The following is a 56,154-nucleotide window of genomic DNA, read 5'->3' on the forward strand; positions in this document are numbered from 1 at the left end:
CTTGGCCATTTGCATGGCTGGCGACTGGCCTACCAGCCGCGCCAGCGCCGCCTGGCCTTGCGGGCTGATGTCTTCGCCTTCGAATGCAGGCGCAGCGGGTGCAGCAGGCGCGGCGGGGGACGGGGTGGCCGGGGCCGGGCGCGCCGCCGCAGCTTGGGGAGCGGCGGGCGCAGCGGATGCCGCCGGGGCAGCGGCCCTGGCAGGCGCGGGCGCGTCTTGCAAGGCAGAGGCGACAACGGTGCGCAGCTGTTTGAGATCGACCGGCTTGGTGAGGTAGTCAAACGCGCCGGCCTTGAGGGCTTCCACGGCGGTTTCGGGAGAGCCGTAGGCCGTCACCATGATGCTGCGCTCCGGCCTTCTGGCGGCGGCCAGTTCGCGCAGCAGCTCCATGCCCAGGCCGTCAGGCAGGCGCATGTCGGTAATGAGCACGTCAAACGTGGCTTCGGCCAGGGCGCTGCGGGCTTCGGCCAGCGTGCTGGCGGTCTGCACCTGATGGCCTTCGCGGATGAGGGCCAGCTCGTAGAGGGTGAGCAGGTCGGGTTCGTCATCAACGACAAGAATGCGTGCGGCTGTAGTCATGGCGGTCAGGCGGGATCATTGAGCGCAAGCTGGGGCTGCACGGGCACGGCGGCGGGCGCGGCAACGCGCTCAAGGGTGACGAAGAATTCGTTGCCTTCCACAAGCTGCCCCTCATACAGACGCGAGGCGCGTTCGTAGGCGATGGCGCCGCCGTGGCGCTGGCACAGCTCGCGGCAGATGAAAAGCCCCAGGCCGCTGGAGCGGCTTTCGGAAGAAAAAAACGGCTCGAACAAGTGGCGTTGCACGCCCGGCTCCAGCGCAGGGGCTTTGCTCCAGACCGCCAGGCGGGCCTGCTTCGCAGAGACGAGTTCCGTCACGACCTGAATGGCCCCTTCGCCTGGCGCGGCATAACGCAAGGCGTTGTCCAGCAGATTGACCAGCACGCGGTGCAGATGGTCAGTGGTAAAGCGCACCTGTGCGTCTTCGCCTCTGAGCGTGATGCGCAGATTGCCTTTGATGCCGTGCTGGCGCACCCAGCCGGTGCAGATATCGGCCACCTCTTCGTCAAGCGCGATTTGCTGCAATGTGCCCGTGCTGCCTTCGTGCTGCACGCGGGCAGCGTCCAGCACGTCATTGACGATGCGGCCCAGCCGCTGGGCGTTTTGCGCCACCATGCCCGACAGGCGCCGCATGGCCGGATCGTCCAGCTGCTCCAGCAGCAGCGCGTTGGCCTGGCTGATGGCCGCCAGCGGGTTGCGGATTTCATGCGCCACGGCGGCCGACAAACGCCCCATCGCGGCCAGCTTTTCAGTGCGCACGCGCGCCTGCATTTCGCGCAAATCCTGCATGAAAAACACGCACAGGCCCTTGGCGCTGGGCATGGGCGCGGGCGTATGCTGCACGCGCGCCAGCGCATGGCGTGCAGTCTGCCCCTCGCGTTGCAGGGTGATTTCAGCCGTGCGCTCCTGCCCGTCGGCCAGCACCTGCCGGGCCAGCGCCACCAGATCGGCCCAGGCGGCATCGTCCGTCAGCGCGAAAGAAGCGGGCGTGACCACCTCGTCCGTGCCCAGCATGGCGCGCGCGGCCGGGTTGGCGGCGCGCACCGCAAGCTGCTCGTCCACGACCAGCAGGCCATCGTGCATGTATTCGATCACCAGGTCATTGACCAGCGTTTGCAGCAGAGCCTCGGCGTGCGCGCGCCGGCCCTGGCTTTCTTCCTGCTTGAGCCGCGCGGCCAGCTGGCTGGTCAGCAAAGCCAGCACGAACAGACCCGCGCCGCTGAGCGCCGCTTGCGAGAAGCTGTCCACCGACACGCGGCTTTCCGTCAGATAGGTCCAGCCCGCGTTGGACAGCAGCAGCAACGTCGCCACGGCCGCCGTGCCCAGCGCCAGCGCCCGGGTGGCCAGCATGGCCGTCATCAGCACCGGCACCACGAACAGCGGCGTGTAGCTGGCGGCTTCCTGCCACCAGTGCAGCAGGGCGAATACCAGCAGATCCACGCCCGCCACCCACAGCCAGCGCACGCCAGCGGTGCGGACGGGCGGCGGCGTCAGCCACAGGCGGGTGACCAGCGTGATGACCAGATAGGTGACGCAGACCCACACCGCCACCTGCGGCGCCGGGCGGCCCATGCCCCACGCCAAGCCCTGCAAGGCCAGCAGCGCCAGGGCGATGAGCGTGCGCGCCGTCAAAAAGGCATTCCACAGCCTCGTGAAGCTGCGGCGCGTCTCTGGCGGCTGGGGCCACTCGGCCGCACTGGCGGCGGTCAGGCGGTTCAGCAGCCGCGCTTCGGCAAAACGGGCCTGTTCTGCGGAGGAAGAATTCACTCTTTTCTCTCCCCAGTGCGGGATAACGCGTCCTGCGCAGCCTTTGCCTGATGCGCCGCGCAGCAATACGCGCCACGGGCATCTTGCAAGGCTTCGCTGGCAGGCGTCTGCGTGCCGCACACCAGACAGCGAAGCATGGGCTGCGGGGCGGGGCGGGGCGGGGCCTCGCGGCTGACTTGGCGCATCTGCCGCAGCTGCCTTGCCAGGCGGCCCACCTGCGCCAGCCGCCGCAGCCACCACAGCCCGGCCACCACGGCCAGCAGCACCAGCAGTTTCATGCCGTGCGCTCCAGCAGCACTTCCAGCACAAAGCGCGAGCCTACATACGCCAGCAGCAGCAGCGCCGCACCTGCGTAGAGCACGTGGACGGCGCGCCGCCCGCGCCAGCCCAGCCGCCAGCGGCCCAGCAGCAGCACGGCGAACGTGACCCACGACAGCAGCGTGAACACGCGCTTGTGATCCCAGCGCCAGCCCGTGTGCTGGCTGCCATACAGCGTTTCGCCAAAAATGCCGCCAGCCAGCAGCGTGGCCGACAGCACGATGAAGCCGGCCGTGATCAGCCGGAACATCAACCGCTCCAGCGTCAGCAGCGGCACGCCGCTGGCGTTTTGTGCGCGCTGGCGCAGCAGGCGCTCGGAGCGCAGCATCAGCCAGCCGTGCGCTGTGGCGGCAGCAAACAACCCGTAGGAAGCGATGCCCAGCGCCCAGTGCAGCGGCAGCAAGGGCGATTGCGTGGGCGGAAGTTTCTGCCCCGGGAAAAACAGCGCCAGCAGCACCGCCGCCGAGCCAAAACCGGCCAGCGCCCAGCGCGCACGCAACTGGGGCAGCACCTGGCTTTCCACCACATACACCGTCACCACCAACCAAGCCGTCACGGACAGCGCCTGCGCGAAGCCAAAGCGCGCGCCGCCATGTCCGCCCAAGAGCGCCCAGCCCAGCGCCGCCGCATGCAACGCCCAGGCCACCACCAGCGCCCAGCGCGCACGCCTCTCGCCCAGCGCACGCCAAGCCAGCGCCGGCACGGCGTAAGCCAGCGCCGCGCCCGCGCCCAAAAGCACGCCTTCAAGAGGGGGGCTGGCTAAAATCATGCGCACAAGTTTAGCGGCTGGCCCCTCTGCGCAAGGGGCTTTTTCATGGCTCTTTCACGCTTTCGCCACCGCTGCTGCCCTCTTGGCTCTTCTTTCGCGCCTGGCGCGCGATTTCCCGATTTCCCTTGTCCGCGCCGCATTCCAGCGCCCTTTTCCATCGCCCTTCCTGACATGGCCTCCGCCCTTACCGAAAAACTCTCGCGCTTGGTCAAGCACATCAGCGGCCAGGCCCGCATCACCGAAAGCAACGTGGCCGACATGCTGCGCGAAGTGCGCATGGCCCTGCTGGAAGCCGACGTGGCCCTGCCCGTGGTGCGCGACTTCATCGCCCGCGTGAAAGAAAAAGCGCTGGGCCAGGAAGTGCTGGGCAGCCTCAAGCCCGGCCAGACGCTGGTGGGCATCGTCAATCGCGAGCTGGCCGCCACCATGGGCGAAGGCGTGAGCGACATCAACCTGGCCGCGCAACCGCCCGCCGTCATCCTCATGGCCGGCCTGCAAGGCGCGGGCAAAACCACCACCACGGCCAAGCTGGCGCGCCACCTGATCCAGAAGCGCAAGAAAAAAGTGCTCACCGTCTCGGGCGACGTGTACCGCCCCGCCGCCATCGAGCAGCTCAAAACCGTGACGGCGCAGGCCGGCGCCGACTGGTTCCCTTCCTCGCCCGATCAGCAGCCGCTGGACATCGCCCGCGCCGCCCTGGACCACGCCCGCCGCCAGTACTACGACGTGCTGCTGGTGGACACCGCAGGCCGCCTGGCCATTGACGAAGCGCTGATGCAGGAAATCAAAACCCTGCACGCCGCCCTCAAACCCGTGGAAACTTTGTTCGTGGTCGATGCCATGCAGGGCCAGGACGCCGCCAACACCGCCAAAGCCTTCAGCCAGGCGCTGCCGCTCACCGGCATCGTGCTCACCAAGATGGACGGCGACTCGCGCGGCGGCGCGGCGCTGTCGGTGCGGCAAATCACCGGCGCGCCCATCAAATTCGCGGGCACATCCGAAAAAATCGACGGCCTGGAAGTGTTCGACGCCGAACGCCACGCGGGCCGCATCCTCGGCATGGGCGACATCGTCGCTCTGGTGGAGCAAGTGGCCGAAGGCGTGGATTTGGCCGCTGCCCGGAAGCTGGCCGAAAAAATGAAAAAAGGCAGCGGCTTCGACCTGGAAGACTTTCTCGGCCAGCTCCAGCAGATGAAGCAAATGGGCGGCCTGGGCAGCTTCATGGACAAACTGCCCACCCAGCTGGCCGCCAAAGCCAGCGAAGCCGACCTGGCCCGCGCCGAAAAAGACATCCGCCGCAAGGAAGGCATCATCAACAGCATGACCCCCGAAGAGCGCCGCAAGCCCGAGCTGCTCAAGGCCAGCCGCAAGCGCCGCGTCGCCCAGGGCGCGGGCGTGCATGTGCAGGAAGTCAACCGCCTGCTCAAAGAGTTCGAGCAGATGCAGGGCATGATGAAACAGCTCAAAGGCAGCGGCCTGATGAAGCTCATGCGCCGCATGGGCGGCATGAAAGGCCTGGGCGGCCTGCTCGGCGGCGGCCTGCCGCCCATGCCTCCCGGAATGGGCGGAAAAGGGCCGTTTTAAGAACCTGTTCATGATCTGGCTGCGGTCAATCCACATCAGAAACAGGAGCAGATTTGAAGGCCAGATATGCCATTCAGCCCAGTTTGCACTAGGACATGATGCTACGAATAAAAGAGCGAAATCATGGTGCTTGCTGGCGCATGCCGCCGTCAAAGCCCAGGACGTAACGGCCGGAATCGCGCACCAAGTGAAGTTTGCCCCGGCAAAGCCCCTGCACCTCAGCCAGCAGGACAGCCTGCTCTTCGGGGCTGTGGTGGCGGGGCCGCAAGGCGGCGCCAGGCGCGGCAGGCAGCGTGGCTCTGTCAATGAATTCAATGACATAGAGCACACGCCACTGACTGCATTGCTGCATGACCCGCAACCCATTGCCAAACGGACAGCGGCGCAATCAACCGCAGTGGCCGCTGGCGCGCGCTGAAGCTGGCGCCGCATGGCATCGCCACAGTCAATGAGATGCCAGCCGCGTTCTGCACCCGTTCAAAGTCTGGCCCTGAGGAAAAAATTAGAAAGAGGAGCGAATTCAAGGGGCCTGAAATGCCTCTTACGGCCATTCCACTAGGCCGAATCGACATTCACCCCACCCACAAGGGAATCGATGCGAGGTAGAGGAAAGCCAGGAAGTGGGAGGGCTTGCGATCGAAGCGAGTGACGATGCGGCGAAACGGTTTGAGCCTGGCAAAGCAACGTTCGATGCGATTGCGTAGTCGGTACAGTGCCTTGTCGTAGGCACGCGGTTGCTGGCAGCTGCAAGGCGGGATCACCGGCTGGGCGCCGAGCGAGTGGATCTGCGCCACCAGTTGCCGGCTGTCATGGCCTTTGTCGGCCAAGACGCACTTGGGCTTGAACCCGGCCAGCAGCGCTGGCGCTTGCGTGATGTCGTTACGCTGGCCGCCAGTGAGGATAAATCGCACCGGGCGGCCCTGGCCATCCACCGCCATGTGGATCTTCGTGCTCAGACCTCCTGGGCAACGCCCCAGAGCCGGGTGCGTTGCCCCCTTTTCCGGTCGCCGCCTGTGCGTGCGCCCGGACAATGCTGCTGTCGATCAGCAGATACTCGTTGCTTCGATCCTGAATCAGGGACTGGAACACCCGCTCCCGGATGCCCTTGGCCGCCCAGCGGGTAAAGCGCTTGTGCACGCTCTTGCAGGCTCCGTAGCGCGTCGGCAGATCACTCCAGCGCGCCCCGGAGCGCAACACCCACAGCACGCCATTGACGAAGCTGCGGTTGTCCGCTGCCGTACGCCCAGGGTCACTGGCCTTGCCTGGGAGCAGATCTTCGATTCGCTCCCATTGGGTTTGGGTCAATTCGTAGCAGCTGGGCCGCGGATGCTTGGTCTCGGACATCCGCCGGAGATACCGGATGAATGTCGATTCGGCCTAGTAGCTGTTCTTCTCAATTCACGCAACTCGGTGGCCCCTTCGATGGAGTCATCGAATGCAACGACTCCGCTGTTAGTGAAGTCAGAAGAGCAAACGCAATTGGAGTTACTATCGACATTCGTTCTTCTTCATCCAGCAAACAAAAAGGCCTACCAATAGCTGGCAGGCCTTAAATATTGGTTGCGCGGGAAGGATTTGAACCTCCGACCTTTGGGTTATGAGCCCAACGAGCTACCAGGCTGCTCCACCGCGCGATAAAAGAAATTATATTGTACCTTATTCTTTAGCTTCCTGCAAGTCACTGCTCTCAACAACGACATCAGGTCTGTCTACCAGCTCAACAAAAGCCATCGGAGCGTTATCCCCTACGCGAAACCCCATCTTCAAAATGCGCGTATATCCTCCAGGACGGGCTTGATAGCGAGGCCCCAGTACGGCAAACAGCTTGACAACACTATCGCGATCGCGCAGACGATTAAATGCCAAGCGTTTATTAGCCAAAGAATCCTTCTTCGCAAGCGTGATCATGGGTTCAATGACCTTGCGCAGCTCTTTGGCCTTAGGCAAGGTCGTCTTGATTGCCTCATGCTCAATCAGCGAATTCATCATATTGCGCAGCATCGCTTGACGATGGGCGCTGGTGCGGTTGAGTTTGCGTAAACCATGACGGTGACGCATAGTGCTTCCTTTCTTTGCTTATAAAAGACCGCCGTATCAGGTACGGCCTTCGGCACATGGCGCCATTCATGGCGCACAAACGAACGACATCCAGCGGACATCATTCCAAAACTTCTCACTCATTCAATTAGCGCTTATCCAAACCCAAAGGCGGCCAATTTTCCAGCTTCATGCCAAGCGTCAGTCCACGAGAAGCCAGGACCTCTTTGATCTCATTAAGTGATTTACGCCCAAGATTCGGCGTTTTCAGCAACTCGTTTTCCGTTCTCTGAATCAAATCACCTATATAATAAATGTTTTCAGCCTTCAGACAGTTGGCCGAACGCACCGTTAATTCCAATTCATCGACAGGGCGTAACAAGATTGGGTCGAAACGATCCGCCGCCCCCTTCTGTGTTGACTGGTCGAAGGCCGCCAGCTCGTGCCCTTCCAGTTGGGCAAATACTGCCAACTGCTCAACCAAAATCTTGGCTGCTGCACGAACAGCATCCTCAGCACTGATCGTGCCATTCGTTTCAATATCCAAAACCAATTTATCAAGATCAGTGCGCTGCTCTACACGCGCGCTTTCTACGGCATAACTAACACGGCGAATCGGCGAAAAAGACGCATCAAGCACTATTTTCCCAATTGGCTTAGATCCCTCATCAGCGTAACGCCGGACATTGCCAGGAACGTAACCTCTGCCCTTCTCCACCCGAATCTGCATATCTAGCTTGCCGCCCTGCGAAAGCGTAGCAATAACATGCCCAGGGTTCACGACTTCTACATCATGAGGCACCTGGATGTCCGCTCCAGTTACCACCCCCTCTCCATCCTTACGCAGAGTTAGCGTCACCTCATCGCGGTTATGCAGTTTAAAGACGACTCCCTTGAGATTCAGCAGAATATTAACGACATCTTCCTGTACGCCGTCCAGAGTTGAATATTCATGAACAACGCCCGCAATCGTTACCTCAGTAGGAGCATATCCTACCATGGATGACAACAACACACGCCGCAAGGCGTTACCCAAGGTGTGACCATATCCCCGCTCAAAAGGCTCTAATATCACCTCGGCTCGATTGTCATCCAAAGATTCGACCGTAATACTTTTGGGTTTCAGCAAATTTGTTTGCATATTCCGAACTTCCTCTCAATACCTGCGGTTCGTTGCACCAGCAAGGTTGGTGAAGCACCAAACCCGCCAAGGTGGCGGGCGTGGAACACTAAGGGACGAGACCCAAAACTAGCGTGAATACAATTCAACAATCAACGATTCATTAATATCAGCACCAAATTCATCGCGATCTGGCACCTTCTTGAAAACGCCTTCCGCTTTGTCGACGCTGACCTCAACCCAAGATGGCATACCCACTTGAGCAGCCAATTGCAAGGCCTCTTGGACACGTGTCTGTTTTCTGGATTGCTCGCGGACAGCGATGATATCGCCCGCTTTCACCAAATATGAGGGAATGTTCACAGACTGGCCATTCACGAGAATGGCCTTGTGCGAAACCAACTGGCGCGCTTCGGCACGAGTCGATCCAAAACCCATACGATAAACCACGTTATCCAGACGAGATTCGAGTAGAAATAGGAGATTCGCGCCTGTATTTCCGCGACGGCGATCAGCCTCCGAAAAATAACGGCGAAACTGCTTTTCCAAAACACCGTACATGCGCTTAACCTTCTGTTTTTCGCGCAACTGCAAGCCATAATCTGAGGTGCGTGAGCCAGAAGTCCGACCATGCTGACCGGGTTTCGTATCGAATTTCGCCTTGTCACTAATCGAGCGACGGGCGCTCTTCAAGAAAAGGTCTGTGCCTTCGCGACGAGAAAGCTTAGCCTTGGGTCCGATATAACGTGCCACCTTAAATTCCTTTTTTCCTTCTTCCTCACTTATTAGGTGAGGGAGCCTTCACGCTGAACAATGCGACGGCAGTGGTCTTGATTGCAAACACCAGAACAAACCGATCCTGGCAACGATAATATTAAATGCGTCGCCGCTTCTGAGGACGGCACCCATTATGAGGGACAGGCGTCACATCGGAAATCGATGTAATACGGATTCCAAGAGCTGCCAGCGCACGAACAGAAGACTCCCGACCCGGACCTGGCCCTTTGATTTCAACATCAAGATTTTTGATGCCCTGATCTTGCGCTGCACGGCCTGCCACCTCTGAAGCAACCTGCGCAGCAAAGGGGGTAGATTTGCGTGACCCTTTAAATCCTTGCCCACCAGAGGAAGCCCAAGACAAGGCATTCCCCTGCCTATCAGTGATCGTAATAATGGTATTGTTAAATGAAGCATGCACATGAGCGACCCCGTCCGCAATATTTTTGCGGACCTTCTTGCGTACGCGCTGTGCAGCATTCCCTGCAGGAGACTTTGCCATAACTGTTCTCTCTTAAATTATTTTTTCAAAGACTGAGCCGCCTTACGAGGCCCCTTGCGGGTTCGTGCATTTGTGCGCGTGCGTTGCCCACGCAAAGGCAGTCCCCGGCGATGACGAAAACCTCGATAACACCCGATGTCCATAAGGCGTTTAATATTCATCGTAGTTTCGCGGCGAAGGTCGCCTTCAATTACGAATCGGGAAACCTGGTCACGAATCTTTTCCAGATCGGCATCACTCAGATCCTTAACCTTCTTAGAATACGAAATGCTGCAAGCGTCGCAAATCTTGCGCGCTCGCGCACGACCAATGCCATAAATAGCCGTCAACCCGATCTCTGCGTGTTGATGCGGTGGGATATTGATACCAGCAATACGAGCCATAGTTTCTAGCCTCTAAACAATTTATCGCAGGAAAGTGACGCCACTCAACCCTGACGCTGCTTATGCCGCGGATCTGAGCAAATCACGCGCACGACATTTTTGCGCCTGATAATTTTGCAGTTGCGACAAATCTTCTTTACTGATGCGGAAACTCTCATCCAATTCTCCTAAACCAAAATATTCACTTCTACAGAGACGCCTTGAAGCTCGCTTTTTTCAACAGAGACTCATATTGCTGACTCATCATGTACGTCTGAACCTGCGCCATAAAATCCATTGTCACGACAACCAAAATCAACAACGAGGTTCCGCCAAAATAAAACGGCACATTGTATTTCAGTATCAAAAACTCTGGCAACAAGCAAACCAAGGTCACATAGATAGCACCAACAAAAGTCAAACGTGCCAGAATTCTGTCGATAGCCTTAGCAGTATTCTCTCCAGGCCGGACGCCAGGAATAAAAGCACCACTCTTCTTCAGATTATCCGCCGTCTCCCTACTATTAAAAACCAGCGCCGTATAGAAAAAACAAAAACCAATAATAGCTGTCGCATACAGCATAATATAAATTGGCTGCCCAGGAGAAAGCGCCGCGGCAATATCACTAAGCCAATGGGTAGACTCTCCTGCACCAAACCACCCAACGACTGTTGCCGGCAATAAAATAATAGAAGAAGCAAAAATCGGCGGAATAACGCCTGCCATATTTAATTTTAACGGCAAATGAGACGACTGCCCCCCGTAAACTTTGTTGCCAACCTGCCTGCGGGCATAGTTTACCAAGATTTTTCGCTGTCCACGCTCAACGAACACGACAAAATAAGTTACCAGCACAACCAGTGCGCAGATAAACAGCGCCACTATCTCGCTCATCGCTCCTGAACGAACCAGCTCAAGCATGCCACCAATAGCTCCTGGCAACCCAGCAGCGATACCCGCAAAAATTAGTATTGAAATACCATTCCCCAAGCCTCGCTCGGTAATCTGCTCACCAAGCCACATCAAAAACATAGTTCCAGCAGTCAGACTAACCACCGTTGTCAATTGAAAAAGCAATCCCGGATTCAGTACCAATCCTTGCGACGATTGCAACGCAACTGCAATTCCCCAAGACTGGAAGATTCCCAGCGCCAAGGTTCCATATCGTGTGTATTGGGTGATCTTGCGCCGACCAGCCTCACCCTCTTTTTTGAGCTGCTCGAAAGATGGAACAACGTAGGAAACAAGCTGCATGATGATCGATGCCGAAATATAAGGCATGATCCCTAATGCAAAAACCGTAAAACGAGAAAGCGCCCCACCAGAAAACATATTGAACAAATTCAATATGCCCCCTCCTTGGCTTGAAAAAAACTGCCGTAATTGGTCTGGATTGATGCCCGGAACTGGTATATGCGCGCCAACTCGATATACCACGAGCGCCAGCAGCAGAAAAACAAGGCGACGGCGTAGGTCACCATATTTTCCCGTTTTCGCGATCCGCACTGCGTCTATTGCCACGATGTCCGCTCTAATCAGACAATGGAACCACCAGCCGCTTCAATTGCCAGCCTCGCCCCTGCCGTCGCAGCCACACCCGTCAATTTAACAGCCTTCGTCAGATTTCCGGACTTGATCACCTTGACAGTCTTGGCATGAGCAGGTACTAAACCCCTTTCTTTCAGCAGCAATAAATCAATCACTTCAACTTGCAAACAAGCCAAATCCGAGAGCGTAATTTCCGCGTTAAATCTCAAGGAAACAGACTTGAACCCTCGCTTCGGCAATCGACGCTGCAAAGGCATCTGACCACCCTCAAAGCCGACCTTATGGTAACCGCCAGAACGCGACTTTTGGCCCTTGTGACCTCGGCCAGCAGTTTTCCCCAGACCAGAGCCAATGCCACGCCCAACGCGGCGACGCGCGTGTTTAGCTCCCGCAGCGGGCTTAATTCCATTAAGTTCCATTTGCAATCCTTTAATTAACAACCGATTAAAGCAATTTAACCAGGTAGTCAACCTTATTGATCATGCCTCGAATTGCCGGAGTATCTTCCAGCTCACGCACGCTATTTAACCTACGCAAACCCAAACCACGGACGGTCGCACGATGAGACTCTTTGCATCCAATCGGGCTGCGGACAAGCTGAACTTTTAACGTCTTGTTTTCCTTAACCATCTCTCACATCCCTGCGAATTACGCAAACAAATCATCGACACTTTTGCCTCTCTTGGCAGCAACTTCCGCAGGAGTCGTACAGTTGGCAAGCGCGTCAAATGTGGCCCGTACCATATTATATGGATTAGAAGAACCGTGACTTTTCGCCACGATATCAGTAATTCCCATCACCTCAAATACAGCGCGCATAGGGCCGCCAGCAATGATGCCCGTACCCTTCGGAGCAGGCGCCATCATGACAACAGCGGCACCATGCGTCCCCGTTACATTATGGTGAATGGTGCCATCCCTTAAAGAAACTTTCGTCATGTTGCGACGGGCCTCATCCATGGCCTTTTGCACCGCGGCAGGCACCTCTTTGGATTTCCCCTTACCCATGCCAACTCGCCCGTCGCCATCGCCAACAACAGTCAAAGCAGCGAAGCCGAGAATACGGCCCCCTTTAACAACTTTAGTAACGCGGTTGACTGAAATCATCTTTTCGCGCAAGCCATCCTCAGGGCCATCGCTTTGCATTTTCGCCTGAAATTTAGCCATTTTGATTCGCCTCGCAAAAATTAAAACTGCAATCCAGCCTCACGCGCAGCATCGGCCAGCGCCTTGACACGTCCATGATAAGAAAAGCCAGACCGATCGAAAGCGACCTTTTCTACGCCAACAGCCTTGGCACGCTCGGCGATACGCTTACCAACGATCTCTGCAGCCGCCACATTGCCACCCTTTCCAGATCCACCCAATTGCTTGCGAACTTCTGGCTCTATCGTTGAAGCGCTCGCCAATATACGGGCGCCATCGTCAGAAATCAAACTGGCGTAAATATGCAAATTGGTTCTATTGACCGCAAGACGCGCGATCCCTTGTTCTGCAATACGGATACGGGTCTGCCGGGCGCGACGCAGACGTTGCTCTTTTTTATTCAACATGATGAGAAGCCTTTATTTCTTCTTGGTCTCTTTAATGATGACCTTTTCGTCAGCATAACGCACACCCTTGCCTTTGTAAGGCTCCGGAGGCCGTATTGCACGAATCTCAGAAGCGATTTGGCCGACTCGTTGGCGATCAGCTCCTTTAATCACGATTTCCGTCGGCGAAGGAGTAGCTACAGAAATACCTGCAGGCATCTCAATAATTACAGGATGCGAAAACCCAAGCGCAAGATTCAGCTTATTGCCTTGCGCCTGAGCGCGGTAGCCCACGCCCACCAAGGCCAACTTCTTTTCAAACCCTTTGCTTACGCCAACGACCATGTTGTTGACAAGCTGTCGCATGGTTCCACTCATGGCATTTGCTTCCCGCGTTTCATCAGCAGGTTCAAAAGACAAAACACCATTTTGAGACGAGATTTTCACTAAAGCGTTCTGAGCCAATTTCAGCTCTACTCCGCCGCCTTTGACCGTAATTTGATCATCCTTCAAGTTGACATCGACGCCAGAAGGTATCGCCACGGGCATTTTTGCTACACGGGACATTTCATCTCTCCTTTGTTCCGCGCATTAGGCCACGTAGCACAACACTTCGCCACCAACACCGGCAGCGCGCGCCTTGCGATCCGTCATAACGCCTTTTGGAGTCGTCACGATTGCCACCCCCAGACCATTCATCACCTGAGGCAACTTCTCGCACCCTTTATAAACGCGCAGGCCAGGGCGGCTTACACGCTCAATACGCTCGATAACAGGCCGACCTGCGTAGTATTTCAGAGTGATCTCCAACTCTGACTTCTTGCCATCAGCCTTCACCTGAAAACCATCAATATATCCTTCATCTTTCAGCACCTGGGCAATTGCCACCTTGACTTTGGAAGAAGGAACTACAACTGTAGATTTTGCGACCATTTGCGCATTGCGAATGCGCGTGAGCAGGTCGGCAATGGGATCACTCATGCTCATTATGTATCTCCTGCCCGGATTACCAACTTGCCTTGGTTACGCCAGGGATATCGCCAGAAAAGGCCATTTCGCGAATCTTGGCTCGACCCAGTCCAAATTGACGAAATGTGCCACGCGGACGCCCTGTAATTTCGCAGCGATTGCGCTGGCGCGTTGGATTGGCATTTCGCGGCAGTTTCTGCAATGCCAGACGGGCTTGTGCACGTTCTTCCTCGGAACGTTTGACATCACCAGCGACAGCCTTTAGTTCGGCATATTTAGCCGCATATTTGGCGGCCAGGTTTTTGCGCTTGAGTTCACGCTCGATCAAAGCGGTTTTTGCCACAACGTTACCCTTTAGTTCTTGAACGGAAAACGGAAAGCTGAAAGCAGCGCCTTGCACTCTTCATCAGACTTGGCCGTCGTCGTAATGCTGATGTTCAACCCTCGCAAAGCATCCACCTTGTCGTATTCGATTTCGGGGAAAATAATTTGCTCTTTGACGCCCACGTTGTAATTTCCGCGCCCGTCAAAAGAACGTCCCGAAATACCCCGAAAATCTCGCACGCGAGGCAATGCAACGGTTACAAAGCGATCAAGAAACTCATACATGCGAACGCCACGCAGCGTCACCATGCAGCCAATCGCCTGCCCCTCGCGGATCTTGAAGCCAGCAATGGCCTTGCGGGCCTTGGTCACAACAGGCTTCTGACCGGCAATGCGCGCCAGATCCGACACCGCGTGATCCATCACCTTCTTATCAGCCACAGCTTCGCTCACACCCATATTCAGGGTGATTTTGCTCAGACGAGGAACTTCCATAACGGATTTGTAGCCGAACTTTTGCATCAGTTCGGGCACCACTTTTTCGCGATAGTGTTGTTGCAGTCGTGCCATTTCACGCCACCCTGATTTCTTCACCGCTGGACTTGAACACACGGACACGCTTACCATCCGCAAGCGCCTTGACACCCACGCGATCAGCCTTGCCTGTTGCGCTATTGAAAATGGCGATATTGGATTGATGAATCGGCATCGTCTTTTCAGTGATGCCGCCAGGCACACCCATCATGGGATTGGGTTTGACGTGCTTTTTCACAATATTCACGCCTTCGACAATCACGCGTTCTTCACTGACGCGCGAAAGCACTTTTCCGCGCTTGCCCTTGTCGCGCCCGGCAATCACGATGACTTCATCGCCTTTGCGAATCTTCTTCATGGCAACAGCCCTTTCAGATAACCTCAGGGGCCAGCGACACGATCTTCATGAATCGCTCGGAACGCAGCTCGCGCGTCACCGGACCAAAAATGCGGGTGCCAATCGGCTCCAGCTTGTTGTTGAGCAAAACGGCGGCATTGCCGTCAAACTTGATGAGCGAACCATCAGGCCTGCGCACGCCTTTGGCCGTGCGCACCACCACGGCGCTATAAACCTCGCCTTTTTTGACGCGGCCACGCGGAGCGGCTTCTTTCACGCTCACCTTAATGATGTCGCCAACACTTGCGTAACGGCGCTTGGATCCACCCAGCACCTTGATGCACAGGACGGACTTGGCGCCGGTGTTATCGGCAACCTCGAGTCGAGATTCAGTCTGGATCATTTCAATTTCCCAACTTGCACCCTGCCAGATCACCAACAGGAACAGTCTTGGGCCCGTGTATGGGCAGAATTTGCTTGAGCCACCCGCTTTGAGCAGCTCGAAAGCAAGTGAAGCAGCGGATTATGGCAACCTGAAACAAGCTTGTCAAGCTTTTTTTGCACCTCCAAGACTGCCATATTGGATAGTCAAGGTCAGAAAGCTTTCCAGCCCGGCATCCCGGCCCGTCTCTTCTTGCAGCACATTCGCCACGGCAGGCGCCACGGCAGCCGCAGCCGCAGCGTCCAGAAACAGCAGGCGCGAGCGGCGCGCCAGCACATCTTCCACGCTGCGGGCGTATTCATGCCGCGCCGCAAAGCGCACCATGGCCTCGCTCAGCCCGTCCGTCATCCAGCGTTCATGCCCCGGCAGTTGCGCCAGCGCATCCGCTTCGCCGCCATACAAATGCGGCCCGGGCGCCTCGTTCAACGGCACGGCTTGCGCGCCATCCGGCAAGGCGCCCACCAGCTTCAAGCCTGCCGTGCGCGATGCGCCTTGCGGCACCAGGCCCGCGTCGGCGCAGCGGGCCAGCACGTCCTGGGCCATGGCGCGGTAAGTCGTCCATTTGCCGCCCGTCACGGTCACCAGCCCGCTTGCGTCGATCAGGATGGTGTGCTCGCGGCTGATTGACTTGGTTGCAGCCTGGCTCTGCGGCTTGACCAGCGGCCGCAGCCCCGCCCACTGGCTGCGCACATCGGCGCGCCGGGGCGGGCGGCGCAGGTAGCGCCCCGCTTCGCGCAAGATGAAGTCCACTTCATCTTCTTGCGGGCAAGGCTCCAGCGGCAAATCATGGCGCGGGTTGTCCGTCGTGCCCAAAATGAGTTTGCCCAGCCACGGCACGGCAAACAGAACGCGCCCGTCCGCCGTGCTGGGCACCAGCAGCGCGCGGCGGCCAGGCAGAAAGTCCTGATCCACCACCACATGCACGCCCTGGCTGGGCGCAACCAGCGCGCTTGCGCTGCGCCCTGTGGCTGCGGCGTCCTGCTGGCGCAAGGCGTCCACCCACACGCCTGAGGCGTTGATGACGCAGCCCGCCTCAATGTCATATTCCTGCCCTGTTTCGGCATCCCTTGCCCGCAGCCCCGCCACCTTGCTGCCTGCGTGGCGCAACTGCGTCACGGGGCAATGGTTCACCAGCAAAGCGCCATGCGCCGCCGCCGTGCGCGCCAGCGCCAGCGCCAGCCGCGCGTCGTCAAACTGCCCATCCCAATACTGCACGCCGCCCTTCAGGCCCTGCGGCTGCGCGCCCGGCAGGCGGTTTTGCACGGCAATCGTGCCCAGCCACTGCGTACTCCCCAAACTGGCCTGGCCCGCCAGCAGGTCATAAACCTTCAGCCCCATGCCGTACCAGGGCGTTTCCCACCAGCTGTAAGACGGCATCACGAACGCCAGCGGCTGCGCCAGATGGGGCGCCGCCGCCAGGATGTGCGCGCGCTCGTGCAGCGCCTCGCGCACCAGCGCCACATTGCCCTGCGCCAGATAACGCACCCCGCCATGCACCAGCTTGGTGGCGCGTGACGAAGTGCCCTTGGCAAAGTCATGCGCTTCCAGCAGCAGCACTTTCAGGCCGCGCACTGCCGCATCCAGTGCCACGCCCAGCCCCGTGGCGCCGCCGCCAATCACCGCCACGTCATACCGCCCGGGCCGGACCAGACGTTGCATCAGCTCAGATCGATGGGTCGGCAAAGGGGCGGCAGTCATGAAGTACACGCAGCGGTATTGAAAAAGAGGGGCGAGTGTATGCAGGGGCGGCGCTCTTCGCCTGCATTCACTATCAAATCAATAGCTGCAAATCCAGTCTGCACCAGGACTTCAGGCCGATTTGATGCATGACGGCGCGAACCGCATGCCCTGCCGGCAGATCAGCCGGCGGGCTGCTCCAGAAAGTTTCTGAGCATGGCGTGGCCGTGCTCGGTCAGCACGCTTTCGGGGTGGAACTGCACGCCTTCGATGGGCAGGGTTTTGTGGCGCACGGCCATGATTTCGCCGTCATCGTCGCTGGCGGCGGTGATTTCCAGCTCCGGCGGACAGGTGGCGCGCTCAATCACCAGCGAGTGGTAGCGATTGACGGTGAACTGCCTGGGCAGCCCGGCGAACACGCCTTTTTGATCGGTGGTGATGACGCTGGTTTTGCCGTGCATTTGCCGCCCGGCGCGCACGATGCGCCCGCCCAGCGCCTCGCCTATGGCCTGGTGGCCCAGGCACACGCCGAGGATGGGCACTTTGCCCGCAAAGTGGCGAATGGCAGCCACCGACACGCCCGCCTGCGCTGGCGCGCAAGGGCCGGGGCTGATGCACAGGCGGCTGAATTCGCCCCGGGCAAAGCGCGCCTGCAAATCTTCCAGCGTGGTTTCGTCGTTGCGCAGCGTGCTCACGCGCGCGCCCAGCTCGCCAAAGTACTGGACGATGTTGAAAGTAAAGCTGTCGTAGTTGTCAATCATCAAGAGGTTCATGGCGCGGCTCCTGCACAAGAGGATGAAGCGGAATCGGGGCCAGCCTGCAAGCGGCGCAGCTCTTCGTGCTCATGGGCAATGCAGCAGTCGATAAGGGCGCGGTAGATGCGCTCCAGCAGGCCGGGGTTGCCGCCTTCGGCGGCGGCCTGCTCGCGCACGCGGGCCACGATCTGGTCGATGCGGGCCTGGTCATGAACCAGCCGGGCATCGCCCTTGATGCGGGCCGCTTGCGTCATGTAGCCGCAGCGGGTCACGAGCAGGGGCACAAGGGCGTCGTCCAGCGCGTCCACGCAGGCGCGCACTTCGGCCATGTTTTCGCAGTGGCGAACCTGGGCAATGGCTTTCATGATCAGTGCAGCCCTTCTTCCACCAGCTCGCTGGCGCGCAGCAGGGCGCGGGCCTTGGCCTCGGTTTCGCGCCACTCCATTTCAGGGTCGCTGTCGGCCACGATGCCGGCGGCCGCCTGGGTGTAGAGCCGCCCGCCCTTGACGATGCCGGTGCGAATGGCAATGGCCAGGTCCATGTCGCCCGCGTAGCTGATGTGGCCGCACGCGCCGCCATACACGCCCCGCTTGCTCGGCTCCAGCTCGTCTATCAGCTCCATCGCGTGAATCTTGGGCGCGCCGCTCAAGGTGCCGGCGGGGAAGGTGGCCCGGAGCACGTCCATGTGGCTCATGCCGTCCAGCAGCAGGCCTTCCACATTGCTGACGATGTGCATGACATGGCTGTAGCGCTCCACGGCAAAGGCTTCGGTCACTTTCACGCTGCCGATGCGGGCGATGCGGCCAATGTCGTTGCGGGCCAGGTCAATGAGCATGACGTGCTCGGCGCGCTCCTTGGGGTCGGCCAGCAGCTCGGCTTCGGCGGCCTGGTCGGCCTCGGGCGTGGCGCCGCGCGGGCGCGTGCCCGCCAGCGGGCGGATGGTGATCTTCTGCCCGCCTTCGGCCCGCTCGTGGCGCACCAGGATTTCGGGGCTGGAGCCGACAACGTGGAAATCGCCCAGGTCATAAAAATACAGATAGGGCGACGGGTTGAGCGAGCGCAGCGCGCGGTAGAGCGACAGCGCATCGCCCGCAAAGGGCTTGGACAGGCGCTGGCCCACTTCCACCTGCATGAAGTCGCCCGCCGCGATCAGCTCCTTGGCGCGCGCCACGGCGGCCAGGAAATCGGCCTTGTCGAACTCGCGGTGCACGGCTTGCGCGGGCGCGGGCCGCAGGCGCGGCGGAATCACGGGCTGGCACAGGCGCTCGTGCAGCTCGTGCAGGCGCGCGCGTGCACGCTCGAAAGCGCCCGCCTGGGCCGGATCGGCATAGACGATGAAATGCAGCTTGCCCGTGAGGTTGTCAATGACGGCCACCTCCTCGCAGTGCAGCAAAAAAATGTCCGGGCAGCCCAGCGTGTCAGGCGGGCAGGTGTGCGCCAGCTTTTTCTCGATGTGGCGCACCGTGTCATAGCCAAAGTAGCCCGCCAGCCCGCCGCAAAAGCGCGGCGCCGCCGGCGGCAGCGCCACCTTGAAGCGGCGCTGGTAGCGCTCGATGAAATCCAGCGGATTGCCCGGGGCGGTTTCCACCACCTGGCCATCGGTCACCACCTCGGTTTTCGCCTGCTCGCCAAAGCCGCTGGCGCGCAAAAAAGTGCGCGCGGGCAGGCCAATGAACGAGTAGCGCCCGAAACGCTCGCCGCCCACCACCGACTCCAGCAAAAAGCTGTAGCGGCGGCCGCCCGTGTCATCCGGCTTGCCCGGCGTGGCCGTGAGCTTCAGATACAGCGACAGCGGCGTCTCCAGATCGGCGAACGCCTCGGCCACCAGCGCAATGCGGTTGTAGCCCTGCGCGGCCAGGGCCTTGAATTCCTGCTCGGTCATGAATCGGTTACCTGTCATCAGAAAAACATGCGCGCAAAGCCAGCCGCTGGCACGCGCGAAAGAAACTTGAAAAGGGGAAAAAGGCTGCGGCGGCGGCCTCCGCCGCGCGCGCCCATTGCGGACGCGAAAGCCAGGGGCAAAGTCAGCGCGCAGGCTTGCGCCAGGGCCACGCCCCCCGGGCGCGGCGGCCCGCATCAGCAAAAGAAAAAAGCGGCGGCAACATGGGGCGGGCAGTTTACTGGAGGGCCAGCAAACAAGCTGGCGGCGGCAAGCAGGCTGAAAACGGCGCGGGAAAAGCGCCTTGATTCGCTCTTTGCTCTTTGTTTCATAGCGCACTATCGCGCCAATAAAGCGGCAAGTGGCTTTTTTGCCCCTTTGAATTCGCTCTTCTTATTGAAGTATCCGGCTGCCGGGCCGCCCGCGTGATCAAGCCGCTTGCAGGCGCTTGGCGATGGCGGGCAAATCCGGCAGCACGGCATCTGCGCCTTCCTGCTCGACTGGGCAGCCGTAGTTGTAGCCATAGGGCAGCAAGAAGACGGGGCAGCCCGCCGCGCGCGCGGCCTGCGCGTCGTTGCGCGAGTCGCCCACCATCAGCGTGGCCGCAGGGGGCGCGCCCAGCAGGCGGCAGGTTTCCAGCAGCGGCAGCGGATCGGGCTTCTTGCGCGCGAAGGTGTCGCCGCCGTGAATGAAGCGGAAAAACGGCGCCAGCCCCAGCCTGCGCATCAGCTCGCGGGCAAAAGCCTGCGGCTTGTTGGTCAGGCACGCCAGCGGCAGCCCCTGCGCCTGCAAGGCCGCCAGCCCTTCGCGCACGCCCGGATAGAGCCGGCTGTGCGTGCCATTGACTTGCTCGTACGCCTGCAAGTAAGCGGCCCAGGCCTGATTGAACGTGGCCTCATCGGGCATTGCCCCGCCATCTTGCAGGGCCAGCACGCAGCGCAGCAAATGCTCCGTGCCGCGCCCCACGAAGCGGGCGATCTGCTCGCGCTCGATGCGGGGGCGGCGCATCTGCCGCAGCATGGCGTTCAGGGCGGCGTCAAAGTCGCCCAGCGTATCGACGAGCGTGCCGTCGCAGTCAAGCATGACGGCCTGGATGGGAGCTGGCATAGGGCGCGGGAAATGAAAAGACGAAAAGGAAAAGAGAAAAAGAAGACAGCGGCGATTGTCCGCTGGCCGCTTTTGGCAGGCCGCCGCCGTCAGGCAAGCAGGCACGCTGGTTTCGCGCTTGATTCAGCTCTCGAATCAAGAGCATGATGTCCTAGTGGAAACTGCGCTAGACGGCATTTACACCCACTCAAATTCGCTCCTCTTTTTGGGGTAATGGCGCGCCATGCGGCGGCCCGCGCCTGGCCGCCCTGGCCTTCAGTTCAGCGCCATGGAGAGCTTGCGGCGGTAGCGCGAGACGAGTTCGGCCTGCGGGTCTTGCTGCGCGGCGGCGGCCTTGCCGGTCAGCTCGATGCCGCCAGCGCTCTTGCCTTCATGCGCCTTGGCCTTGTCGGGCGCGGGCGTGAGCAACTCCAAAATGGCCACGTAGGTTTTGCGGGCCAGATCGCCTTCCCATTGGCGGTCGCGCAGGATGATTTCGAGCAGCTCGTCCATCGCCTGCGTCCACACGCCTTCGGCCATGAGGATTTGCGCTTTCTGATAGCGCGCGGTGAAGTTGCGCTTGTCTTGCGCAATGGCCGCATCCAGCTCCGCCAGCTTCCACTGCCCCCAGTCGCCTGCCTTGGCGGCGCGCGCCGCCTGCAGCCAGTGATGGAGCGCGTCAAAGCGCAAGGGGCGCGGCTCGCGCGCCAGCGGCTCTTGCAGGGCCGCGCCCGCTTCGTCAAGCCGGCCAGTGGCAATCAAGAGGCGCACGTAGTCAAAGCGGGCCTCGTCATTGGCCGGGTCTTGCGCCAGCGCATCGGCCAGCTTGGCCAGGGCGGCGGCCGGGTCGCCCGATTCAAGCAGCGCGTCGGCTTCTTGCACGCTGCCCTCGGCGGCCACGGCGCCTTCGCTGGGCACGTGCTTGTCCAGAAACTGGCGCACCTGCCCGGCAGGCAGCGCGCCGGTAAAGCCGTCCACCGGCTGGCCGCCCTTGAGCAAGATGCACGTGGGCAGGCTGCGAATGCCAAAGGCTGCGGCCAGTTGCTGCTGCCGGTCTGAATCCACCTTGGCCAGCACAAAGCGGCCTGCGTATTCGTCCTCCAGCTGCTCCAGCACGGGGCCAAGCGACTGGCAGGGGCCGCACCAGGCCGCCCAGAAATCGAGCAGCACGGGCGTGTGCATGGAAGCGGCGATGACTTCGCTTTCAAAGTTTTGCAGGGTGACTTCAATCATGAAAAACGCTCTCTGGATGAATCAGTGAAACGGGGAAAATCGGGCCAAAAAACCATTGTGCAAGATGATGACCGACACGCCCGCCCCTTCCGGAACCCCTTCTCAAACCTCTTCCCAAGCCCCTCTCGTCGGCGTGCTCATGGGCTCCAGCAGCGACTGGGAAACCATGCAGCACGCCGTGCAAATGCTGCAATCCTTTGGCGTGCCGCACGAGGCGCGCGTGGTCTCGGCCCACCGCATGCCCGACGAGCTGTTCGCCTACGCCGAAGGCGCGCGCGGCCGGGGGCTTGAAGCCATCATCGCGGGCGCAGGCGGCGCCGCCCACCTGCCCGGCATGCTGGCGGCCAAAACGCCCGTGCCCGTGCTGGGCGTGCCCGTGGCCTCGCGCCACTTGCAAGGCGTGGACTCGCTGCACAGCATCGTGCAAATGCCCAAGGGCGTGCCCGTGGCCACCTTCGCCATTGGCGCGGCGGGCGCAGCCAACGCGGCGCTGTTTGCCGTTGCCATGCTGGCCTGCCGCGACGCCGCCTTGCGGCAAAAGCTCGACGCATTCCGCGCCGCCCAGACCGAAGCGGCCCGCGCCATGAAGCTGCCGCCAGCGGCCTAGAACCGGTTCACCCGCCGCCCGCAGAGGCGGCAGAGCAAGGCCAAAGCGCCTGCCATTTCGCTCCTTATTTCGCTCCTTTATTCGGAGCATAACGTCCTAGTGGATACTGCGCGAAGCGGCATTTCCGGCCCTTGAATTCGCTCCTGTTTTTGGCACTCTCAGGCTGATGCGCAGGCCCTGTCTGGCCCATCCGCCGCGCGCAATGGCCGCCCGGCGGATCACGAGTCGCTTCTGCGGCCAAAAACCCTTTGGGCCTTGAAGTGAACCAGGCTCAGATAAGCCGCCACGTAGCTGGCGGCAAAAAGCAGGCAAAAAGCCAGCAGCACGGCGCTGTTGCGCCAGAACAGAACGGCCGGCGCCACGGTGAGCAGCAAAAAGCCCCAGAGATAGGGCGCAGTGCGGCTGTTGCGCTTGAGCATGGCAGCGGCCTCGTCTTCTTGCAGCACGCTGCACGCCAGACGGCGGTAGATGAGCTGGTGCAGGTGCAGCGCGTCAGCCATGCCGGGCGAGTCGCCCCGGGCCAGCTTGCGGTAGATGGAAAAAATGGTCTCCCACACCGGATACATCAGCACCAGCACGGGAAACCACGGCGACACGCCCGGGTGGCGCTGCACCAGCAGCACGCTGAGCATGGCAATGACCAGCCCCCACAGGTAAGCGCCCGAATCGCCCGCAAAAACCAGCCCGCGCGGGTAGTTCCAGAACAGAAAGCCCGCCGTGGCGGCGGCCAGCGCAATGGCGATGGAGGCCAGCTCCCGGTCGCCCAGCTGAATGGCCACATGCGCGAAAGCCAGGCACACCACCAGCGCCACGGTGCCCGCCAGGCCGTTCACGCCGTCGATCAGGTTGAAGGCATGGGGCAGGCCCGTGACGGCAAAAACGGCCAGCGCCACGCCCAGCCACGGGGCGGCGCTCCAGTAGCCGTCGAGCCAGCCAAAGCCCAGGCGCGGCACCTGCGCGCCCAGCAGCGCCCAGGCCAGCAGGCCCGAAACCAGGGTGAGCAGCAGCCGCCAGCGCACCGTCAGGCGCTGGGTCAAATCTTCCAGCACGCCGCCCGTGAAGGCGGGCAGCAGCGCGGCCGCCCACCAAGGCAGGGCCAGCCGGGCCCAATCAATATTGCCCGCCATGCCCAGCCGCTGGAGCAGCGGCAGCGCCGCAAGGGCGCAGGCCCAGCCCGCGAGCACGCCCAGCCCGCCCAGGCGCGGCACGTAGCCCACATGCAGGCGCTGCGAGGCATCTTGCGCATAAGGGGTGTGCCAGCGCAGCGCCAGCCGGCGCACCAGCAAGGTGGCCACCAGCGACACCAGAAAGGCAAACAGCGCCAGCGAAGTCATGTGGGGAAAAGTGCCAAAAAATTCGCGCATGGTAGCATTCGCCGCCATCTGGACGCCCTCTTGCCTCCCCCTTTGCCGCCCCTCTCCGCAGGGGCGTTTTTCCGGGTTTCCGGCGCCGGTTCGCCCTTGCCCATCCACACATGCGAGCGGGCCACAGGAAAGAGAAATTTTTTGCTCCTTGATTGGTAGCAAACCATCCCCGCAGATAAAGCGACAACCCTGTTTTTGGATGCCCTGAATTTGCTACTGTTTTAATCGCAAAGGCGGCCACAACCCAGGCTCTTGCCTGATCAAGCGGGCGCGAACGCCTGGCCTTTCAGGCGCGCGCCGCTCCTTTCCTTGCTGAATGCCAGCCCATGACCATGCCCTCTTCCGCCCTGCACGTGTATGACCGCGAGATTCACGGCAGCGAGCGCACCTCCCTTTCCGTTTTGAGCGCCCACATTCCGCCCGGCGCGCGCGTGCTGGACCTGGGCTGCGGCAGCGGCGCCGTGGGCCGCTTTCTCACGCGGCGCGGCGATGGCGCGGTGATTGACGGCCTCACGCTCAACACCGAAGAAGCCGCCCTGGCCGCTCCCGACTACCGCCGCGTGGAAGTGGCCAACCTGGACAGCGCCGACCTCGCCGCCCTGTTCGCCGGCAGCCAGTACGACGCCATCGTCTGCGCCGACGTGCTGGAGCACACCCGCCACCCGCAGCAAGTGCTGGCCAGCGCCCGCCGCCTGCTGGCCGGGAACGGGCGCGTGCTCATCTCCATTCCCAACGCTGGCTACTGCGGCCTGATTGCGGAGTTGATGGCGGGCGAATTCCGCTACCGCCCCGAAGGCTTGCTGGATGAAACGCACCTGCGCTTTTTCACCCGCCGCGCCCTCACGCGCTTTCTGGCCGAAAACGGCTGGGCCATCGACAGTCTGGAAACCATCCAGCGCGCGCTGCCCGAATCGGAATTTCGCGCGGCCTTTGACGCCCTGCCCGCCCCCGTGGCGCGACACCTGCTGGCGCTGCCCGACGCGCTGACCTACCAGTTCATCGTCGTGGCGCGCGCCGCCGCGCCGGGCGAGCGCGTGGAGCCGCCCCCGGCAGAGCCGCTGCTGCCCGCGCAAGCGCTGTTCAGCAGCGAGCTGTATCTGGGCCAGCCCGGCGGCGGCTTTGCCGAAGAGCACAAGCTGCGCGCAGCAGGCGTGATGGGCCAGCCGCAGCAAACCCTGCGCTTTGAGCTGCCTGCGGGCGAGCCGCCCACGGGCCTGAAGTTCGACCCCGCCGACCGCCCCGGTTTTTTCTACCTGCACGCCATCACCTTGCGCAGCGCTTCAGGCGAGCCGCTCTGGCAATGGGACAGCCGCAACGCTCTGCCCCTGCTGCAAGCCAAACGTAGCGGCATGGCCTTGCAGCCGCCCGCCACGCCGCAAGGCGCGCTGGTGGCGCTGCTGCTGGATGACGACCCGTGGATGGAGCTGCCCATCCCGCCAGACGCGCTGGCGCTGGCTGCCGGCGGCGCGCTGGAAGTGGTGGCGGGCTGGCCCATGTCCGCCGACTGGCTGGCGCTGGCTGGCGCGGCCCAGCGCGAAATTGCCGATGCCCGCGAGCAAACCGAAAGCGAGCGCGCCGCACGCCAGATGGATCACGCCGCTTTTTCCAGCCAGCACGCCGAGTGGGAGCGCCAGATGCACGAGCGCGCCAGCGCCCTGCACGCCGCCGAGGCGCAAGGGCGCGAGCTGGCCCGCCAGGTGGCCGCGCTGGAGCAGCAAAACGACAGCCTGCGCGAGCAGGGCAAAACCCTGCTGGAGCGCGCCAGCGTCCTCACCCGCGAAAACGATGACGCCCGCCGCCTGCTGCGCGACATTGAAAACTCCACCGTCTTTCGCGCCACGCGCCCCATCGTCCACGCCAAGATGTCCATCGACCGCCTGCTGGGCATCGGCTCGGCCCGCCCCAAGCCCGCCCCCGCGCCCCACCCCCTGACCCCGCCAGATGCGCCCGTGGACATCATCGTCCCCGTCTATCGCGGGCTGCAAGACACGCGCCGCTGCATCGAATCGGTGCTGGCCAGCGGCTGCAAAACAGCCTGGCGGCTCATCGTCATCAACGACGCCAGCCCGGAGCCGGAGCTGGCCGAATGGCTGCGCGCCAAGGCCGCCAGCGAGCCGCGCATCACCCTGCTGGAAAACGAACAGAACCTGGGCTTTGTGGGCACCGTCAATCGCGGCATGGCCCTGTCTGATGCGCATGACGTGCTCCTGCTCAACAGCGACGCCGAAGTGGCTGGCGACTGGCTCGACCGCATCCGCGCCGCCGCCTATGGCGACCAGCGCGTGGCCACCGTCACGCCCTTTTCCAACAACGCCACCATTTGCAGCTACCCGCAGTTTTGCAAAGACAACGAGCTGCCCGCCGGCTACGACACCGCGCGGCTGGACGCCCTCTTTGCCCGCGCCAACGCCGGCCAGGTGGCAGACGTGCCCACCGGCGTGGGCTTTTGCATGTACATCCGCCGCGCCGCCTTGCAGGCCGTGGGCCTGTTTGACGAAGAGCACTTCGGCAAAGGCTATGGCGAAGAAAACGACTTCTGCATCCGCGCCGCCCAGGCGGGCTGGCGCAACCTGCACGCGCTCGACACCTTCGTGCGCCACTTTGGCGGCGTGAGCTTTGGCGAAGCCAAAAGCCCGCGCGAGCGCGCCGCCATGCAAACCCTGCGCCGCCTGCACCCGCGCTACGAGGGCGATGTGCTGCGCTTCGTGCAGGCCGACCCGGCCCGCCCCGCGCGCATGGCTGTGGACGTGGCCCGCATCCTCGCGCCCAACCAGGAGGGCCAGCCGCGCCCCGTCATCCTTGCCGTGCTGCACGACCGCCAGGGCGGCACCGAGCGCCACGTGCACGAGCTGGCCGCCGCCTTGCGCGAGCGCGCCCAGTTCATCGTGCTGCGCCCCCTGCCCGGCCAGCGCGTGAGCCTGCGCCTGCCCGATCCGGATGAAGGCTTCGAGCTGGTCTTTTCCTTGCAAAGCGAATACCCGCTGCTGCTGGACGTGCTGCGCCAGTTCGGCGTGTGCCACATCCACTACCACCACCTGCTGGGCCACGGCGACGAAGTGCGCCGGCTGCCGCTGCGCCTGGGCGTGGGCTACGACTTCACCGCGCACGACTTCTACCTCATCTGCCCCGAAATCACCCTCACCGGCCCCGACGGCCGCTACTGCGGCGAAGACGGCCCGCCCGGCGGCAGCCCCGCCGCGCTGGCCGCCTGGCGGCAAAGCCACATCGCTTTTGCCAACCAGGCGCGCTACCTCATCGGGCCGGGGCGCGACGTGCTCCAGCGCCTGGCCCGCTACCTGCCCGGCGCGCCCCTGCGCCACGTGCCGCACACCGACATCGACCCCGTCCGCCCCCTGCCCGCGCCGCACCCCAAGCCGCTGCAAGGCGGCCGCCCGCTCAAAGTGGCCGTGGTCGGCGCGCTCAGCGCCATCAAGGGCGCCGACGTGCTGGAAGACGTGGCCGCCGCCGCCCGCAAAAACGGCGCACCCGTCGAATTCCACCTTATCGGCTACGGCTACCGCAGCCTGCGCGCGCGCCCGCGCACCCACCTCACCGTCTATGGCCGCTACGAAGAAGCCGACCTGCCCGCGCTGCTCGACTGGCTGGCGCCCGACCTCGTCTGGTTCCCCGCCCAGTGGCCCGAAACCTACAGCTACACCTTGAGCGCCTGCCTGCTGGGCGGCTGGCCCGTCGTCGCGCCTGATCTGGGCGCATTCGCCGAACGGCTGCAAGGGCGCGGCTGGACCTGGGTGCAGCCCTGGGACCAAACACCCGCCCAATGGCTGGCCTTCTTTGAAGACATCCGCCAGCGCCACTGGCTCACCGGCCAGGCCCCGCAGCCTTGCGCCGCCGCGCAGCCCGAAGAAGCCACGCACCACATCCCGCCCGCGCCCGAGCGCCCCGTGGACTGGTACCTCACCGACTACCTGGCCCGCCTGCCCGCCGTTCAGCCCCGCCCCGGCGGCCCCGACCGCGCCGTGCTCGAAGCCCACCTGCCCGCCACCGGCCAGGCCAGCGGCCCCCGCAGCGCCGCCCTGCGCCTGCTCGCCTGGCTGCGCAGCCTGCCCCTGCTCTCCAGCCTGGCGCGCGCCGTGCCGCCGCACTGGCAAAGCCGCATCAAAAGCTGGCTGGTGAAGTAAGAAGCTGTTCAGAGCCGGGCCGCAAGGAGCAAAGGCCCGGGAACTGAGATGGCTGCACGGCACAGAGAGATATCCGCGAATCAGCATGGGCAAGGCTGAATGGGCTACGTCCTGCTTCAACAGTATCTTTCGCTCCGTTATTCATAGCACAATGTCCTAGTGGGTATTGCGCGAAATGGTGTTTCCAGCCCTTAAATTCGCTCTTCTTTTTGATGTATTCGGGCAAGTCCGGGCGGGCGCTCACATCCGCCAGTTGCCATACCCCAGCGTTGCGTAGATATTGATGGCCATGACCGCCAGCAGGCCCAGCGCGCCAGCCAGCATGGCCCAGACGCCCGGCTTGCTCTGGCGGTATGAAAAGCCGCCCAGCAGCAAAAGGCAGCAGATGCTGACGGCGGCCATATTGAAGTGCAGAAGGTGCATGGCAGCTCTCCTCGTTTTCCATGAATGGATTGAATGCGCCCATTGTGGCCCCGGCAGGCGCTGCCGGGGCCACATGGCAAACGGGCTGCGGCAAAGGCCAGCAGCGGACCTGGCCCGCAAGGCGCGTGATGCCAGGCCGTGGGGAAACCCTGCCCGCGCGCGCCCTTTCCTTTTCTGCGGGCGCAAAAAAAGCTGCCCGCAGGCAGCTTTGGGAGTGGGGCGGAGCCGGGAAAAAGCCCGCAAAAAAGTCCTTAATTGCGGGACTTGTCCACCAGCTTGTTGGCCTTGATCCAGGGCATCATGGCGCGCAGCTGCTCGCCCACGATTTCGATGGGGTGCTCGGCATTGAGGCGGCGGCGGCTTTGCAGCGTGGGCGCGCCCGCCTGGTTTTCGAGAATGAAGCTCTTGGCGTATTCGCCGGTCTGGATGTCTTTGAGCGCCTGGCGCATGGCGGCCTTGGTGGCTTCGGTGACCACGCGCGGGCCGGTGACGTATTCGCCGTATTCGGCGTTGTTGCTGATGGAGTAGTTCATGTTGGCGATGCCGCCTTCATAAATCAGGTCCACGATGAGCTTGAGTTCGTGCAGGCACTCGAAGTAGGCCATTTCCGGGGCGTAGCCCGCTTCCACCAGCGTTTCAAAGCCGGCCTTGATCAGCTCCACCGCGCCGCCGCACAGCACGGCCTGCTCGCCGAACAGGTCGGTTTCGGTTTCTTCGCGGAAGCTCGTTTCGATGATGCCGGCCTTGCCGCCGCCATTGGCCATGGCGTAGGACAGGGCCAGATCACGCGCCTTGCCGCTGGGGTTTTGGTGCACTGCAATCAGGTGCGGCACGCCGCCGCCTTGCTTGTAGGTGCTGCGCACGGTGTGGCCGGGGGCCTTGGGGGCGACCATCCACACGTCCAGATCGGCGCGGGGCGCCACCTGGCCGTAATGCACGTTGAAGCCGTGCGCGAAAACCAGCGAAGCGCCCTGGCGAATGTGGGGCTCCACTTCTTCGCGGTACACCTTGGCGATGTGCTCGTCGGGCAGCAGGATCATGACCACGTCCGCCTGGCGAACGGCTTCGGCCACTTCGGCCACTTTCAGGCCCTCGCGCTCGGCCTTGGGCCAGCTTGCGCCGCCCTTGCGCAGGCCGACCACCACGTTCACGCCGCTTTCGTGCAGGTTTTGCGCGTGCGCATGGCCCTGGCTGCCGTAGCCGATGATGGCCACCGTTTTGCCCTTGATCAGGCTCAGGTCGCAGTCTTTGTCGTAAAACACTTTCATGGATTTTCTCCTGGTTTGAATGGATTGATTTTCACGGGAAATCCCGTCATGAAACGGCATTTTCTGCCGCCGGTTTTCCGCTCATGGCGTTTTGCCGCCTTTTCATGGCGCGGCTGGCGGCTGGGGCTGGCCGCCCAACTTGCGGTCGATAGATTGCAGGGCTTCGTGCATTCTGAAAAACAGAATCAGCCATTCAAAGAATATGCGCACGACAAGCAGCCCCAGGCACAGCATGACAATGCCATGCCAAAAGCTGCCTTTGAACATCTGAATAAGGGACAAAACAATGACGAAGGCCGACAACAGCAGATAAACGCCTTTGGCAATCAGCGGCGTGACCATGACTTTGAAATCGAGAATATCCCGCATTTTTAATCTCCAGGTTGGTGAAAAACCGGCCGTGGGATTGGTTTGTGATTTTCTTGATTCATGGCGGGCCTTCACACCCGCAAGACGCGCTCGCCGCGCCCGATGCCGCTGGCGCCGGTGCGCACGGTTTCCAGAATGGCGCTGCGCTCAATGGCGTTCAAAAAGGCGTCGTTCTTGGACTGGTTGCCCGTGAGTTCGATGGTGTAGCTCTTGTCGGTCACGTCGATGATGCGGCCCCGGAAGATGTCGGCCATGCGCTTCATCTCTTCGCGCTCCTTGCCGATGGCGCGCACCTTGACCATCATGTGCTCGCGCTCGATGTAGCCGCCTTCGGTCAGGTCGATCACTTTCACCACTTCGATCAGGCGGTTCAAGTGCTTGGTGATTTGCTCGATCACGTCGTTGGAGCCGCGTGTTTCGATGGTCATGCGCGAGAGGCTGGCGTCTTCCGTGGGCGCGACGATGAGCGACTCGATGTTGTAGCCCCGCGCGGAAAAGAGGCCGACTACGCGCGAGAGCGCCCCGGCTTCGTTTTCAATGAGAACGGCGATGATGTGTTTCATGGTGTCTGGTTCCTCTGAAGGCCGCCGGCGCTGGCCGAAGCGCCTTGCGCTGGCGCGCCGCTGGCTTGTGGGTCATGGCCTGCGCACGTCTGGCAAGGCCGCGCCGCAGGCTGGCAGGCCGCAGCTTCAGGCCGCGTCCGTTCTCAGCATCATTTCCGTGATGCCGCGCCCTGCGCGCACCATGGGAAAGACGTTTTCCGTGGGGTCGGTGCGGATGTCGAGAAAGACGGTGCGGTCGCGCAGCTTGCGCGCTTCGCGCAAGGCAGGCTCCACGTCTTGCGGGCGCTCGATGAGCATGCCCACGTGGCCGTAGGCTTGGGCCAGCTTCACGAAATCGGGCAGCGCGTCCATGTAGGTGTGGCTGTAGCGGCTGCTGTATTCAATTTGCTGCCACTGGCGCACCATGCCCAGGTAGCGGTTGTTCAGGGCAATGATTTTCACGTGCGCGTCGTAGTGCTTGCAGGTGGCCAGCTCCTGGATGTTCATCTGGATGGAGCCTTCGCCGGTGATGCAAAACACTTCGCTGTCGGGCCGGGCGATCTTGATGCCCACGGCAAAGGGCAGGCCCACGCCCATCGTGCCCGCGCCGCCGGAGTTGATCCAGCGCCGGGGCTCGTCGAATTTGTAGAACTGCGCCGCCCACATCTGGTGCTGGCCCACGTCGCTGGTGATGTAGGCGTCGGCGCCGCGCGTCATGTTCCACAGCGTCTCGACCACGTGCTGGGGCTTGATGACTTCGGTATTGGCGCGGTCGTATTGCAGGCAGTCGCGGCTGCGCCACTGCTCGATTTGCTTCCACCAGGCGTCCAGCGCGGCCGCGTCGGGCCGGGCCGGGTTTTCGCGCAGCATGGCAATCAGATCCGAGAGCACTTCCCTGGCGTCGCCCACGATGGGCACGTCGGTCTTGACGCGCTTGGCAATGCTGGAAGGGTCCACGTCAATGTGGATGATCTTGCGCTCTTGCTGCGCGAAGTGTTTGACGTTGCCGATCACGCGGTCGTCAAAGCGCGCGCCCACGGCCAGCAGCACATCGCAATGCTGCATGGCGTGGTTGGCCTCCAGCGTGCCGTGCATGCCCACCATGCCCACAAAGCGCCGGTCGGTGCTGGGGAACGCGCCCAGCCCCATCAGCGTGGCGGTCACGGGCACATTGAGCAAGTCTTCCAGCTCGCGCAGCTGCTGGCAGGCATCGCCCAGCAGCACGCCGCCGCCCACGTAAATCAGCGCCCGCCTGGCCGACAAAAGCAGTTGCAGCGCCTTGCGGATTTGCCCCGCATGGCCCTTGCGCACGGGGTTGTAGGAGCGCATCTGGACCGTTTCAGGGTAGCCCGTCCAGAGCGTTTTGTTGAAGGAAACGTCTTTCGGAATGTCCACCAGCACCGGGCCGGGGCGGCCTGTGCGGGCGATGTGGAAGGCTTTTTTCATCACCTCGGCCATCTGCCGCACATCCTTGACCAGAAAGTTGTGCTTGACCACGGGCCGCGTCACGCCCACGGCGTCGCACTCCTGGAAGGCGTCTTGCCCAATGAGCGGCAGCGGCACCTGCCCGCTGATGACCACCAGCGGAATCGAATCCATGTAAGCCGTGGCGATGCCCGTGATGGCATTGGTCAGGCCGGGGCCGGACGTCACCAGCGCCACGCCCACCTCGCCCGTGGCGCGCGCGTAGCCGTCAGCCGCATGCACGGCGGCCTGCTCATGGCGCGTGAGGATGTGCTGGATGCTGTCTTGCTGGAACAGCGCGTCATAAATGTGCAAAACCGCGCCGCCCGGGTAGCCAAAAATCTGCCTGACGCCTTCGGCCTGCAAGGCCTTGATGAGAATTTCCGAACCGCGCAGCTCTTGCGGCGCGCGCTCGGACGTGTCAGACGTGCGTGAGTCCATCGTGATCAACCTTTCGGAAATTTCAGTCGAGAAAAACCTTGGGTGCCCCTTGCCAGCCCTTGTGGGGCCGCGTCAGGACTTGAGGCCAGCGGCCATGGGCGGGCATGAGTGGCGCCGCCGGGCCGTGACCCGTTTGCCTTGTGTATGTGCAGCCGCGCATTATGGCACCGCCTCCTGCGGCCAGGCCGGGCGGCGGGGCCTGGCCAGGCCGGTTCATCGCCACAATCGCCGTCTTTGCCCAGCCTCTCGCTTTCGCCTGCCCGCCCATGCCGCCCCTTGCGCCTTCCGTTGATTCAGCTTTTTCTGGCAGCCAGCCCGCCGCGCCGCGCCAGGCATGGTGGCAAATGGCAGCACTGGCGTGCCTGCTCTGGGCATGGATGTCCACCGTGGCCAATGGCAATCTGGACAGCCAGTTCGACATGCTGGAGAACTACGCCTGGTCGCAATCTTTCCGCTGGGGCACGCACAAGCACCCGCCGCTATTTGCCTGGGTGGTGGGCGCGTGGTTCGCGGTGTTCCCTCAAACGGACTGGGCCTACCGCCTGCTTTCGTACGCCAATGTCTGGGTGGCGCTGGCCGGAGTGGCGGCGCTGGGCCGCCGCCTGGGGCTGGGAACGCTGGCGCAATGGGGGGCGCTGCTGCTGCTGTGGAGCTTTCCCTACACCACGCTGGCGGGCAAGTTCAACGCCAACAGCCAGCTTCTGCCGTTGTGGCCGTGGACGGCGGCGCTGCTGCTGGCCAGCTGGCGCGCCAGCGGCTGGCGCGGCGGCTGCGCCAGCGTCTTGCTGGGCCTGCTGGCAGCCGCCTGCATGCTGGGCAAGTACTACAGCGGCGTCTTCCTGGCGGGCCTGCTGGCGCCTGTTTTTTTGCACCCGCAGGGGCGGCGCTGGCTGCTCACGCCCCGGCCCTGGCTGGCGCTGGCCGTGTTCGCGCTGGCGCTGTGGCCGCATCTGGACTGGGTGGCGCAACACGGCTGGGCCACGCTGGCCTACGCGGCCGACCAGAACGGCGGCCAGACGGTATGGCGTCATGTGCTGCGCTTCGCGCTCTCGCCCCTGCTGTACTGGCTGCCCGCCTGGCTTGCGCTGTGCCTGGCGCACGCCGCAGCCGGGCGGCGCGAGGCCGGCGGCTGGCGGCGCGCGGCAGTCCGCGCGGCCTGGCAAAGCTGGCGCCCGCAAGGCTGGGGCGACACGCTGTTCTGGCTGGCTTTCGCCCCCTGGGCGCTCACATTGGGCTTTGGCGTGGCGGGCGTGGCGGAGCTGTCCATCCCCTGGGCCATTCCCATCGGCTATGCCTTTTCGCTGCTATGGCTGCGCAATTTGCGCGCGCTGGACGCGGCGGCGCTGAACACGGCGCTGGCGCGCCTGCAACGCGCCTGGTGGCCCGCGCTGGCCGTGGCGCTGGCGCTGGCGCTGGGCGTGGCCGCCTTCAGGGCGCTCACGGGGCAGGCCGACTACTACCGCCCCTCGCGAGAAGCAGCGCAAGCCATCGTGCAGGACTGGCAGGCCCGCCATCCTGGCCAGACCCTGCACTGGGCAGGCGGCGAATGGGCGGAAAACGCCATGCTCGCCTTTTACGCACAGCCCAATCTGCACACCGTGCCCGGCCTGCCTGACAGCCTGCCCGCGCGCCTGACCTGGCCTGGCCCCTGGCAAAGCCTCAATGGCCTGCTGCTTTGCCCGCTGGGGCCGCTTTCACAGGCTCCGCAGCCTGCCGCCGTGCCAGCCACCCAATGCGTGGCGCAAGCGCAAGCCTGGCTGGCCGCGCGCGGCCAGCCCGCCGCGCCGCGCGTGCTGACCGCGCAGCGCCACGGCTGGGCCTTTCCCCGCGCCATGCCGTTCGCCTACGCGGTGTTTGACGTGCCTGCGGCAACGCCCGCCCCCTGAAAGACAAGCCAGGCTGCACTCACAAGATGAGCAAATCAGAGAGGTCATGAACACCTGCCTGCGCAGTCTCTGCTGAACCCTTTAACGATGGTTTTTGATAGCAAGCCCCTTCTCCGCCCCCTGCCATGACCGAGCCTGACCGCAACGCCGAGCCGCCACAACGATTGGAACAACTGGATCGCCTGCGCGAGCTGGCGCGCAGGCGCGAAAGCGCACGCGAAGCAGGCAATGCACCCCCGCCCGCCGCCCGCCCCGGCTGGCGCTTTTTGCGGCATCCGGCGCACTGCATCGCCCTGGGCTTTGGCTCCGGGCTGGCGCCCGTGGCAGCGGGCACGGCAGGCACGCTGTGGGCCTGGGGCGTTTGGGCCTGGCTTGTCGCGCCCTGGCTGCCAGCGCCCGCGCAAGGGGCGCTGGCAGCAGCGGCGTTGCCGCTGGGATGGTGGGCCTGCACGGTGACAGCGCGCAAGCTGGGCCAGCCTGATCCGCGCGCCATCGTGTGGGATGAAGTGGCCGCTTTCTGGCTGGTGCTCTGGCTCATTCCTGCGGCCTGGGGCTGGGCTTCTCAAGCCGTGGCCTTCGCGCTGTTCCGCTTGTTTGACGCTGCCAAGCCCGGCCCCGTGCGCTGGGCCGATCAGCTCTTTCATGACCGGGGCGGCTGGCTGGGCGCGCTGGGCATCATGCTGGATGACCTGGTGGCCGCTGCCTGCACCTTGCTGGCTGTGGCGCTGGCCGCGCGCGCAGGCTGGCTGCCGTTGCACGTGTGAGGCTGCGCGTGCAGCTTGGGGCTTTTGCCTTCATTTTGCTCCTCTATCCATAGCATGATGTCCTGGTAGATATTGCGCGACCGGTTATTTAAGGCCCTTTGATTAGCTCCTTTTTTTGATGCCATTGCAGCCTCTGCGCGGATGCTCCGCCCAGTGGCGGCGCTGCGCCCGAGCTTTACCTGCGCTTGACGGGAAGCCGCGAGAATCCGCGCCTTTCCGGGCTTTGCCCAGGCGGCCTTCTGCGGCGGCCTTTCTCTTTTTTCCCGCCATGAAAAACATCCGCATCGCCCTTTGGGCCGTTTTGCTGGGCCTGACGGGCCTGTGGCTGCTGGCCGATACGCTGTGGCCGCAGCCGTTTCACTACTTCACCTTCCGCTCGGTGGCCGTGCAGTGGACGGGGGTGCTGGCCATTGGAGCGATGAGCGTCATCCTCGTGCTGGCCGCGCGCCCGGCCTGGGCCGAGCGCTGGCTGGACGGGCTGGACAAGTCCTACCGCCTGCACAAATGGCTGGGCATTGCGGCGCTGGCCGCTTCGGTGGCGCACTGGTGGCTGGCGCTGGGCACCAAGTGGATGGTGGGCTGGGGCTGGCTGGTGCGCCCCGAGCGCGGGCCGCGCCCGAAGGTGACCGATCCGGTTCAGCTGTGGTTCAACAGCCAGAAAGGGCTGGCCGATACGCTGGGCGAATGGGCCTTTTACGGCGGCGCGGCGCTCATCGTGCTGGCGCTCATCAAGCGCTTTCCCTACCGCTGGTTTGCCAAAACGCACACGTTGCTGGCGGTGGCGTATCTGGCGCTGGTGTATCACTCGGTGATTCGCACGCGCTTTGCCTACTGGGCGCAGCCGGTGGGCTGGGTGGAGGCGGCGCTGATGCTGGCTGGCAGCGTGGCGGCGTTGATGGTGCTGGCCGGCCGCGTGGGCGCAAAGCGCCGGGTGCAGGCCACGGTGCAGGCCGCCGACTGGCTGGCGCCCATGCAGACGCTGCGCATGCGGCTAGCCGTGCCGCCAGGCTGGGCGGGGCACGCGCCGGGGCAGTTCGCCTTTGTTTCTTTCAGCCGCGCCGAAGGGGCGCACCCGTACACCATCGCCTCGGCGTGGGACGGGCAGCGGCGCGAAATCACCTTTCTCGTCAAGGCCCTGGGCGACTACACCAGCCGCCTGCACGAGTGGCTGCGCCCGGGGCAGCGCGCCACGCTGGAGGGGCCGTATGGCTGCTTCACGTTTGAAGACGGCGCGAGCGCGCAAATCTGGGTGGGCGCGGGCATCGGCATCACCCCTTTCATGGCGCGCATGGAACACCTGGCGCGGCTGCGTAATGCAGGTGATGCTGCGGGCAGTGCAGGCGATGCAGGCGATGCAAAAGGCGAGCAAAACATCCGCCTGTTCTATTGCGCGCAGCAGCCCGATGCCGCTTTCACCGGCGAGCTTCAGGCCCTGGCCGCCCGCGCGGGCGTGACGCTGCACGTCATCGCCAGCCAAAGCGAAGGCCGCCTGACCGCCCAGCGCCTGCGCGAGCGAGCGCCCGAATGGGCCACGGCCAGCGTGTGGTTCTGCGGCCCCACGGCCTTCGGCCAGGCGCTGCAACGCGAGCTGACGGCCGCCGGCCTGCCTGCCGGGCGCTTTCATCAGGAGCTGTTTGAGATGCGCTGAAAAAACGGGCCGCTCCGTCCATCAGGCAAGATCAAAAACAGGAGCAAATTCAGGGGATCTAAAATACCGTCTCGCGCAGCTTCCACTAGGACATCATGCTATGAATACAGGAGCTAAATAACCGGCCAGCCGTGCCTATCCCGCCACGCCGGCGCGGCGGGTACGAGAGCGGGCATTGCAGGCGCCAGACGCTGAACAGGCTCTCAAACCCCGCGCGCACGGTCTTCGTGAAAGCGCCGCACGAACTCGCCGAAGGCGCCTGCGTCAAGCGCGGCGCGCATTTCGGCCATCAGGTTCAGGTAGTAGTGCAGGTTGTGCACGGTGGCCAGCATGGGGCCGAGCATTTCGCCGCAGCGGTCCAGGTGGTGCAGGTAGGCGCGCGAAAAGCCTTCGCGTCCGCCTTCGGCCCAAGGCACGCCGCTGCTGCCCGCGCAGGCGTGGCAGGTGCAGGTTTCGTCGATGGGGCGCGGATCGGCCTTGTGGCGGGCGTTGCGGATTTTCAAGTCGCCAAAGCGGGTGAAATAGTGGCCGTTGCGCGCGTTGCGCGTGGGCATGACGCAGTCGAACATGTCCACGCCCTGCTGCACGCCGAACACCAGGTCTTCGGGCGTGCCCACGCCCATGAGGTAGCGCGGCTTGTGCGCGGGCAGGCGGTGCGGGGTGTGGGCGGTGATGCGCTGCATGTCTTCCTTGGGTTCGCCCACGCTCACGCCGCCCACGGCGTAGCCGGGAAAGTCCATGGCCACCAAGGCCTCGAGCGACTCTTGCCGCAGGTGCTCGAACATGCCACCTTGCACGATGCCAAAGAGCGCGTTGGGGTTTTGCAGCCGCGCAAATTCGGCCTGGCAGCGCCTGGCCCAGCGCAGGGAAAGCTCCATGCTGGCGCGCGCTTCGCGCTCGGTGGTGACGTGGCCTTTGGTTTCGTACGGCGTGCATTCGTCGAACTGCATGACGATGTCGCTGTTCAGCACGGTTTGAATCTGCATGCTGACCTCGGGCGTGAGAAACAGCCGGTCGCCATTGACGGGGCTGGCGAATTTCACGCCTTCTTCGCTGATCTTGCGCATCTCGCCCAGACTCCAGACCTGAAAGCCGCCGCTGTCGGTGAGGATGGGCTTGTGCCAGTTCTCAAAACCATGCAGGCCGCCAAAGCCTTGCAGCACGTCCAGCCCGGGCCGCATCCACAGGTGAAAGGTGTTGCCCAGGATGATTTGCGCGCCCATTTCATGCAGGCTGCGCGGCATCACGCCTTTGACGGTGCCGTAGGTGCCCACGGGCATGAACACGGGGGTTTGCACCACGCCGTGGCGCAGCACAAGGCGTGCGCGGCGGGCGTGGCTGGCCGGGTCTTGCGTCAGCAGCTCGAATTGCAGCATGGCGGCTTTACGCGGCAGCGGGGGCGTCGGCCGGCGCGGCCAGGGGCTTGCGGGCGATGACGATGAAGCCCGGCAGGGCCTTGCCGCCTTCATTGCGCAGGCTTTCCAGGTGTTCGATCTTCACTTCGTCAAACCCCGTCTCGCGGCACTGGCGCTCCACGGCGCTGGCCTTGTGCGCATAGCGGTTGCTGTCCGGGCGCAGCACGAGATCAGCCTCGTCTTCATTGGCGGCTTCGCAGGTGAAGATGAAATGCCCGCCTGCTTTGAGAATGCGGAAGGCGTTGGGAATGACGGGGGCCAGATCGCCCACGTAAATCAGCGCGTCCAGGCAGGTGATGACTTCGTAGTGGTCGGCCGGCGTGTCGCGCAGCGCATCCAGAATGTTCACGTGGTGAAAGCGTGAATAAATGCCGTGGCGGGCGGCCTGTTCAATCATCTTCTCGGACAGGTCCACGCCAATCAGGTGGCCGTGCAGGCGGCCCAGGTACACGCCCAGCAGGCCCGTGCCGCAGCCCAGGTCCAGCACGTTGAAGCGCCGGTCGGGCCGCAGCGCCAGCAAGATTTGCGCCACGCGCTCGGGCGCGCGGTATTTCAGGCCGCCCACCAGGTGCAGGTCAAAGCGCTGTGCGTAGTCGTCAAACAAGCCTGTCACCGAGGCTTCGGGCTGCGTTTTCGGCGTCTGGCCGTGTGCCACGGCATGCCAGTAGCGCACCTGCTCATCATCGGGGCTGCGGATGATGAGCACGTCAGCCAGGCGCTGGGCTTCGCTCTGGTCGCCCAGTTGCAAGGCGCAAGTCAGCAGGTTTCTCAGCGCGGTTTCGTTGCCGGGCTGAGCTTGCAACACCCGGTTGAATTCATCTTGCGCCTGCTTGTATTGCCGATCGCGGTACAGCATGCCAGCGTAATCCAGCCGAAGCGGGTGGTTTTGCGGGTCAAGCTGCAACGCCGTTCGCGCCCAGGTCAGCGCCTGCTTCCCGTCGCCAGCCCCTTGGGCCACGTTGGCGGCGGAGTGCAGCACGCGCGGCTCTTTCGGCGCCAGCGCCACGGCGTGGCGGGCGTGTTCCATGGCTTCGCTGAATTGCCCTTGGGCGGCCAGTTGCAGGGCCAGCTCGGTGACAGCCACGAACCAGCCCGGCTCCAGCGCCACGGCGCGGCGCGCGGCCTGCACGGCGCCCGCCAGATTGCCCGCCTGCTGCGCCAGGCGCACGCCCATCAAAGCCACCCGCACGTCCTTCGGATGCTGCGCCTGCGCCTCAGTGAGCGCCTGCGCGGCTGGCTGCAACAGCCCTTGCGCAATCCACTGGCCGATTTGCTGCAGGCGCTGGGTGAATGGATCGTTTCGAATCTGGAGGCTCATGGCGCAACTCTGGAATGGGCAAAGCCGCGAATTATCCAGTGCCAGCCGGGGCGCTGCTAGCATTTCCACTTCGCTTTCACTCCGCTCATGAAAGGTCCGCTCATGCCCATGCGCTTGTTGCGTTTTCCCGCCCTTGCGGCCCTGGCCAGCCTGGCTGCCAGCCTGCCTGCCGCAGCTGCCGCGCCTGAAAGCGCGGCTTCGCGCATCACCCGCGTCACGGTCTATCCGGGCGAGGCCGTTGTGGAGCGCGCCGCGCCCGTGGCCGCTGGCGCGCGCCGCGTGGTATTTGAATGCCTGCCCGCCAAGCTGGATGAACAAAGCCTGACAGCCAGCGCCAGCGCGGCCGTGCGCGTGGGTGAAATCAGCGTGCAAACCTTGCCGCGCGAGCAGGCAGCGGCCTGCGCCAGTCCGCTACAGGAACGCATTCGCGAGTTGCAGGACAAGATCGCCGCCGCTGATGCGGAAAAAGAAGCGCTGGACTTGAGCGCCGAATACCTCAAAGCCGTCATCAAAGCCGTGCAGGCCGCGCCAGACGGCGGCGAGCGCGCCCCTGCCAACGCCATCACCGCCAGCGCCATCACCGCCACGGCGGAAGCCCTGCGCAAAAGCGGGCAGGACAACGCACTGCGCGCCCTGCAACTGGATCGCCGCAAGGAAGACTTGCAGCGCCAGCTCAAGCCCCTGCTGGCCGAAAGCCGCCGTCTGGGCGGCAGCCGCGTGACCACCGTCACCGTGACCCTGGCCGCCGAAAAAGCGGGCGAGGCGCGCCTGAGCTACCAGGTGCGCGGCCCCGGCTGGCAGCCGGGCTACCGCGCCGCGCTCGATCCCGCAGGCCCCGGCGTGAAGCTGGAACGCCTGGCCCTCGTGGCGCAAGACACCGGCGAAGACTGGCAAGACGTGGCCCTGACCCTTTCCACCGGCCAGCCCGGCCGCGCCACGCAGGCCGAACTGCCCCGCCCCTGGACGCTGGACATCAGCCAGCCCGAACTTGAGCGCGCCCGCAGCGCCAGCTTCAGCGGCCGGTCCTACTCCATCGCAGCGGCCCCCGCCGTGATGTCCCAGGAAGCCAGCGCTGAAGAAGCCGACAGCGCCCCCGAAATGCCCCGCTTTGAAGTGGAAACCACGGATCGCGCCTACGCCACCGAATTCAGGGCGCCGCAACGCATCACCGTGCCCGCCAGCGGCGAGCGCGTCACCCTCACGCTGGGCAGCGTCACTGTGCCCGCGCGGCTCATCACCCGCGCCGCTCCGGCGGTGGAAGAAGCCGCCTACCTCATTGCCGAAATCACCCCGCCCGACGGCATATGGCCCGCCGGCCCCATGCAGCTCACGCGCGACGGCGCGCTGGTCGGCAGCGGACGGCTCGACTTTTCCCTGCCCGCGCCCATCGCCCTCTCATTCGGGCCCGACGAGCAAGTCAGCGTCAAGGCCGAAGCGGCGCAAGACAGGAGCGGCACCGCCGGTTTCATGGGCAGCAAGGGCGAGCGCAAAACCCGCCGCGCCTTCAGCGTGCAAAACCGCCGCAAAACACCCATTGAGCTGCAAGTGATTGACGCCGCGCCCGTTTCCAAAAACGAGCGCATCACCGTGCAATCGGCCTACACGCCCAAGCCCGCTGACACCGCCTTTCTCAAACAGCCCGGCCTCATCCTCTGGCAGCAAAGCCTGGCCGCCGGCGCCACGGCCAGCTTCAGTGCCGAACACACCATCCAATGGCCCAAAGACGCGCAAATCGACGAAAGGCAATGAACGGCCCGGGCCATGGCAACCATCAGCTCCTTTATTCATAGCATGATGTCCTAGTGGAGATTGCGCAGAGCGGCATTTATTACCCCCTGTATCTGCTCCTGTTTTTGCTTCAGATCAAGCCTTCGAGCGGCTGCTTCGGGCTGGGCGGCGCTCATGCCGGGGCCGTCGTCTTCCAGGGACAGGCGCAGGGCGCGGAGCCGCCCCTCACGCCAGCCGCGCCAGCAGCATGGCGTCGCCATAGCTGAAAAAGCGGTAGCGCTGCGCAATGGCGTGGCGGTACAGCGCCATCACGTGCGCGTGGCCTGCGAAGGCGCTCACCAGCATCATGAGCGTGCTGCGCGGCAGGTGGAAATTGGTCAGGAGCATGTCCGCCACCTGAAAGCGAAAGCCCGGCGTGATGAAGATGCGCGTGTCGCCCCTTGCCTGCCCCGTGGCCGCCCATGCCTCCAGGCTGCGCACGCTGGTGGTGCCTGCCGCCACCACGCGGCCGCCGCGCGCGCGGCAGGCGGCAATGGCCTCTTGCGTGGCGGCGGGCACGTCGTAGCGCTCGGCGTGCATCTGGTGCTCGCTCAGGCGCTCGGTTTTCACGGGCTGGAAGGTGCCCGCGCCCACGTGCAGGGTGACGAAGGCGCGCTGCACGCCGCGCGCGGCCAGCGCCTGCAAAACGGCTTCGTCAAAGTGCAGCGAAGCCGTGGGCGCGGCCACCGCGCCGGGGCGCGCGGCAAACACCGTCTGATAGCGCGCCTCATCTTCCGCGCCATCGGCATGCGTGATGTAAGGCGGCAGCGGCACATGTCCGTGCGCGGCCATCAGCGCGTAGGCGTCGCCCGAAAAGCGCAGGTGAAACAGCGCGCCGTCCGCTTGCGGCCAGCGCCCCAGCAGTTCGGCCTCGAAGCCGCCTTGCTCCGTGCCGCCAGCCATGCGCAGCCGCGCGCCCACGGGCGGTTTTTTGCTCGCGCGCATGTGCGCGGCCACCGTGCCGTCGGCCAGCACGCGCTCGACCAGCAGCTCCAGCTTGCCGCCGCTGGGTTTTTCGCCAAACAGGCGCGCCTTGACCACTTGCGTGTCGTTGAGCACCAGCAAGTCGCCCTCGCGCAGCAGGCCGGGCAAATCGGCAAAGCGCCGGTCAGCGGGCGCTGCGCCCGTGCCGTCCAGCAGGCGCGAAGCGCTGCGCGTGGCCGCCGGGTGCTGGGCAATCAGCTGCGGCGGCAGGTCAAAGTCGAAATCGCTGGTGGCGTAGGTGCGGGGGCAAGTCATGTCAGTCGGCGCTTGGCTGGCGGCTGTTGTCATTCACGAAAGGCGGGGTTTGGATGCCATGGCGTCCAAACCCCGAAGGGCAAAATTCTTCCATGCCCGCAGCACCCTCTTCACTCCCGCCGCCGGATGCCGCCGCAAAGAAAGCGGTCAGGGCCTTGTCTGCGCCGCAAAAGGCGCTGCGCAAGCTGGGGCTGGTGCGCGATATGGATTTGGCGCTGCATTTGCCGCTGCGCTATGAGGATGAAACGCACATCACCCGCTTGCGCGATGCGCGCGAGGGCGATGAGGTGCAGATCGAAGGCGTGGTGCGCCATCAGGAAGTGGCGGCCGGCGGGCGGCGGCAGCTGCTGGTCACGCTGGATGACGGCAGCGGCACGTGCCTTCTGCGCTTTTTCAACTTCTACCCCTCGCTGATGAAGCAGATGGCCGTGGGCGCGCGGCTGCGGGTGCGCGGGCAGTTGCGCAGCGGGCTGGCGGGGCCGGTGATGCTGCATCCGGCCGTGCGCGCGGCCGGTGCGCCGCTGCCTGAGCGGCTCACGCCCGTGTATCCGGCCACGGCCGCGCTGGCGCAGGCGTATTTGCGCAAGGCGGTGCAGTCGGGCCTGGCGCGCGCCGATGCCAGCGGGCAGCTGGGCGAGACCGTGCCGCCCGATCTGGCGGCGGGCATGTTCGCGGGGCTGAAGGGCGCAGCGGGCGTGCATCCGCAAAGCCCGCCGCCCACCTTGCGCGAGGCGCTGTTTTTCTTGCACCAGCCGCCGCCCGATGCGCCGCTGGCCGCTTTGCAAGAGCGCGTGCATCCGGCCTGGCTGCGCCTGAAGGCCGAGGAGCTGCTGGCCCAGCAGCTGTCGCAGTGGCGCGCGCGGCAAGAGCGCGCGGCGCTGGCCGCGCCCGCGCTGCATGTGCGCCCGGACGGGCTGCATGAAAAGCTGCTGGCGGCGCTGCCTTTTGCGCTGACGGCGGCGCAGCGCCGCGTGAGCGAAGAAATTGCGCGCGATCTGGCCCGCCCCCAGCCCATGCACCGCCTGCTGCAAGGCGATGTGGGCGCGGGCAAAACGGTGGTGGCCGCGCTGGCCGCTTGCGTGGCGATGGACTCGGGCTGGCAGTGCGCCCTGATGGCGCCCACGGAAATTCTGGCCAGCCAGCACTTTGACAAGCTCACGCAGTGGCTCGCGCCCCTGCTGCAAGCGCGCGGCCAGCGCGTGGCGTGGCTGACGGGCAGCCAGAAGAAAAAAGAGCGCGCCGCCGCCTTGCAGGCCATTGAATCGGGCGAGGCGGCGCTGGTGGTGGGCACGCACGCCGTCATCCAGCAGCAGGTGAACTTCGCGCGGCTGGGGCTGGCCGTGATTGACGAGCAGCACCGCTTTGGCGTGGCGCAGCGCCTGGCCTTGCGGCAAAAGCTGGCCGGGCAGGAGCCGCATTTGCTGATGATGAGCGCCACGCCCATTCCGCGCACGCTGGCCATGAGCTGCTACGCCGATCTGGACGTGTCCACGCTGGACGAGCTGCCGCCCGGGCGCACGCCAGTGCTCACCAAGCTGATTGCCAGCCACCGGCGCGGCGAAGTCATCGAGCGCCTGCGCCAGCAGCTGCGGCGCGGCGCGCAGGCTTACTGGGTGTGCCCGCTGATCGAGGAAAGCGAGGCGCTGGACTTGCAAAGCGCCACGCAAACCCACGCCGAGCTGGCCGCCGCCCTGCCCGGCCTGAACGTGGGCCTGCTGCACTCGCGCATGCCCGCTGCCGACAAAAAAGCGGTGATGGACGCCTTTGCCAGCGGCCAGATGGCCGCGCTGGTGAGCACCACCGTGATTGAAGTGGGCGTGGACGTGCCCAATGCCAGCCTCATGGTCATCGAGCACGCCGAGCGCTTTGGCCTGAGCCAGCTGCACCAGCTGCGCGGCCGCGTGGGCCGGGGCAGCGCCGCCAGCGCCTGCGTGCTGCTCTACGAAGTGCCCGAGGGCGGCCGCCTGGGCGAAGTGGCCCGCGAGCGCCTGAAGGCCATGCTGGAAACGCACGACGGCTTTGAAATCGCCCGGCGCGATCTGGCGCTGCGCGGCCCCGGCGAATTTCTGGGCGAGCGCCAAAGCGGGGCGGCCCTGCTGCGCTTTGCCGATTTGCAGCAAGACGAGCCGCTCATCGAATGGGCGCGCCAGGCCGCGCCGCAAATGCTGGCGCGCTACCCCGCCCTGGCCGGGCAGCACGTGCAGCGCTGGCTGGGCGCGCGCATGGACTATCTGAAGGCGTGATGCAGGGCTTGGGAGCGAAGGATTGTTTTCGCTCCTTGATTTGTAGCATGAGGTCCTAGTAGAACGGGCGCAAGGCGGCTTTTTGGGCACCTGTTTTTTGCTCCTCTTTCAAGCACTCCGCATGCATATCCCAGCCGCCCAGGCTGGCACTTGAGTGGCCGAGAGCCTGTTCACGGCCTGTCCGTGAGGGCAAAAGGCGCGCCTGAAGGCGCTCTGCGGCGTTGCAAATGCCTTGCTGGAACTCAAGCCCGTCTGCGGTTTGAGCCTTGCGGCCATCCCAAGCCAGGCTTTTGCCCTACGTCCAGACTCTGAACGGGTTTTGAAAGCCTCTTGCCAAATCAAACCACGGGCAATCTGGGCCACGCTTGAGCAAAGCCATGCCGGCCTGCTCGTCCTTGCTCAGCCAGACGAAGGGCCGCTTCACAAAACAGGAGCAAGAAAAAGGGCCTGAAAACCGCCATAGCGCCCTGGGCACGGGCGCTGCCACTATTCAAACGATAGCGAATTCAGGCCAGTTTTTTGAGCTGGTAGAGCGCCTGAAGCGCCTGCCGGGGGCTGAGTTCGTCGGGGTCGAGGGCGGCCAGGGCGGCTTGCAGTTCGCTGGGCGGGGCCGGTTCGGCGGCGGGCGCGGGTTCAGGCTCTGGCAGGGGCGCGAAAAGGTCGGGCTGGGCCTGCTGGCTGGCGGCGGCGGTTTCCAGCCTGGCGAGCACGTGGCGGGCGTGGTTCACCACGGCGGCGGGCACGCCGGCCAGGCGGGCGACCTGGATGCCATAGCTGCGGCTGGCGGGGCCGGGCTGGATTTCGTGCAGGAAGGCGATGGAGCCGCCTTCGCCGGTTTCTGCGGCGCTGACGTGCACGTTGATGGCGGCGTGGCAGGCGGCGGGCAGTTCGGTGAGTTCAAAGTAGTGGGTGGCAAAGAGGGTGAGGCACTGGGCCTTGTCGTGCAGCCAGGCGGCAATGGCGGTGGCCAGCGACAGGCCGTCATACGTGCTGGTGCCGCGCCCGATTTCGTCCATGAGCACCAGCGACTGCGGCGTGGCGCTGCGCAGGATTTGCGCCGCTTCGGTCATCTCCAGCATGAAGGTGGACTGGGCGTTGGCCAGATCGTCGGCCGCGCCGATGCGGGTGTGAATGGCGTCCACCGGCCCCAGGCGGCAGCTTTCGGCGGGCACGTAGCTGCCCATGCTGGCCAGCAAGGTGATGAGGGCCACTTGCCGCATGTAGGTGCTTTTGCCGCCCATGTTGGGGCCGGTGATGATTTGCAGGCGCTGGCGCGGCCCCAGGTGCGTGCTGTTGGCAATGAAAGCGCCCTGGCCGCTTTCTTGCAGGCGCGCCTGCACGACGGGATGGCGGCCTGCGGTGATGTCAATGCCCGGCTCGCGCGTGAATTCGGGCTTGCGCCACTCCAGCGTGTGGGCGCGCTCGGCCAGAGCTGCCAGCGCGTCCAGCGCGGCCAGCGCGCGGGCAAAGCGCGTGAGGGCGGGAATGTGCGGCTGCAAGCGGCGCAGCAGCTCGTCAAACAGCCACTTTTCGCGGGCCAGCGCGCGCTCTTGCGCCGACAGGGCGCGGTCTTCAAACGCCTTGAGTTCGGGGGTGATGAAGCGTTCGGCGTTTTTCAGCGTCTGGCGGCGGCGGTAGTCGGCGGGCACTTTGGCGGCCTGGCCTTGCGTGACTTCAATGTAAAAGCCATGCACTTTGTTGAACTGCACGCGCAAATTGGCAATGCCGGTGCGCTGGCGCTCGCGCGTTTCCATCTCCAGCAAAAAGGCGTCGCAGTTGCTGGCAATGGCGCGCAGCTCATCGAGCATGGCATCGTGGCCGGGGGCGATCACGCCGCCGTCGCGCACCAGGGCGGCCGGCTCCTGGGCAATGGCCGATTGCAGCGCTTGCAGGCATTCGGCGGGCGGGGCCAAGTCTTGCGCCAGCTGCGCCAAAAGCGCCGCCTGCGCTTGTGCAACCAGGGCGGGCAGCTCGCTTTTTTGCAGCGCCTGGCGCAAGGCGGCCAGCTCGCGCGGGCGCACTTGCGCCAGGGCGATGCGGGCCGTGACGCGCTCGACATCGCCCGTGCCTTTGAGCAGGGCGCGCAAGCGCTGCCACAGCGGGGCCGCGTCACCTTGCGGGGCCAGCAGCGCGGCAATGGCGGCGTGGCGGCCGCTGGCGGCGGCGCGGTCGCGCTGCGGCGCCAGCAGCCAGGTTTTGAGCAGGCGGCTGCCCATGCCGGTCTGGCAGGTGTCCAGCAGCGAAAACAGCGTGGGCGCGTCTTCGCCGCGCAAGGTTTGCACCAGCTCCAGATTGCGGCGCGTGGCGGCGGGCAGATCGATCAAATCGCCCGCACGCGCCACTTGCAGGCTGCGCACGTGGGTGAGCGCGTGGCCTTGCGTGTGCTCGGCGTAAGCCAGCAGCGCGGCGCTGGCGGCGTGGGCCAGCGCGCAGCCCTGCGCGCCCCAGGCGGCCAGGCTGGCGGCCTGCAACTGTTCTTGCAAGCGGGCCGCGCCCAGGGCGGCGTCAAACTGCCATTCGGGGCGGCGCGTGACAGGCGCGGCCGGCTGGGCCGTTTGCAAGGCGGTTTGCAAAGCCGCTTCCAGCCGCTGCTGCTGCGCGGCGGTGAGACTGGCCGAAACCAGCACTTCGCTGGGCGCAATGCGGGCCAGCCAGGCGGGCAAGTCATCCGCCGCGCACTCGGCCAGGTTCAACTGCCCTTGCGTGACCGCCAGCCAGGCCAGCCCGCACTGCTGGCGCGGGCCGAAATGCACGGCCAGCAGCATGGACTCGCTTTTTTCCGCCATCAGCGTGCTGTCCGTCAGCGTGCCGGGCGTGACCACGCGCACCACCTTGCGCTCCACCGGCCCCTTGCCAGCGCCTGCCGCGCCTGCTTCGCCCACCTGCTCGCAAATGGCCACCGCCTCGCCCAGCCGGATGAGCCGCGCCAGATAGCTCTCCACCGAATGAAACGGCACCCCCGCCATCGGAATGGGCTGCCCCGCCGATTGCCCGCGCGTGGTCAGCGTAATGTCCAGCAGCTGCGCCGCCTTTTCCGCATCGCCATAGAACATCTCGTAAAAGTCGCCCATGCGATAAAACAGCAGCGTGTCCGGATAGTCTTTTTTCAGGCGCAGATACTGCTGCATCATCGGCGTGTGGGCGGCAAATTCATCGGGGCTGGTCACGGCAATTCCTTCAGGCAGAACAAACGATTAGACATGAGCAAAGCCTTCACCAAAGAAACCGATGGCGATGACAGCGAAGACAGCGCCCAGGCGCTGCCGCCCCTGCCGCCGGGCGGGCGCAACTACATCACGCCCGCAGGCTACGCCGCCTTGCGCGCCGAGCTGATGCAGCTGATGGATCACGAACGCCCGCAAGTGGTGGAAACCGTGCACTGGGCCGCCAAAAATGGCGACCGCAGCGAAAACGGCGACTACCTCTACGGCAAAAAGCGTTTGCGCGAGATCGACCGGCGCATCCGCTTTCTCACGCGCCGGCTGGAAATCGCCGCCGTCACCGACCCCAGCACCCACCACGGCAGCGACCAGGTTTTCTTCGGCGCAAGCGTGACTTACTTGGACTGCGACACGGGCGAAGAGCGGCGCGTGACCATCAAGGGCATTGATGAAGCCGAGAGCGCGCGCGGCGAGGTCAGCTGGATCAGCCCCATCGCCCGCGCCCTGCTGCGCGCCCGCGTGGGCGACGAAATCAAGCTGATCACGCCTTCAGGCGCGCGGCTGATTGAAGTGCTGGCCGTGGAATACCCGCAAGGCTGAAACGGCCCCGGGTGCTCTCGAAAAAATAGCTGCATGCGCCCATTCCATGCGGACTTGCGGGCGATTTTCCCTCAAAACCGGGCTTGGGAGCGGGCCTTGGGCGGCTGGCCTGCCCCTATCATCAGCCAGGCTGATGCGAAACGGTGACATTCATGCTCCATTCCTCTCGATTGCTGCACCATCTCTGGCTTGATGAAGCCGATGCCCGGCGCGCCGTGCCCCCGGCTCTGGCGCAGCGGCTGGCGCGGCTGGTTGCCGAAAGCGAGGCGCGGCATGAGGGCGAAGTGCGCCTGTGCGTGGAAGGCTCGCTGCCCATCAGCTATCTGTGGCGGCACGTGCGCCGCCGCCAGCCCATGCCGCAAGTGCTGCGCGAGCGGGCGCTGATGCTGTTTGCCAAGCTGCGCGTGTGGGACACGCGCCAGCGCAACGGCGTGCTGGTGTATCTGAACCTGGCCGCGCGCGCCATTGAAATCGTGCCCGATCGCGGCCTGGCCGAGCGCGCGCCGCCGCCCGAGTGGGCCGCCGTATCTGAACGGCTGGCTGGCGCGCTGGGGGCCGGGCGCTTTGAAGAAGGGCTGACGAACGCGCTGGCCGAAGTCACGGCCCTGCTTGAAAAGCACTTTCCCGAGCCGCCGGATGCCGCCTGCCGCCCGGCGCCGGACAACCAGCTGCCCGATGCCGTGGTGCTGTGCTGACCCCCCTCTTTCCCTTCAAAACGCTTCCCGAATTCCAGCAAATCGAAAGGCAGACTGACCATGCAAGACCTCACTCCCGCCCAGGCCGCCCTGCGCGACGCCGCCCGCAACTACCACCGCCAGCCCACGCACGGCAAAGTGGCCGTGGTGCCCACCAAGCCGCTGTCGAACCAGCATGATTTGTCGCTGGCGTATTCGCCGGGCGTGGCCTATCCGTGCCTGGACATTCAGGCCAATCCAACCCTGGCCGCCGAATACACGGCGCGCGGCAATCTGGTGGGCGTGGTCACCAACGGCACGGCCGTGCTGGGGCTGGGCGATATCGGCCCGCTGGCGGGCAAGCCGGTGATGGAAGGCAAAGGGTGCCTCTTCAAGAAATTCGCGGGTATCGACGTGTTCGACATCGAACTGGCCGAGCGCGACCCCGACAAGCTGGTGGACATCATCGCCGCGCTGGAGCCTACGCTGGGCGGCGTGAACCTGGAAGACATCAAGGCGCCCGAGTGCTTTTACATCGAGCGCAAGCTGCGCGAGCGCATGAACATTCCGGTGTTTCATGACGACCAGCACGGCACCGCCATCATCGCGGGCGCGGCGCTGCTCAACGGGCTGGAGCTGGTAGGCAAGCGCATTGAAGACGCCAAAGTGGCCGTCAGCGGCGCGGGCGCGGCAGCGCTGGCCTGCCTGGACGTGCTGGTGGGCCTGGGCGCGAAGCCGCAAAACATCTTCGTGTGCGACTCCAAAGGCGTCATCTACGAAGGCCGCCCCGGCGGCTTTGACGAATCCAAGGCCCGCTACGCACAAAAAACCGAAGCGCGCACGCTGGCCGACGTGGTGCGCGGCGCAGACGTCTTTCTGGGCTGCTCCACCGCCGGCGTGCTCAGCGCCGACATGGTCAAAAGCATGGCCGACAAGCCCGTCATCCTGGCGCTGGCCAATCCCAACCCTGAAATCGACCCCGCCGAAGCACGCCTGGCGCGGCCCGACTGCATCATCGCCACGGGCCGCAGCGATTACCCCAACCAGGTGAACAACGTGCTGTGCTTTCCCTACATCTTCCGTGGCGCGCTGGACTGCGGCGCCACCCGGATTACCGAGGAAATGAAGCTGGCCTGCGTGCGCGAAATCGCCGCGCTGGCCAAGGCCGAATCCAGCGCCGAAGTGGCCGCTGCCTACGCGGGCAAGGAGCTGAACTTCGGCCCCGACTACATCATCCCCACGCCGTTTGACCCGCGCCTGATCCTGCGCATTGCCCCCGCCGTGGCCGAAGCGGCCGTGCGCTCGGGCGTGGCCACGCGGCCTATCACCGACATCGCGGCCTACCGCGCCTCGCTGGAGCGCTACATCTACCAGTCCGGCATGCTCATGCGCCCCGTCATCTCCGCCGCCCAGGCCGTGCCCGCCGCGCAAAAACGCGTGGTGTATGCCGAAGGCGAAGACGAGCGCGTGCTGCGCGCCGTGCAAAGCGTGGTGGACGACGGCCTGGCCACGCCCCTGCTCGTGGGCCGCCAGTCCGTCATTGAACGCCGCATCGCCAGAGCCGGCCTGCGCCTGAAAGTGGGGCGCGACGTGCAGGTGTGCGACCCCGAAACCGACAGCCGCTACGAAACCTGGTGGAAGGAATTTCACCGCCTGATGGCGCGCAACGGCGTCACGCAAGAAGCCGCGCGCGCCGCCGTGCGCCGCTCCACCACCGTGCTGGCCGCCCTCATGGTCCGCATGAACGACGCCGACGCCATGATCTGCGGCACCCTGGGCCGCTTTGACGTGCACTTCCAGCACGTCAGCGACATCATCGGCAAGGAACCGCACGCGCCCTGCATGGCCGCGCTCAACGCCCTCATCGCCGGCGGCCGCACCCTGTTCATTGCCGACACCTACATCAACAGCGACCCCGGCCCCGAACTGCTTGCCAGCATCGCCCGCCTGGCCGTGCAGGAAGTGCGCAACTTCGGCCTGCCGCCCAAAGTCGCCTTCCTCTCGCACTCCAACTTCGGCTCATCCACGCGCCCCTCGGCGCTGAAGATGCGCGCCGCGCGCGACCTGTTCCGCCAGCAGATGCCCGATGTGGAATGCGACGGCGAAATGCACGGCGACACCGCGCTCTCGCCCGAGCTGCGCGCCCGCAGCGTGCCCGACAGCACCTTGAGCGGCGAGGCCAACCTGCTCATCTGCCCCAGCCTGGACGCAGCCAACATCCTCTTCAACGTGCTCAAAACCACCGACGGCAACGGCGTCACCATCGGCCCCATCCTGCTGGGCGCGGCCGCGCCGGTGCATGTGCTCACGCCCAGCGCCACCGTGCGCCGCCTCATCAACATGACCGCCCTGGCCGTGGCCGAAGCGCAAAGCCGCCGCGCCGCGCACTAACGCTGGCGAACCATGAGAAAAAAAGCGGGCCTTGGCCCGCTTTTTTCATGCCCGCAACAGCCGCCCCAGGCGCCGAGAAACCGGCGTGCCGCAGACATGCAGGCGCGCCGTTTTTAGCTCCTTCATCAATAGCATGATGTCCTGATGAAATCTGCGGCGAATGGGTTTTTACCCCCCTCAAATTCGCTACTGTTTTTGATGCCTTCTGGCGGGCGCGCCGGGGCTTGCCCGGGGCTGGCCGCGAGCAGGCTTTCATGGCGGCTTCACAGCGGCCCTACAGCTGCATTTCGTGCTCGTGAAAGCGCCGCAGGCTGCTGCGGTGGGCGATGCTCACGAGGGTGAGGCCGGGCAGGTCGCGGGTGAGGCGGGCGTAGAGGCGCTCTTCGGTTTCTTCGTCCAGGGCGCTGGTGGCTTCGTCCAGAAAGAGCCAGCGGGGGCGGTGCAGCCAGATGCGGGCAAAGGCCAGGCGCTGCTGCTCGCCGGGGGAGAGCTGGCGCGCCCAGTGGGCGCTTTCGTGCAGGCGGTGCGTGAGGGCGGGCAGGCAAGCCCAGCGCAGGGCGGCCTGGCATTCGTCGTCGCTGAAGGCGGTTTCGAGGGCGGGGTAGGCCAAGCAGGCGCGCAGGGTGCCTGCGGGCAGGTAGCTTTGCTGGGGCACGAAGAGGGTTTCGGCGCGGGGGGCTGCCGCAGCGCCGGGCGCTGTGGCTGTTTTGGGCGTTTCAGCGGTTTCGGGCGCTTCAGCGGTTCCGGGCGGGGTGGCGATGTGGCCGTGGCCGTGCGTCCACAAACCGGCCAGGGCGCGCAGCAGGGTGCTTTTGCCTGCGCCGGAGGGGCCGCGCAGCATCCAGCGCTCGCCGGGGGCGATGCGCCAGTTCACCACGGGGGTGAGGGGCCGCCCGCCGGGGCCGAGGGCTTGCACGCCTTGCAGGGCGTAGCCGCTGGCGGCGGGGCCGCGCTGGCGGGTGATGCGGGGGGCGCTGGCCGTTGCGCCGCTGGCGGCTTGCAAGGCGGCGTCAAATTCGGCCAGGCGCGCCAGGGCCGAGCGCAGCAGGGCGAGGTCTTTGTATTTGTAGATGAACCACGAGAGGGCCACGCGCACGCGCATGAAGCTTTGGATGAGCTGGGTGAGGTCGCCCAGGGTGATGATGCCTTTGAACAGGCGCGGGCCTTGCAGCATGTAGGGCACGAGCGCGCCGACTTCGGTGTAGGCGTTGTCGGCGATGGTGATGCGCTTGGTGTAGTTCATGATGTCGCGCCAGTTGCGGCGCACGGCGGCGAAGCGGGCCGAAAGGCGCGCTCTTTCGGCGCTTTCGCCGCCGTAGAGGGCGATTTGTTCGGCGCTTTCGCGGATGCGCAGCAGCGCGGCGCGAAAGTCGGCTTCGGCCTGCTGCTGGCGGTAGTCGATTTGCACCATGCGGCCGCCGATTTTTTCAATGGCCCACGAGCCGCCCAGCGCGTAGATGAAGGCCACCCAAAGCATGTAGCCGGGCACTTGCAGCGTTTGGCCCCCAAGGGTGATGGCCAGTGCGCCCGACAGGCCCCAGACGATGGCCGAGAAGGTAAAGAGGCTGACGAAGTTGCTGATCAGCCCCAGCCCCAGGGTGAGCGTGCCGCTGGCGACCATGCGCAGGTCTTCGGCCATGCGCTGGTCGGCGTTTTCAAGGCCGCCGCCGCGATGGCCGCCGCCTTCGCCCTGATCGCCCTGATCGCGCTCCAGCCGCCAGAAGGCGTTGCCCGCCAGCCAGCGGCGCAGGTGTTCTTCGGTCATCCAGGCGCGCCAGCGCATTTCCAGCGATTGCGCCAGCCAGGTGCGGGCGGTGTTGAGCACCAGCCCCGTGAGCGCCAGCGCGGCCAGCGCGGCCAGTTGCGGCCAGAAGGCGGCTTCGTTGAGCTGCTGGAGCGCGTCGTAGAAGTCTTTTTGCCAGTAGGTGATGCGCGCGGCGCGCCACACCAGCGCCAGATCCAGCGCGATGACGGCGGCCAGCAGCCGCCAGCCCGGCCCGCTGTCAGGCGAGACCCAGTAGGCGCGGATGATGGGCCACGCGCCCGCGCGCGAAGCGGGGGCGCTCATGTGCGAAGGGGCCTCGAAGGCATCAGAAAGAGGAGCAAATTCAAGGGGGCAAAAATCCCGTTCTGCGCAGTATCCACCAGGACCTCATGCTATCGATAAAGAAGCGAATTCAGAGGTGAAAAACGCCCCGCAAGCGGGGCGCGGGCGCTCAGAGCCTGCCCATGATCTGGCCGCGAGGGGCGAAGGCGCGGATCGGAATGGACTGCGAGGCAGCAGACCGCCCGTCCGCGCCCAGTCCATTCTTTCCGCCCCCCACGGACAGCGAGCGGGTTTTCAGAACTGCGCGCGCAGCGTGAGCTGGAAGTTGCGCGGATCGCCGTAGGTGTTGTAGGTGTTGGTGCCGCCCAGGCGGGTGTAGTAGGTGCGGTCAAACAGGTTGTTGGCGTTGAGCTGCACGTCCCAGTGGCTGTTGATGCGGTAGCGCGCCATCAGGCTGGCGACGGCGTAGCCGCCCTGGCGGCGTTGTGAATTGGCCCCGGAGGCGCTGGCGCTGTAGGCATTGACGCCCAGCCCCACGCTCAGGCCCTGGAGCGGGCCGGATTCAAAGTGCCGCATGCCCCAGAGCTTGAGGATGTGGCGCGGCTCCCAGAAACGGAATTTCAGGCCCTGGTTGCGCGCGTCTTTGGTGTATTTGGAGTTCTGGCGCGTGTAACCGGCCTGCACTTCCCAGCCGGGCGCGGGGCGGCCCACCACTTCCACGTCCCAGCCCCGGCTTTGCACTTCGCCGTCATTGACGTAGTAGTCAGGGTTTTGCAAATCGGTGCGCGCGCGATTGACATCGCGCATGTCGTACACCGAGGCCGTCAGCAGCAAGCGCCCGTCCATGAATCCGGCCTTGGCGCCCAGTTCAAACTGGCGGCCTTCGCGCGGCTTGAGTGTTTCGCCACTGACGGTTTGCTCGTCTTGCGGAGCGAAGATGTCGGAAAAGCTGGCATACGCCGTCCAGACCGGGTTGATGTCATACAGCACGGCGGCATAGGGCGTGAAGTGGCCGCTGACGCGCTCGCCGCCCGCTTCCCAGGGCGTGGGCGTGGCGGGCCAGTTGCTGCGGCTGCGCGTTTTGTACCAACTCCAGCGCCCGCCCAGTACGACGGTCAGCGGCTCGGCCGCGCGCAGGCGAAGCTGGCCATACACGCCGCTTTGGCTCGTGTCGGTATCGCCGCCCTGGGTGTAGGGGCGGCGCGGGTCGGGCACGAGGTCGTGGCGGCCAAAGGGCACGTTGTCCGTGACGATGCGCTGACGCCCCAGGCCAAAGCCCCGGTAAGACTGATCCCACTTCTCGCTCTGGTAGCCAAACAGGGCGCGGTGCTCGCGGCCCCACAGGGTGAAGGGGCCGCTGGCATACACATCCACGGAATGGCGGGTGTTTTCGTAGTCGCCATAGCGGCTGCGGTAGCTGAGGGTATGGGTGTCGGGATTCACGCCCGACCAGGTGAAGGCGTCATGAAAGAACTGGTCTTGCTCCAGCCGCATCAGGCGCGCCGTGGCTTGCCAGCCGCTGGCAAAGCGGTGCTGCGCGTCGGCCACGAACATGCGGTGCGTCCAGCCGCTGCGGTTCCAGTCTGGCGAGGTGTTGGTGCTGCGCGGCACGTTCAGCAGACCGCCCGAAGTCCATGCGGGCAGGCCCGACATGCCCGCCCGCAGGCGGTCGCGCTGGTAAGCGGCGGAGAGCGACAGGGTGGTTTGCGGCGTGGCGTCCCAATCCAGCGTGGCGTAGCCCACTTGCTTGCTGGTATGCGCGCGCTCGATGGACCAGCCCTTGTCGGTGAGCGCCAGCACGGCGCGGCCGCGCAGCGTGCCGGCGGCGTTCAACGGCCCCGTCACGTCCACGCTGGCCTGGTGGTTGCGCCAGGTGCCCGTGCCCACACTGCCTTCCAAGGCAAATGCGTTTTTGGCGCGCTTGCGCACCAGATTCACCGTGCCGCCCATATCGCCGCCCGAGTTGCCCGCGAACACGCCCGCCGGGCCGCGCAGCACTTCGGCGCGCTCGTAAATGGTCATGTCCAGCTGCTGCACGCCGGAAAACGAGTTGTAGGAAGGCACGCCGTCGTAGCTGACGTTCATGTGATAGCCGCGCGAGAGGAACTGGCTCTGGTGCATGTCATTGCTGATCACCGTCACGCCGGTGGCCATGTTCAGCGCCTCCGTCACCGTGGCGGCGTTCTGGTCGCGCACGCGCTCGCTGGTGATGACGGAAACCGACTGCGGCACTTCGCGCGCGCTCAGCGGCTC

General features: G+C 64.3%; 50 protein-coding genes, 1 tRNA gene and 2 pseudogenes (2 of these 53 running past the window's edge). 13 read left to right on the forward strand and 40 right to left on the reverse strand.

Translation table 11 applies throughout. The annotated features are described in order from the left end of the window. The 4 genes and pseudogenes from QB898_RS01500 to QB898_RS01515 all read right to left on the reverse strand — a co-directional run. Positions 1 to 579 (reverse strand): annotated as a pseudogene (locus QB898_RS01500) (sigma-54-dependent transcriptional regulator) (its annotated part extends 831 nt beyond the left edge of the window); the annotation flags it as partial. 5 nt (positions 580 to 584) lie between these two features. Continuing rightward, positions 585 to 2,345 (reverse strand): ATP-binding protein, encoded by a 1,761-nt coding sequence (locus tag QB898_RS01505; RefSeq protein WP_279523522.1) that lies wholly within the window; start codon positions 2,343 to 2,345, stop codon positions 585 to 587. Next, entirely contained in the window at positions 2,342 to 2,623 is a 282-nt protein-coding gene (locus QB898_RS01510) for a PP0621 family protein (protein WP_279523523.1), read from the reverse strand. Before QB898_RS01510 ends, QB898_RS01505 begins: the two co-directional genes overlap by 4 nt. Beyond that, positions 2,620 to 3,432: a cytochrome C assembly family protein gene (locus tag QB898_RS01515; RefSeq protein WP_279523524.1), complete on the reverse strand. Its 813-nt coding sequence runs from the start codon at positions 3,430 to 3,432 to the stop codon at positions 2,620 to 2,622. The genes QB898_RS01510 and QB898_RS01515 overlap by 4 nt, the downstream gene beginning before the upstream one ends. 171 nt (positions 3,433 to 3,603) lie before the next feature. On the opposite strand from QB898_RS01515, the gene ffh reads away from it, so the two are divergent. Beyond that, positions 3,604 to 5,016, forward strand: coding sequence for a signal recognition particle protein (gene ffh, locus QB898_RS01520; RefSeq protein ID WP_279523525.1), 1,413 nt, complete (start codon positions 3,604 to 3,606; stop codon positions 5,014 to 5,016). A gap of 10 nt (positions 5,017 to 5,026) precedes the next feature. Then, the gene (locus tag QB898_RS01525; RefSeq protein WP_279523526.1) at positions 5,027 to 5,434 is read left to right on the forward strand and encodes a hypothetical protein; all 408 of its coding nucleotides are present in this window, start codon (positions 5,027 to 5,029) and stop codon (positions 5,432 to 5,434) included. A 154-nt stretch (positions 5,435 to 5,588) separates the two neighbouring features. Here QB898_RS01525 and QB898_RS01530 read toward each other — a convergent pair. The 25 genes and pseudogenes from QB898_RS01530 to trxA form a co-directional block, all read right to left on the reverse strand. Next, positions 5,589 to 6,360: pseudogene (locus tag QB898_RS01530) on the reverse strand (IS5 family transposase). A 213-nt stretch (positions 6,361 to 6,573) separates the two neighbouring features. Beyond that, positions 6,574 to 6,650, reverse strand: a tRNA-Met gene (locus tag QB898_RS01535). Positions 6,651 to 6,672: 22 nt separating this feature from the next. Next, positions 6,673 to 7,074, reverse strand: a complete 402-nt coding sequence (gene rplQ, locus QB898_RS01540; RefSeq protein WP_279523528.1) for a 50S ribosomal protein L17 — start codon at positions 7,072 to 7,074, stop codon at positions 6,673 to 6,675. 127 nt (positions 7,075 to 7,201) lie between these two features. Then, positions 7,202 to 8,194: a DNA-directed RNA polymerase subunit alpha gene (locus QB898_RS01545; protein ID WP_050715443.1), complete on the reverse strand. Its 993-nt coding sequence runs from the start codon at positions 8,192 to 8,194 to the stop codon at positions 7,202 to 7,204. 108 nt (positions 8,195 to 8,302) lie between these two features. Beyond that, positions 8,303 to 8,926, reverse strand: a complete 624-nt coding sequence (rpsD, locus tag QB898_RS01550; protein ID WP_279523529.1) for a 30S ribosomal protein S4 — start codon at positions 8,924 to 8,926, stop codon at positions 8,303 to 8,305. A 121-nt stretch (positions 8,927 to 9,047) separates the two neighbouring features. Continuing rightward, positions 9,048 to 9,452, reverse strand: a complete 405-nt coding sequence (rpsK, locus tag QB898_RS01555) for a 30S ribosomal protein S11 (protein ID WP_050715441.1) — start codon at positions 9,450 to 9,452, stop codon at positions 9,048 to 9,050. 17 nt (positions 9,453 to 9,469) lie between these two features. Then, positions 9,470 to 9,835: a 30S ribosomal protein S13 gene (gene rpsM / locus QB898_RS01560; protein WP_102283362.1), complete on the reverse strand. Its 366-nt coding sequence runs from the start codon at positions 9,833 to 9,835 to the stop codon at positions 9,470 to 9,472. 44 nt (positions 9,836 to 9,879) lie between these two features. After that, entirely contained in the window at positions 9,880 to 9,993 is a 114-nt protein-coding gene (gene rpmJ / locus QB898_RS01565) for a 50S ribosomal protein L36 (protein WP_082203185.1), read from the reverse strand. Between the two features lie 29 nt (positions 9,994 to 10,022). Then, complete coding sequence (secY, locus tag QB898_RS01570) at positions 10,023 to 11,336, reverse strand: preprotein translocase subunit SecY (RefSeq protein ID WP_279523530.1); 1,314 nt, start codon at positions 11,334 to 11,336, stop codon at positions 10,023 to 10,025. A gap of 14 nt (positions 11,337 to 11,350) precedes the next feature. Further along, a complete protein-coding gene (gene rplO / locus QB898_RS01575) occupies positions 11,351 to 11,782 on the reverse strand; it encodes a 50S ribosomal protein L15 (RefSeq protein WP_050715438.1) in 432 nt (143 codons plus the stop codon). A 25-nt stretch (positions 11,783 to 11,807) separates the two neighbouring features. Then, a complete protein-coding gene (rpmD, locus tag QB898_RS01580) occupies positions 11,808 to 11,993 on the reverse strand; it encodes a 50S ribosomal protein L30 (RefSeq protein ID WP_082203184.1) in 186 nt (61 codons plus the stop codon). 18 nt (positions 11,994 to 12,011) lie between these two features. Next, positions 12,012 to 12,530, reverse strand: a complete 519-nt coding sequence (gene rpsE, locus QB898_RS01585; RefSeq protein WP_050715437.1) for a 30S ribosomal protein S5 — start codon at positions 12,528 to 12,530, stop codon at positions 12,012 to 12,014. A 20-nt stretch (positions 12,531 to 12,550) separates the two neighbouring features. Continuing rightward, positions 12,551 to 12,916 carry a 50S ribosomal protein L18 gene (rplR, locus tag QB898_RS01590; RefSeq protein ID WP_279523531.1) on the reverse strand — a complete coding sequence of 122 codons (366 nt, stop codon included), beginning with the start codon at positions 12,914 to 12,916 and terminating at the stop codon, positions 12,551 to 12,553. Between the two features lie 12 nt (positions 12,917 to 12,928). Then, on the reverse strand, positions 12,929 to 13,462 hold the full coding sequence (rplF, locus tag QB898_RS01595; RefSeq protein ID WP_279523532.1) for a 50S ribosomal protein L6: 534 nt from the start codon (positions 13,460 to 13,462) through the stop codon (positions 12,929 to 12,931). 24 nt (positions 13,463 to 13,486) lie between these two features. After that, a complete protein-coding gene (gene rpsH, locus QB898_RS01600) occupies positions 13,487 to 13,882 on the reverse strand; it encodes a 30S ribosomal protein S8 (RefSeq protein ID WP_050715434.1) in 396 nt (131 codons plus the stop codon). Positions 13,883 to 13,901: 19 nt separating this feature from the next. Continuing rightward, the gene (rpsN, locus tag QB898_RS01605) at positions 13,902 to 14,207 is read right to left on the reverse strand and encodes a 30S ribosomal protein S14 (RefSeq protein WP_082203183.1); all 306 of its coding nucleotides are present in this window, start codon (positions 14,205 to 14,207) and stop codon (positions 13,902 to 13,904) included. 11 nt (positions 14,208 to 14,218) lie between these two features. Continuing rightward, positions 14,219 to 14,758 (reverse strand): 50S ribosomal protein L5, encoded by a 540-nt coding sequence (gene rplE / locus QB898_RS01610; RefSeq protein ID WP_050715433.1) that lies wholly within the window; start codon positions 14,756 to 14,758, stop codon positions 14,219 to 14,221. 1 nt (position 14,759) lies between these two features. After that, positions 14,760 to 15,080, reverse strand: a complete 321-nt coding sequence (gene rplX / locus QB898_RS01615) for a 50S ribosomal protein L24 (RefSeq protein ID WP_279523533.1) — start codon at positions 15,078 to 15,080, stop codon at positions 14,760 to 14,762. Positions 15,081 to 15,093: 13 nt separating this feature from the next. Continuing rightward, positions 15,094 to 15,462 (reverse strand): 50S ribosomal protein L14, encoded by a 369-nt coding sequence (gene rplN, locus QB898_RS01620; RefSeq protein WP_050715431.1) that lies wholly within the window; start codon positions 15,460 to 15,462, stop codon positions 15,094 to 15,096. A gap of 144 nt (positions 15,463 to 15,606) precedes the next feature. Continuing rightward, positions 15,607 to 17,160 carry a glycerol-3-phosphate dehydrogenase/oxidase gene (locus tag QB898_RS01625; protein ID WP_428982709.1) on the reverse strand — a complete coding sequence of 518 codons (1,554 nt, stop codon included), beginning with the start codon at positions 17,158 to 17,160 and terminating at the stop codon, positions 15,607 to 15,609. Positions 17,161 to 17,360: 200 nt separating this feature from the next. Continuing rightward, positions 17,361 to 17,951, reverse strand: coding sequence for an anthranilate synthase component II (locus QB898_RS01630; protein WP_102283368.1), 591 nt, complete (start codon positions 17,949 to 17,951; stop codon positions 17,361 to 17,363). Continuing rightward, the gene (locus QB898_RS01635; RefSeq protein WP_102284494.1) at positions 17,948 to 18,301 is read right to left on the reverse strand and encodes a chorismate mutase; all 354 of its coding nucleotides are present in this window, start codon (positions 18,299 to 18,301) and stop codon (positions 17,948 to 17,950) included. Before QB898_RS01635 ends, QB898_RS01630 begins: the two co-directional genes overlap by 4 nt. Next, positions 18,301 to 19,815: an anthranilate synthase component I gene (gene trpE, locus QB898_RS01640; protein ID WP_428982710.1), complete on the reverse strand. Its 1,515-nt coding sequence runs from the start codon at positions 19,813 to 19,815 to the stop codon at positions 18,301 to 18,303. The genes QB898_RS01635 and trpE overlap by 1 nt, the downstream gene beginning before the upstream one ends. A 426-nt stretch (positions 19,816 to 20,241) precedes the next feature. Then, the gene (locus QB898_RS01645) at positions 20,242 to 20,919 is read right to left on the reverse strand and encodes a phosphoglycolate phosphatase (protein ID WP_279523536.1); all 678 of its coding nucleotides are present in this window, start codon (positions 20,917 to 20,919) and stop codon (positions 20,242 to 20,244) included. Between the two features lie 255 nt (positions 20,920 to 21,174). After that, positions 21,175 to 22,131, reverse strand: coding sequence for a thioredoxin (gene trxA, locus QB898_RS01650; RefSeq protein ID WP_279523537.1), 957 nt, complete (start codon positions 22,129 to 22,131; stop codon positions 21,175 to 21,177). Positions 22,132 to 22,198: 67 nt separating this feature from the next. Between trxA and purE the strand changes: the two genes are divergently transcribed. After that, on the forward strand, positions 22,199 to 22,738 hold the full coding sequence (gene purE / locus QB898_RS01655; RefSeq protein WP_279523538.1) for a 5-(carboxyamino)imidazole ribonucleotide mutase: 540 nt from the start codon (positions 22,199 to 22,201) through the stop codon (positions 22,736 to 22,738). Positions 22,739 to 22,956: 218 nt separating this feature from the next. On the opposite strand, the gene QB898_RS01660 is transcribed toward purE, so the two are convergent. After that, positions 22,957 to 24,072, reverse strand: a complete 1,116-nt coding sequence (locus tag QB898_RS01660; protein WP_279523539.1) for a glycosyltransferase family 4 protein — start codon at positions 24,070 to 24,072, stop codon at positions 22,957 to 22,959. A 356-nt stretch (positions 24,073 to 24,428) separates the two neighbouring features. On the opposite strand from QB898_RS01660, the gene QB898_RS01665 reads away from it, so the two are divergent. Continuing rightward, positions 24,429 to 28,241, forward strand: a complete 3,813-nt coding sequence (locus tag QB898_RS01665) for a methyltransferase domain-containing protein (RefSeq protein ID WP_279523540.1) — start codon at positions 24,429 to 24,431, stop codon at positions 28,239 to 28,241. Between the two features lie 240 nt (positions 28,242 to 28,481). Here QB898_RS01665 and QB898_RS01670 read toward each other — a convergent pair whose 3' ends face one another. Then, on the reverse strand, positions 28,482 to 28,664 hold the full coding sequence (locus QB898_RS01670) for a hypothetical protein (protein WP_279523541.1): 183 nt from the start codon (positions 28,662 to 28,664) through the stop codon (positions 28,482 to 28,484). Between the two features lie 251 nt (positions 28,665 to 28,915). Continuing rightward, on the reverse strand, positions 28,916 to 29,932 hold the full coding sequence (gene ilvC / locus QB898_RS01675) for a ketol-acid reductoisomerase (RefSeq protein WP_050715421.1): 1,017 nt from the start codon (positions 29,930 to 29,932) through the stop codon (positions 28,916 to 28,918). A 48-nt stretch (positions 29,933 to 29,980) separates the two neighbouring features. On the opposite strand from ilvC, the gene QB898_RS01680 reads away from it, so the two are divergent. After that, positions 29,981 to 30,307 (forward strand): hypothetical protein, encoded by a 327-nt coding sequence (locus tag QB898_RS01680; RefSeq protein ID WP_279523542.1) that lies wholly within the window; start codon positions 29,981 to 29,983, stop codon positions 30,305 to 30,307. 65 nt (positions 30,308 to 30,372) lie between these two features. On the opposite strand, the gene ilvN is transcribed toward QB898_RS01680, so the two are convergent. After that, positions 30,373 to 30,864, reverse strand: a complete 492-nt coding sequence (gene ilvN / locus QB898_RS01685; protein WP_050715419.1) for an acetolactate synthase small subunit — start codon at positions 30,862 to 30,864, stop codon at positions 30,373 to 30,375. A gap of 126 nt (positions 30,865 to 30,990) precedes the next feature. Further along, entirely contained in the window at positions 30,991 to 32,748 is a 1,758-nt protein-coding gene (locus QB898_RS01690; protein ID WP_279523543.1) for an acetolactate synthase 3 catalytic subunit, read from the reverse strand. A 266-nt stretch (positions 32,749 to 33,014) separates the two neighbouring features. On the opposite strand from QB898_RS01690, the gene QB898_RS01695 reads away from it, so the two are divergent. From QB898_RS01695 to QB898_RS01705, 3 genes are all read left to right on the forward strand, one after another. Beyond that, the gene (locus QB898_RS01695) at positions 33,015 to 34,634 is read left to right on the forward strand and encodes a glycosyltransferase family 39 protein (protein ID WP_279523544.1); all 1,620 of its coding nucleotides are present in this window, start codon (positions 33,015 to 33,017) and stop codon (positions 34,632 to 34,634) included. A gap of 125 nt (positions 34,635 to 34,759) precedes the next feature. After that, positions 34,760 to 35,398: a phosphatidylglycerophosphatase A family protein gene (locus QB898_RS01700; protein WP_279523545.1), complete on the forward strand. Its 639-nt coding sequence runs from the start codon at positions 34,760 to 34,762 to the stop codon at positions 35,396 to 35,398. A 268-nt stretch (positions 35,399 to 35,666) separates the two neighbouring features. Next, positions 35,667 to 37,046 carry a ferredoxin reductase family protein gene (locus QB898_RS01705; RefSeq protein ID WP_279523546.1) on the forward strand — a complete coding sequence of 460 codons (1,380 nt, stop codon included), beginning with the start codon at positions 35,667 to 35,669 and terminating at the stop codon, positions 37,044 to 37,046. A gap of 203 nt (positions 37,047 to 37,249) precedes the next feature. Here QB898_RS01705 and tgt read toward each other — a convergent pair whose 3' ends face one another. Together tgt and QB898_RS01715 are read right to left on the reverse strand one after the other, a co-directional pair. Continuing rightward, positions 37,250 to 38,422, reverse strand: coding sequence for a tRNA guanosine(34) transglycosylase Tgt (gene tgt, locus QB898_RS01710; protein ID WP_050715416.1), 1,173 nt, complete (start codon positions 38,420 to 38,422; stop codon positions 37,250 to 37,252). A gap of 7 nt (positions 38,423 to 38,429) precedes the next feature. Continuing rightward, a complete protein-coding gene (locus tag QB898_RS01715; protein ID WP_279523547.1) occupies positions 38,430 to 39,779 on the reverse strand; it encodes a tetratricopeptide repeat protein in 1,350 nt (449 codons plus the stop codon). Positions 39,780 to 39,866: 87 nt separating this feature from the next. On the opposite strand from QB898_RS01715, the gene QB898_RS01720 reads away from it, so the two are divergent. Then, the gene (locus QB898_RS01720) at positions 39,867 to 41,528 is read left to right on the forward strand and encodes a mucoidy inhibitor MuiA family protein (protein WP_279523548.1); all 1,662 of its coding nucleotides are present in this window, start codon (positions 39,867 to 39,869) and stop codon (positions 41,526 to 41,528) included. Between the two features lie 204 nt (positions 41,529 to 41,732). On the opposite strand, the gene queA is transcribed toward QB898_RS01720, so the two are convergent. Further along, positions 41,733 to 42,785, reverse strand: a complete 1,053-nt coding sequence (gene queA / locus QB898_RS01725; RefSeq protein WP_279523549.1) for a tRNA preQ1(34) S-adenosylmethionine ribosyltransferase-isomerase QueA — start codon at positions 42,783 to 42,785, stop codon at positions 41,733 to 41,735. Positions 42,786 to 42,877: 92 nt separating this feature from the next. Between queA and recG the strand changes: the two genes are divergently transcribed. Continuing rightward, a complete protein-coding gene (recG, locus tag QB898_RS01730; protein WP_279523550.1) occupies positions 42,878 to 45,028 on the forward strand; it encodes an ATP-dependent DNA helicase RecG in 2,151 nt (716 codons plus the stop codon). A 506-nt stretch (positions 45,029 to 45,534) separates the two neighbouring features. Here recG and mutS read toward each other — a convergent pair. Next, positions 45,535 to 48,159: a DNA mismatch repair protein MutS gene (gene mutS, locus QB898_RS01735; RefSeq protein ID WP_279523633.1), complete on the reverse strand. Its 2,625-nt coding sequence runs from the start codon at positions 48,157 to 48,159 to the stop codon at positions 45,535 to 45,537. A 69-nt stretch (positions 48,160 to 48,228) separates the two neighbouring features. On the opposite strand from mutS, the gene greB reads away from it, so the two are divergent. The 3 genes from greB (at position 48,229) to QB898_RS01750 (ending at position 51,854) form a co-directional block, all read left to right on the forward strand. Next, entirely contained in the window at positions 48,229 to 48,789 is a 561-nt protein-coding gene (greB, locus tag QB898_RS01740; protein WP_279523551.1) for a transcription elongation factor GreB, read from the forward strand. Between the two features lie 152 nt (positions 48,790 to 48,941). Next, positions 48,942 to 49,484 (forward strand): TPM domain-containing protein, encoded by a 543-nt coding sequence (locus QB898_RS01745; protein ID WP_102283383.1) that lies wholly within the window; start codon positions 48,942 to 48,944, stop codon positions 49,482 to 49,484. Positions 49,485 to 49,544: 60 nt separating this feature from the next. Then, on the forward strand, positions 49,545 to 51,854 hold the full coding sequence (locus tag QB898_RS01750) for an NADP-dependent malic enzyme (protein WP_279523552.1): 2,310 nt from the start codon (positions 49,545 to 49,547) through the stop codon (positions 51,852 to 51,854). Positions 51,855 to 52,128: 274 nt separating this feature from the next. Here the strand turns inward: QB898_RS01750 and QB898_RS01755 are convergent, their stop codons facing one another. Next, a complete protein-coding gene (locus tag QB898_RS01755) occupies positions 52,129 to 53,922 on the reverse strand; it encodes an ABC transporter ATP-binding protein/permease (RefSeq protein ID WP_279523553.1) in 1,794 nt (597 codons plus the stop codon). 273 nt (positions 53,923 to 54,195) lie between these two features. Beyond that, positions 54,196 to 56,154, reverse strand: partial view of a TonB-dependent siderophore receptor gene (locus QB898_RS01760; protein WP_279523554.1) — the 3' portion only. The gene runs 210 nt beyond the window's last position; 1,959 of the gene's 2,169 nt are visible here — the last part of the coding sequence; its start codon lies off the right edge, out of view; its stop codon occupies positions 54,196 to 54,198.

The sequence above is a fragment of the Ottowia cancrivicina genome, from assembly GCF_029813755.1.
In the GTDB taxonomy this organism is placed as follows: domain Bacteria; phylum Pseudomonadota; class Gammaproteobacteria; order Burkholderiales; family Burkholderiaceae_C; genus Ottowia; species Ottowia massiliensis.

Excerpts from the sequence above, each read along its gene's own strand:
- QB898_RS01715 (WP_279523547.1), bottom strand. The coding sequence starts at position 39,779 with ATGAGCCTCCAGATTCGAAACGATCCATTCACCCAGCGCCTGCAGCAA.
- rpmD (WP_082203184.1), bottom strand. The coding sequence starts at position 11,993 with ATGGTTAAGGAAAACAAGACGTTAAAAGTTCAGCTTGTCCGCAGCCCG.
- QB898_RS01515 (WP_279523524.1), bottom strand. The coding sequence starts at position 3,432 with ATGATTTTAGCCAGCCCCCCTCTTGAAGGCGTGCTTTTGGGCGCGGGC.
- QB898_RS01510 (WP_279523523.1), bottom strand. The coding sequence starts at position 2,623 with ATGAAACTGCTGGTGCTGCTGGCCGTGGTGGCCGGGCTGTGGTGGCTG.
- greB (WP_279523551.1), top strand. The coding sequence starts at position 48,229 with ATGAGCAAAGCCTTCACCAAAGAAACCGATGGCGATGACAGCGAAGAC.
- QB898_RS01720 (WP_279523548.1), top strand. The coding sequence starts at position 39,867 with ATGAAAGGTCCGCTCATGCCCATGCGCTTGTTGCGTTTTCCCGCCCTT.
- rplX (WP_279523533.1), bottom strand. The coding sequence starts at position 15,080 with ATGAAGAAGATTCGCAAAGGCGATGAAGTCATCGTGATTGCCGGGCGC.
- rplQ (WP_279523528.1), bottom strand. The coding sequence starts at position 7,074 with ATGCGTCACCGTCATGGTTTACGCAAACTCAACCGCACCAGCGCCCAT.
- QB898_RS01680 (WP_279523542.1), top strand. The coding sequence starts at position 29,981 with ATGAAACGGCATTTTCTGCCGCCGGTTTTCCGCTCATGGCGTTTTGCC.
- rpsE (WP_050715437.1), bottom strand. The coding sequence starts at position 12,530 with ATGGCTAAATTTCAGGCGAAAATGCAAAGCGATGGCCCTGAGGATGGC.
- rplE (WP_050715433.1), bottom strand. The coding sequence starts at position 14,758 with ATGGCACGACTGCAACAACACTATCGCGAAAAAGTGGTGCCCGAACTG.
- rplN (WP_050715431.1), bottom strand. The coding sequence starts at position 15,462 with ATGATCCAGACTGAATCTCGACTCGAGGTTGCCGATAACACCGGCGCC.
- QB898_RS01690 (WP_279523543.1), bottom strand. The coding sequence starts at position 32,748 with ATGGACTCACGCACGTCTGACACGTCCGAGCGCGCGCCGCAAGAGCTG.
- mutS (WP_279523633.1), bottom strand. The coding sequence starts at position 48,159 with ATGATGCAGCAGTATCTGCGCCTGAAAAAAGACTATCCGGACACGCTG.
- QB898_RS01625 (WP_428982709.1), bottom strand. The coding sequence starts at position 17,160 with ATGCAACGTCTGGTCCGGCCCGGGCGGTATGACGTGGCGGTGATTGGC.
- tgt (WP_050715416.1), bottom strand. The coding sequence starts at position 38,422 with ATGCTGCAATTCGAGCTGCTGACGCAAGACCCGGCCAGCCACGCCCGC.
- rplF (WP_279523532.1), bottom strand. The coding sequence starts at position 13,462 with ATGTCCCGTGTAGCAAAAATGCCCGTGGCGATACCTTCTGGCGTCGAT.
- QB898_RS01745 (WP_102283383.1), top strand. The coding sequence starts at position 48,942 with ATGCTCCATTCCTCTCGATTGCTGCACCATCTCTGGCTTGATGAAGCC.
- rpmJ (WP_082203185.1), bottom strand. The coding sequence starts at position 9,993 with ATGAGAGTTTCCGCATCAGTAAAGAAGATTTGTCGCAACTGCAAAATT.
- QB898_RS01665 (WP_279523540.1), top strand. The coding sequence starts at position 24,429 with ATGACCATGCCCTCTTCCGCCCTGCACGTGTATGACCGCGAGATTCAC.
- QB898_RS01700 (WP_279523545.1), top strand. The coding sequence starts at position 34,760 with ATGACCGAGCCTGACCGCAACGCCGAGCCGCCACAACGATTGGAACAA.
- rpsK (WP_050715441.1), bottom strand. The coding sequence starts at position 9,452 with ATGGCAAAGTCTCCTGCAGGGAATGCTGCACAGCGCGTACGCAAGAAG.
- QB898_RS01660 (WP_279523539.1), bottom strand. The coding sequence starts at position 24,072 with ATGACTTCGCTGGCGCTGTTTGCCTTTCTGGTGTCGCTGGTGGCCACC.
- ffh (WP_279523525.1), top strand. The coding sequence starts at position 3,604 with ATGGCCTCCGCCCTTACCGAAAAACTCTCGCGCTTGGTCAAGCACATC.
- queA (WP_279523549.1), bottom strand. The coding sequence starts at position 42,785 with ATGACTTGCCCCCGCACCTACGCCACCAGCGATTTCGACTTTGACCTG.
- QB898_RS01545 (WP_050715443.1), bottom strand. The coding sequence starts at position 8,194 with ATGCAAACAAATTTGCTGAAACCCAAAAGTATTACGGTCGAATCTTTG.
- QB898_RS01750 (WP_279523552.1), top strand. The coding sequence starts at position 49,545 with ATGCAAGACCTCACTCCCGCCCAGGCCGCCCTGCGCGACGCCGCCCGC.
- QB898_RS01670 (WP_279523541.1), bottom strand. The coding sequence starts at position 28,664 with ATGCACCTTCTGCACTTCAATATGGCCGCCGTCAGCATCTGCTGCCTT.
- QB898_RS01705 (WP_279523546.1), top strand. The coding sequence starts at position 35,667 with ATGAAAAACATCCGCATCGCCCTTTGGGCCGTTTTGCTGGGCCTGACG.
- ilvN (WP_050715419.1), bottom strand. The coding sequence starts at position 30,864 with ATGAAACACATCATCGCCGTTCTCATTGAAAACGAAGCCGGGGCGCTC.
- ilvC (WP_050715421.1), bottom strand. The coding sequence starts at position 29,932 with ATGAAAGTGTTTTACGACAAAGACTGCGACCTGAGCCTGATCAAGGGC.
- rplO (WP_050715438.1), bottom strand. The coding sequence starts at position 11,782 with ATGGAACTTAATGGAATTAAGCCCGCTGCGGGAGCTAAACACGCGCGT.
- rpsH (WP_050715434.1), bottom strand. The coding sequence starts at position 13,882 with ATGAGCATGAGTGATCCCATTGCCGACCTGCTCACGCGCATTCGCAAT.
- QB898_RS01755 (WP_279523553.1), bottom strand. The coding sequence starts at position 53,922 with ATGAGCGCCCCCGCTTCGCGCGCGGGCGCGTGGCCCATCATCCGCGCC.
- purE (WP_279523538.1), top strand. The coding sequence starts at position 22,199 with ATGACCGACACGCCCGCCCCTTCCGGAACCCCTTCTCAAACCTCTTCC.
- recG (WP_279523550.1), top strand. The coding sequence starts at position 42,878 with ATGCCCGCAGCACCCTCTTCACTCCCGCCGCCGGATGCCGCCGCAAAG.
- rpsM (WP_102283362.1), bottom strand. The coding sequence starts at position 9,835 with ATGGCTCGTATTGCTGGTATCAATATCCCACCGCATCAACACGCAGAG.
- trpE (WP_428982710.1), bottom strand. The coding sequence starts at position 19,815 with ATGACCGAGCAGGAATTCAAGGCCCTGGCCGCGCAGGGCTACAACCGC.
- QB898_RS01695 (WP_279523544.1), top strand. The coding sequence starts at position 33,015 with ATGCCGCCCCTTGCGCCTTCCGTTGATTCAGCTTTTTCTGGCAGCCAG.
- QB898_RS01645 (WP_279523536.1), bottom strand. The coding sequence starts at position 20,919 with ATGCCAGCTCCCATCCAGGCCGTCATGCTTGACTGCGACGGCACGCTC.
- rplR (WP_279523531.1), bottom strand. The coding sequence starts at position 12,916 with ATGTTGAATAAAAAAGAGCAACGTCTGCGTCGCGCCCGGCAGACCCGT.
- QB898_RS01525 (WP_279523526.1), top strand. The coding sequence starts at position 5,027 with ATGATCTGGCTGCGGTCAATCCACATCAGAAACAGGAGCAGATTTGAA.
- trxA (WP_279523537.1), bottom strand. The coding sequence starts at position 22,131 with ATGATTGAAGTCACCCTGCAAAACTTTGAAAGCGAAGTCATCGCCGCT.
- QB898_RS01630 (WP_102283368.1), bottom strand. The coding sequence starts at position 17,951 with ATGAACCTCTTGATGATTGACAACTACGACAGCTTTACTTTCAACATC.